General features: G+C 64.0%; 54 protein-coding genes and 1 tRNA gene (2 of these 55 running past the window's edge). 26 read left to right on the top strand and 29 right to left on the bottom strand.

Features of this window, described 5'->3' with window-relative positions; genetic code table 11:
* Positions 1–410, bottom strand: the 5' portion of a protein-coding gene (gene fliI / locus V1280_RS37310; protein WP_334535608.1) for a flagellar protein export ATPase FliI. 916 nt of this gene lie to the left of the window's left edge; 410 of the gene's 1,326 nt are visible here — the first part of the coding sequence; it begins with the start codon at positions 408–410; the stop codon falls past the left edge of the window.
* A 439-nt stretch (positions 411–849) separates the two neighbouring features.
* On the opposite strand from fliI, the gene ctrA reads away from it, so the two are divergent.
* On the top strand, positions 850–1,551 hold the full coding sequence (gene ctrA / locus V1280_RS37305; RefSeq protein WP_007600544.1) for a response regulator transcription factor CtrA: 702 nt from the start codon (positions 850–852) through the stop codon (positions 1,549–1,551).
* An 89-nt stretch (positions 1,552–1,640) separates the two neighbouring features.
* Here the strand turns inward: ctrA and V1280_RS37300 are convergent, their stop codons facing one another.
* Together V1280_RS37300 and V1280_RS37295 are read right to left on the bottom strand one after the other, a co-directional pair.
* A complete protein-coding gene (locus V1280_RS37300) occupies positions 1,641–3,224 on the bottom strand; it encodes a hypothetical protein (RefSeq protein WP_334535607.1) in 1,584 nt (527 codons plus the stop codon).
* A 69-nt stretch (positions 3,225–3,293) separates the two neighbouring features.
* A complete protein-coding gene (locus tag V1280_RS37295) occupies positions 3,294–5,120 on the bottom strand; it encodes a CHAT domain-containing tetratricopeptide repeat protein (RefSeq protein WP_334535606.1) in 1,827 nt (608 codons plus the stop codon).
* A gap of 344 nt (positions 5,121–5,464) precedes the next feature.
* Here V1280_RS37295 and V1280_RS37290 point away from each other — a divergent pair, with 344 nt between their 5' ends.
* The 4 genes from V1280_RS37290 (at position 5,465) to V1280_RS37275 (ending at position 7,784) form a co-directional block, all read left to right on the top strand.
* Positions 5,465–5,869 carry a DUF350 domain-containing protein gene (locus tag V1280_RS37290; RefSeq protein ID WP_334535605.1) on the top strand — a complete coding sequence of 135 codons (405 nt, stop codon included), beginning with the start codon at positions 5,465–5,467 and terminating at the stop codon, positions 5,867–5,869.
* A gap of 1 nt (position 5,870) precedes the next feature.
* Entirely contained in the window at positions 5,871–6,296 is a 426-nt protein-coding gene (locus V1280_RS37285) for a hypothetical protein (RefSeq protein WP_334535604.1), read from the top strand.
* Positions 6,297–6,362: 66 nt separating this feature from the next.
* Positions 6,363–6,620, top strand: coding sequence for a hypothetical protein (locus V1280_RS37280; protein WP_334535603.1), 258 nt, complete (start codon positions 6,363–6,365; stop codon positions 6,618–6,620).
* Between the two features lie 3 nt (positions 6,621–6,623).
* Positions 6,624–7,784: a glutathionylspermidine synthase family protein gene (locus V1280_RS37275; RefSeq protein ID WP_334535602.1), complete on the top strand. Its 1,161-nt coding sequence runs from the start codon at positions 6,624–6,626 to the stop codon at positions 7,782–7,784.
* Positions 7,785–7,954: 170 nt separating this feature from the next.
* On the opposite strand, the gene V1280_RS37270 is transcribed toward V1280_RS37275, so the two are convergent.
* The 6 genes from V1280_RS37270 to chpT form a co-directional block, all read right to left on the bottom strand.
* Positions 7,955–8,827 (bottom strand): CheR family methyltransferase, encoded by an 873-nt coding sequence (locus V1280_RS37270; RefSeq protein WP_334535601.1) that lies wholly within the window; start codon positions 8,825–8,827, stop codon positions 7,955–7,957.
* A complete protein-coding gene (locus tag V1280_RS37265) occupies positions 8,824–10,020 on the bottom strand; it encodes a protein-glutamate methylesterase/protein-glutamine glutaminase (RefSeq protein WP_334535600.1) in 1,197 nt (398 codons plus the stop codon). The genes V1280_RS37270 and V1280_RS37265 overlap by 4 nt, the downstream gene beginning before the upstream one ends.
* A 74-nt stretch (positions 10,021–10,094) precedes the next feature.
* Positions 10,095–10,460: a response regulator gene (locus tag V1280_RS37260; RefSeq protein WP_007600538.1), complete on the bottom strand. Its 366-nt coding sequence runs from the start codon at positions 10,458–10,460 to the stop codon at positions 10,095–10,097.
* 73 nt (positions 10,461–10,533) lie between these two features.
* Positions 10,534–11,004, bottom strand: coding sequence for a chemotaxis protein CheW (locus tag V1280_RS37255; protein WP_334535599.1), 471 nt, complete (start codon positions 11,002–11,004; stop codon positions 10,534–10,536).
* 23 nt (positions 11,005–11,027) lie between these two features.
* A complete protein-coding gene (locus V1280_RS37250) occupies positions 11,028–13,850 on the bottom strand; it encodes a hybrid sensor histidine kinase/response regulator (protein WP_334532219.1) in 2,823 nt (940 codons plus the stop codon).
* A 196-nt stretch (positions 13,851–14,046) separates the two neighbouring features.
* Positions 14,047–14,700, bottom strand: a complete 654-nt coding sequence (gene chpT / locus V1280_RS37245) for a histidine phosphotransferase ChpT (RefSeq protein ID WP_334535598.1) — start codon at positions 14,698–14,700, stop codon at positions 14,047–14,049.
* 190 nt (positions 14,701–14,890) lie between these two features.
* On the opposite strand from chpT, the gene V1280_RS37240 reads away from it, so the two are divergent.
* Entirely contained in the window at positions 14,891–15,721 is an 831-nt protein-coding gene (locus tag V1280_RS37240; protein WP_334535597.1) for a 3'(2'),5'-bisphosphate nucleotidase CysQ family protein, read from the top strand.
* On the opposite strand, the gene V1280_RS37235 is transcribed toward V1280_RS37240, so the two are convergent.
* Positions 15,711–16,196: a YHS domain-containing (seleno)protein gene (locus V1280_RS37235; RefSeq protein WP_334535596.1), complete on the bottom strand. Its 486-nt coding sequence runs from the start codon at positions 16,194–16,196 to the stop codon at positions 15,711–15,713. The genes V1280_RS37240 and V1280_RS37235 overlap by 11 nt on opposite strands.
* A 141-nt stretch (positions 16,197–16,337) precedes the next feature.
* Between V1280_RS37235 and V1280_RS37230 the strand changes: the two genes are divergently transcribed.
* The 4 genes from V1280_RS37230 to V1280_RS37215 all read left to right on the top strand — a co-directional run bounded on the left by V1280_RS37230 (position 16,338) and on the right by V1280_RS37215 (position 19,240).
* Positions 16,338–16,946, top strand: a complete 609-nt coding sequence (locus V1280_RS37230; RefSeq protein WP_148778845.1) for a DUF1134 domain-containing protein — start codon at positions 16,338–16,340, stop codon at positions 16,944–16,946.
* A 117-nt stretch (positions 16,947–17,063) separates the two neighbouring features.
* Complete coding sequence (locus tag V1280_RS37225) at positions 17,064–18,362, top strand: hypothetical protein (RefSeq protein ID WP_334535595.1); 1,299 nt, start codon at positions 17,064–17,066, stop codon at positions 18,360–18,362.
* 155 nt (positions 18,363–18,517) lie between these two features.
* A tRNA-Val gene (locus V1280_RS37220) sits at positions 18,518–18,592 on the top strand.
* A gap of 120 nt (positions 18,593–18,712) precedes the next feature.
* The gene (locus V1280_RS37215) at positions 18,713–19,240 is read left to right on the top strand and encodes an Abi-alpha family protein (RefSeq protein ID WP_334535594.1); all 528 of its coding nucleotides are present in this window, start codon (positions 18,713–18,715) and stop codon (positions 19,238–19,240) included.
* A 244-nt stretch (positions 19,241–19,484) separates the two neighbouring features.
* Here the strand turns inward: V1280_RS37215 and istB are convergent, their stop codons facing one another.
* A complete protein-coding gene (gene istB / locus V1280_RS37210; protein ID WP_334518610.1) occupies positions 19,485–20,228 on the bottom strand; it encodes an IS21-like element helper ATPase IstB in 744 nt (247 codons plus the stop codon).
* A gap of 11 nt (positions 20,229–20,239) precedes the next feature.
* Positions 20,240–21,778, bottom strand: coding sequence for an IS21 family transposase (istA, locus tag V1280_RS37205; protein ID WP_334538124.1), 1,539 nt, complete (start codon positions 21,776–21,778; stop codon positions 20,240–20,242).
* 128 nt (positions 21,779–21,906) lie between these two features.
* Here istA and V1280_RS37200 point away from each other — a divergent pair, with 128 nt between their 5' ends.
* Positions 21,907–22,215 (top strand): hypothetical protein, encoded by a 309-nt coding sequence (locus V1280_RS37200; protein WP_334535593.1) that lies wholly within the window; start codon positions 21,907–21,909, stop codon positions 22,213–22,215.
* A gap of 26 nt (positions 22,216–22,241) precedes the next feature.
* Here V1280_RS37200 and V1280_RS37195 read toward each other — a convergent pair whose 3' ends face one another.
* The 7 genes from V1280_RS37195 to V1280_RS37165 form a co-directional block, all read right to left on the bottom strand.
* Positions 22,242–22,994 carry a DUF5131 family protein gene (locus V1280_RS37195; RefSeq protein ID WP_334535592.1) on the bottom strand — a complete coding sequence of 251 codons (753 nt, stop codon included), beginning with the start codon at positions 22,992–22,994 and terminating at the stop codon, positions 22,242–22,244.
* A 6-nt stretch (positions 22,995–23,000) separates the two neighbouring features.
* Complete coding sequence (locus tag V1280_RS37190) at positions 23,001–23,834, bottom strand: three-Cys-motif partner protein TcmP (protein WP_334535591.1); 834 nt, start codon at positions 23,832–23,834, stop codon at positions 23,001–23,003.
* 266 nt (positions 23,835–24,100) lie between these two features.
* Positions 24,101–24,778, bottom strand: a complete 678-nt coding sequence (locus tag V1280_RS37185) for a hypothetical protein (protein ID WP_334535590.1) — start codon at positions 24,776–24,778, stop codon at positions 24,101–24,103.
* Positions 24,779–24,983: 205 nt separating this feature from the next.
* Entirely contained in the window at positions 24,984–25,766 is a 783-nt protein-coding gene (locus V1280_RS37180; protein ID WP_334535589.1) for a class I SAM-dependent methyltransferase, read from the bottom strand.
* 117 nt (positions 25,767–25,883) lie between these two features.
* Complete coding sequence (gene greA, locus V1280_RS37175; RefSeq protein ID WP_334535588.1) at positions 25,884–26,366, bottom strand: transcription elongation factor GreA; 483 nt, start codon at positions 26,364–26,366, stop codon at positions 25,884–25,886.
* A 98-nt stretch (positions 26,367–26,464) separates the two neighbouring features.
* Positions 26,465–26,944, bottom strand: a complete 480-nt coding sequence (locus tag V1280_RS37170) for a hypothetical protein (protein ID WP_334535587.1) — start codon at positions 26,942–26,944, stop codon at positions 26,465–26,467.
* Between the two features lie 152 nt (positions 26,945–27,096).
* On the bottom strand, positions 27,097–27,453 hold the full coding sequence (locus tag V1280_RS37165) for a hypothetical protein (RefSeq protein WP_334535586.1): 357 nt from the start codon (positions 27,451–27,453) through the stop codon (positions 27,097–27,099).
* A 650-nt stretch (positions 27,454–28,103) separates the two neighbouring features.
* Between V1280_RS37165 and V1280_RS37160 the strand changes: the two genes are divergently transcribed.
* Positions 28,104–29,648, top strand: coding sequence for a peroxidase family protein (locus V1280_RS37160; RefSeq protein ID WP_334535585.1), 1,545 nt, complete (start codon positions 28,104–28,106; stop codon positions 29,646–29,648).
* Positions 29,649–29,765: 117 nt separating this feature from the next.
* On the opposite strand, the gene V1280_RS37155 is transcribed toward V1280_RS37160, so the two are convergent.
* From V1280_RS37155 to V1280_RS37145, 3 genes are all read right to left on the bottom strand, one after another.
* Positions 29,766–30,263: a GDSL-type esterase/lipase family protein gene (locus tag V1280_RS37155; protein ID WP_246208362.1), complete on the bottom strand. Its 498-nt coding sequence runs from the start codon at positions 30,261–30,263 to the stop codon at positions 29,766–29,768.
* Positions 30,264–30,361: 98 nt separating this feature from the next.
* The gene (locus V1280_RS37150; RefSeq protein WP_334535584.1) at positions 30,362–30,880 is read right to left on the bottom strand and encodes a hypothetical protein; all 519 of its coding nucleotides are present in this window, start codon (positions 30,878–30,880) and stop codon (positions 30,362–30,364) included.
* Between the two features lie 191 nt (positions 30,881–31,071).
* On the bottom strand, positions 31,072–32,619 hold the full coding sequence (locus V1280_RS37145) for an acetolactate synthase large subunit (RefSeq protein WP_334535583.1): 1,548 nt from the start codon (positions 32,617–32,619) through the stop codon (positions 31,072–31,074).
* Between the two features lie 266 nt (positions 32,620–32,885).
* On the opposite strand from V1280_RS37145, the gene V1280_RS37140 reads away from it, so the two are divergent.
* Together V1280_RS37140 and V1280_RS37135 are read left to right on the top strand one after the other, a co-directional pair.
* Positions 32,886–33,461: a L,D-transpeptidase gene (locus V1280_RS37140; RefSeq protein WP_334535582.1), complete on the top strand. Its 576-nt coding sequence runs from the start codon at positions 32,886–32,888 to the stop codon at positions 33,459–33,461.
* A 198-nt stretch (positions 33,462–33,659) separates the two neighbouring features.
* Positions 33,660–34,475, top strand: coding sequence for a DUF2927 domain-containing protein (locus V1280_RS37135; protein ID WP_334535581.1), 816 nt, complete (start codon positions 33,660–33,662; stop codon positions 34,473–34,475).
* A gap of 142 nt (positions 34,476–34,617) precedes the next feature.
* Here the strand turns inward: V1280_RS37135 and V1280_RS37130 are convergent, their stop codons facing one another.
* On the bottom strand, positions 34,618–35,745 hold the full coding sequence (locus V1280_RS37130) for a threonine synthase (protein ID WP_334535580.1): 1,128 nt from the start codon (positions 35,743–35,745) through the stop codon (positions 34,618–34,620).
* Positions 35,746–36,051: 306 nt separating this feature from the next.
* Between V1280_RS37130 and V1280_RS37125 the strand changes: the two genes are divergently transcribed.
* From V1280_RS37125 to upp, 3 genes are all read left to right on the top strand, one after another.
* Positions 36,052–37,308, top strand: a complete 1,257-nt coding sequence (locus tag V1280_RS37125) for a GTP cyclohydrolase II (protein ID WP_148778830.1) — start codon at positions 36,052–36,054, stop codon at positions 37,306–37,308.
* A 7-nt stretch (positions 37,309–37,315) separates the two neighbouring features.
* Positions 37,316–38,554 carry a URC4/urg3 family protein gene (locus tag V1280_RS37120; RefSeq protein ID WP_334535579.1) on the top strand — a complete coding sequence of 413 codons (1,239 nt, stop codon included), beginning with the start codon at positions 37,316–37,318 and terminating at the stop codon, positions 38,552–38,554.
* A gap of 102 nt (positions 38,555–38,656) precedes the next feature.
* Positions 38,657–39,286 (top strand): uracil phosphoribosyltransferase, encoded by a 630-nt coding sequence (gene upp, locus V1280_RS37115; RefSeq protein WP_148778828.1) that lies wholly within the window; start codon positions 38,657–38,659, stop codon positions 39,284–39,286.
* A gap of 208 nt (positions 39,287–39,494) precedes the next feature.
* Here upp and V1280_RS37110 read toward each other — a convergent pair whose 3' ends face one another.
* The gene (locus V1280_RS37110; protein ID WP_334535578.1) at positions 39,495–40,625 is read right to left on the bottom strand and encodes a M48 family metallopeptidase; all 1,131 of its coding nucleotides are present in this window, start codon (positions 40,623–40,625) and stop codon (positions 39,495–39,497) included.
* A gap of 3 nt (positions 40,626–40,628) precedes the next feature.
* Positions 40,629–41,786, bottom strand: a complete 1,158-nt coding sequence (locus tag V1280_RS37105) for a YjgN family protein (RefSeq protein WP_334535577.1) — start codon at positions 41,784–41,786, stop codon at positions 40,629–40,631.
* 393 nt (positions 41,787–42,179) lie between these two features.
* Here V1280_RS37105 and V1280_RS37100 point away from each other — a divergent pair, with 393 nt between their 5' ends.
* Both V1280_RS37100 and V1280_RS37095 read left to right on the top strand, forming a co-directional pair.
* On the top strand, positions 42,180–43,445 hold the full coding sequence (locus V1280_RS37100) for a cytochrome P450 (protein WP_334535576.1): 1,266 nt from the start codon (positions 42,180–42,182) through the stop codon (positions 43,443–43,445).
* Positions 43,446–43,537: 92 nt separating this feature from the next.
* Positions 43,538–44,812 (top strand): cytochrome P450, encoded by a 1,275-nt coding sequence (locus V1280_RS37095; protein ID WP_334535575.1) that lies wholly within the window; start codon positions 43,538–43,540, stop codon positions 44,810–44,812.
* Positions 44,813–45,088: 276 nt separating this feature from the next.
* Here the strand turns inward: V1280_RS37095 and V1280_RS37090 are convergent, their stop codons facing one another.
* On the bottom strand, positions 45,089–46,009 hold the full coding sequence (locus tag V1280_RS37090) for a LysR substrate-binding domain-containing protein (protein ID WP_334535574.1): 921 nt from the start codon (positions 46,007–46,009) through the stop codon (positions 45,089–45,091).
* Positions 46,010–46,134: 125 nt separating this feature from the next.
* On the opposite strand from V1280_RS37090, the gene V1280_RS37085 reads away from it, so the two are divergent.
* The 4 genes from V1280_RS37085 (at position 46,135) to mdlC (ending at position 51,045) form a co-directional block, all read left to right on the top strand.
* Positions 46,135–47,304, top strand: a complete 1,170-nt coding sequence (locus V1280_RS37085) for an acyl-CoA dehydrogenase family protein (protein WP_334535573.1) — start codon at positions 46,135–46,137, stop codon at positions 47,302–47,304.
* A gap of 9 nt (positions 47,305–47,313) precedes the next feature.
* Complete coding sequence (locus tag V1280_RS37080) at positions 47,314–48,414, top strand: CaiB/BaiF CoA transferase family protein (RefSeq protein WP_334535572.1); 1,101 nt, start codon at positions 47,314–47,316, stop codon at positions 48,412–48,414.
* 14 nt (positions 48,415–48,428) lie between these two features.
* Positions 48,429–49,280, top strand: a complete 852-nt coding sequence (locus tag V1280_RS37075) for an FAS1-like dehydratase domain-containing protein (RefSeq protein WP_334535571.1) — start codon at positions 48,429–48,431, stop codon at positions 49,278–49,280.
* A 142-nt stretch (positions 49,281–49,422) separates the two neighbouring features.
* Positions 49,423–51,045 carry a benzoylformate decarboxylase gene (gene mdlC / locus V1280_RS37070; RefSeq protein ID WP_334535570.1) on the top strand — a complete coding sequence of 541 codons (1,623 nt, stop codon included), beginning with the start codon at positions 49,423–49,425 and terminating at the stop codon, positions 51,043–51,045.
* Between the two features lie 5 nt (positions 51,046–51,050).
* Here mdlC and V1280_RS37065 read toward each other — a convergent pair whose 3' ends face one another.
* Positions 51,051–51,827: an SDR family NAD(P)-dependent oxidoreductase gene (locus tag V1280_RS37065; RefSeq protein WP_334538503.1), complete on the bottom strand. Its 777-nt coding sequence runs from the start codon at positions 51,825–51,827 to the stop codon at positions 51,051–51,053.
* An 87-nt stretch (positions 51,828–51,914) separates the two neighbouring features.
* Here V1280_RS37065 and V1280_RS37060 point away from each other — a divergent pair, with 87 nt between their 5' ends.
* A complete protein-coding gene (locus tag V1280_RS37060; protein WP_334535569.1) occupies positions 51,915–52,370 on the top strand; it encodes a MarR family winged helix-turn-helix transcriptional regulator in 456 nt (151 codons plus the stop codon).
* A 185-nt stretch (positions 52,371–52,555) separates the two neighbouring features.
* Here the strand turns inward: V1280_RS37060 and V1280_RS37055 are convergent, their stop codons facing one another.
* Together V1280_RS37055 and trhA are read right to left on the bottom strand one after the other, a co-directional pair.
* A complete protein-coding gene (locus V1280_RS37055; protein ID WP_334535568.1) occupies positions 52,556–53,350 on the bottom strand; it encodes an SDR family oxidoreductase in 795 nt (264 codons plus the stop codon).
* A gap of 68 nt (positions 53,351–53,418) precedes the next feature.
* Complete coding sequence (gene trhA / locus V1280_RS37050; protein ID WP_334535567.1) at positions 53,419–54,114, bottom strand: PAQR family membrane homeostasis protein TrhA; 696 nt, start codon at positions 54,112–54,114, stop codon at positions 53,419–53,421.
* Between the two features lie 181 nt (positions 54,115–54,295).
* On the opposite strand from trhA, the gene V1280_RS37045 reads away from it, so the two are divergent.
* Positions 54,296–55,765, top strand: a complete 1,470-nt coding sequence (locus tag V1280_RS37045) for a YcjX family protein (protein WP_334535566.1) — start codon at positions 54,296–54,298, stop codon at positions 55,763–55,765.
* A protein-coding gene (locus V1280_RS37040) for a YcjF family protein (RefSeq protein WP_334535565.1) crosses the window boundary here: on the top strand, positions 55,762–56,277 show its 5' portion. The gene runs 513 nt beyond the window's last position; 516 of the gene's 1,029 nt are visible here — the first part of the coding sequence; it begins with the start codon at positions 55,762–55,764; its stop codon lies off the right edge, out of view. The genes V1280_RS37045 and V1280_RS37040 overlap by 4 nt, the downstream gene beginning before the upstream one ends.

Genomic DNA, 56,277 nt, shown 5'->3' with positions numbered 1-56,277 from the left:
ACGCGCTTGCGCGAATGCGCCGGCGGCGGCGAATTGCGATACGGCATCGGCGAGGCACCTTGCGGCAACGGCCCCTTGCCGTCGATCGGTTCGCCCAGCGCGTTGACGACGCGGCCGAGCCAGGCCGATGACGGACGCACCTGATTGGCGGCATTGGCGATCACAGCCCTGCAGCCGCGACGCACACCATCGAGGCCGGCGAACGGCATCACGACAGCGTTGTTGCCGGAGAAACCGATCACCTCGCAGGGGATGGAACGGTTGGCGCCGGTCTCGATCACAAGCCGCGCGCCGACCGACATCGCGTGGATCGGGCCGGCGACCTCGACCATGAGGCCGCGCACGCCGACCACACGGCCATAGATATTGACGCCGTCGATATCGCCGATCTGTTCGGCAAGAGCTTTCATAAAACAGCTTTCATGGAGCAGCCTTCATAAGAGGGCCTTCATAGGGGACGCGCCATCGGGGGCCTTCATGGCGAAACCCTTAAATTTCGCCATATTTCTGAACGGCGCTTAACTCCGTGTTTACCCGCATCGTTAATCATTGCGTCACTGTCTTTGTGACTGAGCGTGACTCCCCTTCAGAAGAAGGCTGAGTCGCGGGAGTCGGTTAGGCCCGTCTCTTAAAGTGGAACTTGAACGGAGCCGGATAACGAAAGCTGCTTCGCGCGCAAGACCTTAGGGCGATTCGACAAAAATTGCACCCGTGGGGACTTGCGTTCCAGAATCAGGATTTGTTAACCATCTGTTGTCAGGATCCGAATCAGTTGTTCAAAGGCGTTTTGTTGAGTGCCGCGAATGCGGCCGACCTGACGCCCAGGAGCGGCGACTATGGGGAACTGGCATGCGCGTTTTGCTGATTGAAGATGACAGCGCCGTCGCGCAGTCGATCGAGCTGATGCTGAAGTCTGAGAGCTTCAACGTCTACACGACCGATTTGGGGGAAGAAGGCGTCGATCTCGGTAAATTATACGATTACGACATTATCCTTCTCGACCTCAACCTGCCCGACATGTCCGGCTACGACGTGCTCAAGCAGCTTCGGGTCTCCAAGATCAAGACACCGATCCTGATCCTCTCCGGCCTCGCCGGCATCGAGGACAAGGTCAAGGGTCTCGGCGTCGGCGCCGACGACTACATGACCAAACCCTTCCATAAAGACGAGCTGGTTGCCCGCATCCACGCGATCGTGCGCCGCTCCAAGGGTCACGCCCAGTCGGTCATCCAGACCGGCGACCTCGTCGTCAACCTCGACACCAAGACGGTCGAGGTCGGTGGCCAGCGCGTGCACCTGACCGGCAAGGAATACCAGATGCTGGAGCTGCTCTCGCTCCGCAAGGGTACGACCCTCACCAAGGAAATGTTCCTCAACCACCTCTATGGCGGCATGGACGAGCCCGAGCTGAAGATCATCGACGTCTTCATCTGCAAGCTCCGCAAGAAGCTCGCCAACGCTTCCGAGGGACGCAACTTCATCGAGACCGTCTGGGGCCGCGGCTACGTGCTGCGCGAGCCGCACGAGGTCGAGGAGCGCATCCCCGCCTGATCCGTTTAAGTCGCGAAGCCCCTGTCGGGCTTGCTTCTCCCAGCCTGGACCCCGCCGCAAATGGCGGGGTTTTGTTTTTGGGGGCTTCGTCAGGCGCTCGCGAACGCAGGACTTACGAGAGGCGCGTTACTGACCGGGCAGCGCGCGGCCGCCTCGCGGAGCCGGCCGATCATCCCGTAGCCGATGATAAACCCGAACAAGAAGGTCGGCAGCACGAAGAACAGCAAGAACACCGATGGGGAAAGGTGGTCGGCGATTCCCATCACCGGTATCGGGGCGACCCGGTGAATAGCCAGCAGGACGAATAACATCAGCGTCATACCGCCACCAAAGACGAGGCCATCCCTCAACTGCCTCGTCTTTCGCGACCGTCTGTCCCAGGTTGAATCCTGCACCAGCAGGGCCGCCATCGCCCCAATGCCCCAGGGAAAGACCAAGACCGGCAGCTCGTGCAGCACGACATCTGGATAGGGTCCTTGCGAGAACTGAGCATGATCGAACCACATCTGGACCGGCAGCGTCAGCAGCGCCCCCAAGATCCCGACTGAGAGAATAAACCCGACTGGAAGTCGGCCGAAGATGCTTTCGTTCGCGAAAGCGAATTGCCGCTTGAAGTAATACACCAGCGAGAAGTTCACGATGAAGTAGAGCGGCGTCAGGATCAGCGTTCGCATTGCACCAGCGGACTGGTCTCCCGGCATCTCGATGATCTTGCCCGATGCGAGCAGCCACAGCAGGCACCAGACAAACGTGAATGCCGTTACTTTCGCCACAAATTTCATGATGCCAGGTGATGCCGGCTCCAGCGTGAATCCGATCTCGCCCAGCCTTCGCTTGCTGCGGTCGAGACTCCACTCGCCGGCCAGGGCAGCGCGCACCGCGAACAACATGAGATTGTTGAGAAGCGAGTCCATATCCTTGCGCAAATCCTCCAGCATGGCTCCTGCGGCCGTTTGAGCCGCCAGCTGAAGCTGGCTGACCGCACTGTGCCGCGTCGAAAGAGAATCGAGAGCCTGCCAGTCGTCCGGCTCGACCTGGCTTTCCTCCATGATCGCTCCATAGATATCCCGACTGTTCTTGAGCACGCGCACTGTGCGGAAGCACAGCACGTCGAACACGGCCAGAAGCTCCGCGTACCGCTCGGCGTTGCGCTCCATGAAGCTTTCCCGATCCGCAGCCCAGCGTTCGAGATGAACCATGATTGCCGATATCTTCATGAAACGGGATTGGATGGCGGTCGACTGCACCGCGCGAAAATCGTCGACCCGATAACCGATCCGCGCGAACCTGCGCTGCAAGACGGGTTCGTCGCTCTGGGACACCTGGAACGGGGATGCGGCCAACTCATCTCGCAAGGCGAGCGCGCCTGCGGGAATGCCGGCGAGGCCCTGGCAGAAATTGCGCCATGCCGCGGGAAGGATCGGGACGAGCCAGGCGAGAATCAGGAGCCAGATCGATGCAAGGGGCGGCAGCGCATACGAGAGCCCTTTATAGATGAGGACGAACGGAATCATGAAGGCGACCACGCCAAACGCAAACAGAGGCTTCGTCGTGTATGATCGCGTACCCTTGGAGGTGTGAAACCTGAACCAGTAGAACAAGGCAACGAGCGCCGGGCCGGCGAGCAGATCGAAGGTGAATTTCAACAATTCAACGAGCTTATCAAGCGACACGGCGAACTCCCATGGCTATGGTTCGCATGCCGGACACCTCGGCGCCCAGCCGTCTCTGTTCAGTAAAGGTCACGCGGCCAGATTTTCGATCCTGGTCTTCTGACCCGCGAAATCGGCGTTGTCCGGCGCCAGCGCGATTGCACTGTCCATGTCGTTCAGCGCCATCGCCACATTCTTTGACTGCGCGTACGCGTTGGCACGGGACGCCAGATATTTGGGCTCGTTCTCGTTCCTGGCGATGGCAACGCCGAATGCCTTGATCGCCTCCTCGAGATAGCCGCCCTTGTCGTCAGTCCCTGCCGCCATCATGCTGATGATGCCCTTGATCCAGTAGAATTCGGGATTCTCCGGATGAAGCTTGATGGCCTCGTTGATGTCGGTCAGCGCATTTTCGTGAAAGCCCATGGTCGCGTTGAAGTTGGCGCGACGCACGCGGTACTCCGCTTTGGTGGGATCCAGCTCCAGCATATAGGCGAAGCTCGCGGCGGCTTCCTTGATCAGCTTTTGCCTGTGTTGCAGCGTCCCAAGATCAAAGTACGCCTTGGCCAGGCGAACCGAGAGTTCGCCGTCGTCTTTCAGCAGCGTATGCAGTTCCGTACCGCTCCGGGTCAATTCCTCCAAAGCGGCGACCGTGCGCGGCGAAGCAGCGAGCGCGATCATGAACTCATCGCGCCGCCTCTGAAGCTCCTCCTTCGAGAACCGCGCCTTCTCGGGCGGGTCCGGCGGCGGCTGTGGATTTTCGACGTCGAATATCCTGCCGTCGGACGATCGCATGTAGAGAACCGGAATTCCCCACTCGACCCGCGACTTCTGCTGAATGAACTTGCGCGCCAGCATCACCGCATCGTCGATCGGCTGGTTCTTGGACAGCGCCTCATAAAATCCCTCCGACATCGAGATTGCGGCACCGTCGGTAATGGGAAATTGCATCGCGATCACCGCGGGCAGCCATCCCGTCTTCATCAACCCGATCGCCGGATTTCCAAACCGATCGCCGACATTGATCCTGGCGCTCTCGCAGCAATTGAGGACGATCAACCGAAGGCTCTTGCGCGCGCCGGTCAGCATTGTCGCCAGATCCGAGGCGAACCGTTTGACCGGCTTGCCGTCCTCGTCGACCATGACGATGAAACCGCGCTCGTTGAAGCTGTCAGCCTCGCCGCCCGGAATCTCGTCCTCGACCCCGCCGTGCCCGATGAAATGGAAGACGTGCCAGTCTCCTTCCAGGAGCTTCTTCATCAGGTCCTTTCCCGACCCGCCCGGGACCCACTGGAAATCCACCCTGCCCGCGTGCTGAAGGGCGTCGATGCCCTTGTTGATGCGTTCGCGTTCCTTGGCCACGTTGAGCTTGGGCCACTCACCGGTCGAAGGGTCGGAGATCATGCCGAGAATACGCAGCGGACCCTTGACGCCCATTCGTCCCACGGCGCCCACCGTGTCGAGATGCCGCACGATCGGTCGCGAGAGGCTCACGAAGCCGGGCTGGTCATTTTCGTCGAAGAGATATTCCCATGGCAGCCCGGCAAGCTCCGTCGCCTCGATGCGCAGCTTGATCCGGAAGTCGTCGGATTTGCCCTTGCTCTGCTGGTAGATATTCTGAATCGAGGGAACTTCGGTGAAGACGCTCCGGAAAACTCCACGCCCGAAATCCCGCAACACCTGTTCACCGCGCGTCGCGAGCCCCGAATGACTTTTGTCGTCGATTTCCAGAACTGCGTTTTCGAGCTCTCCGCGCAGTTTTGCCAGCACGCCGGGGGCGCTGAACCAGAACTTCAACCGGCTCTTCGGCGCCTCGCCGACCGGTGACTTGACGACCTTGCCATAATATTCCTGCGGGCCGCCACCTACCGGCAAATCGGAGCCAATCTCGAGTTCTAGATATTCGGCACTGGGCATAGCAGCCTCACTCGGCCAAGAACGACTTGAACAACACGTCTTTCAAATCCGGACGACCCGCCATCCGACGGGTATCTCCATGCGCATCAAAATCACCTGCGGCCTGGTCTCATCGAGGGTGCAACTCATGTGCTCCTTCACGACGGCGACAACGTCAATTCACAAGACTATCACATGCAACCTCGAGACGCATTTGTGAAGCATGTCTCACACGGCCCGAAAATTTGTGCAGCGCCCGGTGCCACCGGAGAGCCGGTTCGGTTTCTGGGGATCGAACCGTTCCGCCCGATACGGCGACCAAGCGATCGTGCCAGAATTCAGGCCGTCAACGTCGGACCTCCCCCATGATCCTGCAATCGCTCGCCGGTCTGCCCGCCTTCCTGGTCTATTTCTGCATCGGCCTGATCGCGATAGTGGCATATCTCTTCGTTTACACGCGGATCACGCCGCACAACGAGTTCCAGCTGATCCGCGACAATGATCCAGCGGCTGCGATTGCGCTCGGCCTCAGCCTGCTCGGCTTCGTGGCGCCGCTGTTCAGCGCGATCGCGCATTCGGCCAATGTGCTGGACTGCCTGATCTGGGCTGCAATCGCGCTGATCGTGCAGGTCGCGGTGTTCTACATCGTGAAAATCCCGGTGCCGAACCTGTCGGGGCGGATCGCAGCAGGCGAGCTCGCGCCCGCAATCTGGCTCGGTCTGTCGTCGCTCGCCGCGGGCCTCTTGAACGCCGCCTGCATGATCTACTGATATGGCCGCCAATCCTCCCAGCAAGGAGTTCAGCAAGCGCCGGCCGCGCCGGCCGGCGGACCTGCCGCTGCCGCCGCGGGAGCCGGTGAAGCGCTCGGGCCATGTCGCGCTGCTGGTGATGGGCACGATCGCGGTCGGCACCACCGCCTTCATGCTGATGCCGCGGCGAAACTGCGATCCCATGCCTCCAGCGGCGACAGTCCCCGGGGCGACAATCCCCGGCGCAACGGCGCCTGCGCCAACGACCACCAACTGTAGCAGCAGCTCATCGAGCGGCAGCGGCTCGCACTGGTCGTCGCGGTCGAGCTTCTACAGCAGCGACTCCTCAAGCCATTCCTCGTCAGGGACGTCGTCCGATTCCGGCTCCGGTGGCGTCACGCGCGGCGGCTTCGGCTCGTTTGCGCATGGCTTCTCGGGCGGCGGCTGAGGCGCGGATTTGTGAGTTCAACGCCGCGCACCGGTCTGCTTAGGTGATGTGGCGGGAGGAAGCGATATGAAGCGTTCGCGAAGAGTCGTGCTCACCTTGATGGGGAGTGCTGCGGTCGGTGCGGTCTCGATGGGATTTGTGAAGCGCGAACGCCCCTGCGGGTCCGGCCTCGAAGCCGTGCCCGGCATCGACGGCAAGCCCTATTGCCGGCCGAGCTATGGTGGCTTCGGCGGCACGCTGCATCACATGCACGGTGGCCATCCCGGTCAAGGCCATGGCGGTCATGGCGGCGGTCATGGTCATGGCGGTCACGGCGGCGGCTGACACATGCAACGCATCATTTGTCCCGAGCGCGACGACTGGCAACAGACCGCCGAACAATGCGGCTTTGCCTTCCACACCATCGACGGCGAGCGTTATTGGGACGAGCGCGCCTATTATGCGTTCTCACTCGACGAGATCGAGCGCTCAATCGAGACGCCGACCGGCGAGATCGATGCGATGTGCCTTGAGCTCGCCGGCCGCGTGATCGGCGACGAACGCCATTTGCGGCGACTCAAGATTCCGGAAGCGTTTTGGGACCTGATCGCGGACAGCTGGAAGCGCGACGACAGCAGCCTCTACGGCCGGCTCGACCTGAAATTCGACGGCGACGGTCCGGCGAAACTGCTCGAATACAATGCGGACACGCCGACCTCGATCTTCGAGGCCGCGGTGTTTCAATGGACCTGGCTCGAGCAGGCGATCGAGCGGCGCATCATCCCGGCGCGCGCCGACCAGTTCAACTCCATTCACGAGCGGCTGATCGAGGCGTGGAAAGCGATCGGCGCGGGCGGTCATCTGCATCTCACAGGCACGACCGGCAACGAGGAAGACGCCGGCACGCTTGCTTATCTCGAAGACACCGCGCGCCAGGCAGGCCTGTCGACCACGCTGCTCGACATCGAAGAGATCGGCTGGCGCGACGAGGCCGGCGGCTTCGTCGATCTCGACGACCGCGACATGGAGCTCGCCTTCAAGCTCTACCCCTGGGAATGGATGTTCCACGACGCCTTCGGTGCCAAGCTCGCCGGCGCTCCGACGCGCTGGATCGAGCCGCCATGGAAGGCGGTCCTCTCCAACAAAGGCATCCTGCCGCTGCTCTGGGAGATGTTTCCGAACCATCCCAATCTGCTGCCGGCCTTCTTCGAGGACGATCCGCGCGCAGCCGAGCTCGGCAGCTCCTATGTCCGCAAGCCGCTGCTGTCGCGCGAAGGCGCCAATGTCACGCTGGTGTCGGGCGGAATGTCACTCGACGAGCACGCCGGCCCCTACGGTGCCGAAGGCTTCGTGCGCCAGGCGCTGTCACCGCTGCCGAACTTTTCCGGTGTCTATCCGGTGGTGGGAAGCTGGCTGGTGAACCACGAGCCATGCGGGCTTTCGATCCGCGAGGACGAGAGCCCGATCACGGGCAACAGCTCGCGGTTTCTGCCGCACGCAATTTTGTAAGGTGTTGTTTCTTCCTTCTCCCCTTGCGGGAGAAGGTGGCGCGAAGCGCCGGATGAGGGGTCTCTCTCGGCATATGCAATGAGAGTTGGACTCGCGGAAAGAGACCCCTCACCCGGCTTCGCTATCGCGAAGCCACCCTCTCCCGCAAGGGGAGAGGGTAAAGAAGCATCTCACCTCGCCGCGGCGACCTTCAGCGGTTGCGGCATCAGGCCACCCATCGCCCGGCCGGAGCGCGCCGGATTGAGCTGGTAGAGACCACGGCGATCGGAGATCGGGCGGAACGCGTCGGTGATGCCGACGACGGATTCGGCGGCGCCGAGCAACAGCGTGCCGTCCGCTTCCAGGCCCTTTGCCATGCGCTCGAAGATCACCGCCTTGGTGTCCTGATCGAAATAGATCAGCACATTGCGGCAGAAGATCACGTCGAACGTGCCGAGATGGGAGAAGTCCTGCAACAGATTGAGCTGACGGAACTGCACCATCGCGCGAATGTCGGCGTTGAGCTGCCAGACCTCGCCCGACTGCGTGAAGTATTTCATCAGAAGCTGGATCGGCAGACCGCGCTGCACCTCGAACTGGCTGTAGACGCCGGCCTTGCATTTCTCCAGCACTTCCTGCGACAGATCGATGGCGACGATCTCGATGCGCCAGCCCGCGAGCGCGGCGTCCATCTCCTTCAGGCACATCGCAATCGAATAGGGCTCCTGCCCGGTCGACGAAGCCGCCGACCAGATGCGCAGCGATTTGCGCGCCGCGCGGGCCTGGATCAGGCCGGGCACGATGCTGTCGCGCAGGTGATCGAACGGGATCTTGTCGCGAAAGAAGAACGTCTCGTTGGTGGTCATGGCTTCGACCACATCGGTCGCAAGCCGGCCATCGCCGTTTCTGATCTTGAGCACGAGATCGGGGATGCCGGGCAGGCTCGCCTTGCGGGCCAGCGGCAACAAGCGGCTCTCGACCAGATATTGCTTGTCGGGCGAAAGATCGAGACCGGAGCGCTCTTTCAGGAACTTGCGCAGATACTCGTAGTCCGTGGGCGTCACGAGCGGTCTCCCGCGAACAGGCGGTTGACCTTCGCGCCGATCTGGTTGAGCGGCAGGATCGCCGCGCAGATGCCGGCATTGGCGGCCGCACCGGGCATGCCCCACACCACGCTGGAAGCTTCGTCCTGCGCGATCACGCTGCCGCCGGCGGCGACGATGTCCTTGCCGCCGCGCATGCCGTCCGAGCCCATGCCCGTCAGGATGACGGAGAGGATGCTGCCGTGCCAGATGTCGATGGCAGAGGTGAAGAGCGGGTCGACGGCGGGCTTGCAGAAATTGACGGCGGGACCGTCGTCGAGCGCGATCACGGCTTCAGCGCCGCTCCGCACCACGCGCATGTGCTTGCCGCCGGGCGCAAGATAGATGCGCCCCGGCTTCACCGGCTCGCCGTCGATGGCCTCGGCTGCCGGCTTGCGGCTCGAACGCGCCAGATGCTCGGCGAGAATGGTGGTGAAGGTCGGCGGCATGTGCTGGGTGATCAGCACCGGAACGCGGTCGATCACCGGGCCGAGCTCGGTGACCAGCGCCATCAGCGCCTGCGGGCCACCGGTCGATGAGCCGATCAGCAGCACCTTCGGCGCCTGGGTCGAGAACGGACGCGTGGTGAGCGGACCTGACGACAGCGCATGCAAGGCCGGTGCAGGCGCGGCGGGCCGCGCAACGGCCGGTGCACGTGCGGCCGGGGCAGCAGAGCTCGCGGGCGCCAGCGGCGGACTCGCGACCGCCGGCTTCCGGCGCAGCCGTGCACCGAGGTGACGGATCTTCTGGATCAGGTCGTGATGGAAGATGTCAGCGGCGGACGTCTCGCGTGTCGATTCCGGCTTCGGAATGTAGTCGGCCGCGCCGAGCGACAGCGCCTTGAAGCTGATCTCCGCGTTGCGGCGGGTCAGCGTCGAGGCCATGATGATGACGAGATCGCGCTTCTTCGCCAGCAGTTGCGGCAGCGCCGAGATGCCGTCGAGCTCGGGCATTTCGATGTCGAGCACGGCGACATCGGGATTGATGCGTTCGATCTGGTTGACTGCTTCGAGCCCGGTGCGTAGCGAGGCCGCGACCTCCATGTCGTGCTCGGCTCCGATCCAGCGCGAGATCAGACCGCGGATGACGACGGAGTCGTCGACGACCATCACCCGCAGCGGCCCGGCTTCGCGCGACAAGCCCGTGGTCGAATTACCTGCGAACGCAACACTCATTACTCACCAACTCAGACTGAAACGGTTTAGTTGAAAACAAACGCCGAAGGAGCCGTTCAGCCTCCGGTGTTCGCTCAGATCAAGCCGACTTCCTGGAACTTCGCCGTCACGATGTCCTTGTCGAAAGGCTTCATGATGTATTCGTTGGCGCCGGCGTGCAGCGCGCGCGCGATATGCGCCACGTCGTTCTCGGTGGTGCAGAACACCACCTTGGGCTGGTCGCCGCCGGGCATGCGGCGCAGATGGCCGAGGAACTCGTAGCCATCCATGACCGGCATATTCCAGTCGAGCAGCACGGCGTCGGGCAGCCCGCGCTTGCAGGCCTCCAGCGCCTTCTCACCGTCCTCAGCTTCGAGAATCTGGAAGTCGAGGCCTTCCAGGATCCGGCGCGCAACCTTGCGGATGACGCTGGAATCATCAACGACGAGACACGTGCGCATGTGAACCTCTGCTTCTGATCCCCTTTGCGGGGACACTTCCAATTGCGAGTCCGTCGGCGGCGATGCCGCCGTATCAGGCCGCCATCATCTCGGGCGCGAGCTCGAGAACGCGATCGACGTCGAGGACGACCATGAGCTGGCCGTCGAGACGGTGGACGCCGCCGGCGAGCTTGGCCATGCGGGGGTCGAGATTGACGGGGTTTTCTTCCTTGCCGTCCTCGGACAGCCGCAGCACCTCGCCGATCTGGTCGATCAGGAGGCCATAGGATTCACCGCGCAGGTCGACGCCGACCGCCATCGCCGTCTTGCCGTCCTCGGGCTTGGGCAGGCCGAGGCGGGCGCGCATGTCGACCACGGTGACGATGCGGCCGCGCAGGTTCAGCACGCCTGCGATCTCGCGCGAGGACAAGGGAACGCGGGTGACGCGCTCGGGCATGAACACGTCCTGGACGCGGGAGATCGGCAGGCCGAACAGCTGGCCGCCGATCATCGCGGTGACGTATTCGACCATGGCGCCTTCGCCCGTCTGCATCTTCTTGCTCATCTTTGCGTCTCCTCTCGTGCCGCTTACGCCGCTGCCCGGTTCAGCTCGGAGGCGCCGGCGGCACCCGCGGTCTGTTCCTTCAGCGCCGCGATCAGACCGGGACGGTCGAACTTGGCGACATAATCGTGGAAGCCGGCCTGACGGCCGCGCTCGATCGCGGCCGGCGACACCAGCGCCGAGAGGCCGATGATCGGCATCGCGCCCAGATTGCTGTCGGAGCGGATCACTTCCGCGAACTCGAACCCGTTCATGTCGGGCATCTCGATGTCGGTCAGGACCACGTCGAAGGTTTGTGCACGCAACGCCGCGAGGCCCTCCTGCGCAGTCGGCGCGGTGCGGACGCGGTAGCCGGCGGCCTTGAGCACCGGCGCCAGCATGTTGCGGAAGAACGCCGAGTCGTCGACCAGCAGCACCGACTGCGAATGCATCGACGGCTTCATCTCCTTGCGGGTGAACCAGTCGGCGAACGCCATCGGGAGGAAGTGGCCGACGTCGATCACCTCGGTGGCCTGGCCCTTGATCACGGCCGAGCCCAAAATGCCGGAGGCGGAGCCGCCGACCTCGATGTTGAGCCGTTCCTCGACGATGTCGATGATCTCGTCGACGACGAGGCCCATGGAGCGGCCGTCATCGGCAAACACCAGGATCGGTTGCGCGCCCTGGCTGGCGATGGTGACGCCGTCCATGGCCACCAGCGGCATCAGCTGCTCGCGGTACTGCACCATGTAGCGGCCGTTGGAGAACTCGATCTTGTCGGCCGGGAGCTCTTCCAGGCGGGTGACGAGCCCGAGCGGGACCGCCTTGGGCTGGGACGAGCCGGCGCGGAACACCAGCAGCGAGGTGGTCTGCTCGCCCGAACCGATGTGGTGCGCGCCGTTGTCGTCGGCCATGTCATGGGCCGAGGAGCCGGCGGCGCCGAGCGCCTTGGCAATGCCGTTGGGGTCGATGATCATGATGACCGCGCCATCGCCCAGGATCGTGTTGCCCGAGAACATGTCGATGTGACGCAGCTTCGTCGACATCGGCTTGACCACGATTTCTTCGGTGTGGAACACGCCGTCGACGACGATACCAAAGGTCTGGCTGCCGACCTGGGTCACCACGATAAAACCGTTCTCGGGATCGCTGGCCGCGCCGTCGTCGATCTTGAGGAGCTTCTTCAGATGGATCAGCGGCAGCAGCTTGTTGCGCAACCTGAGGACCGCCGTGTCCTTGATGCGCTCGATGCGGTGTTCACTGTTGGCGCGGGCACGGACCAGCTCGACCACCGCGAGCTGCGGGATCGCAAAGCGGTCGCCGGCGGCTTCGACGATCAGCGCGGAGACGATGGCGAGCGTCAGCGGGATCTTGATGGTGACGGAGGAGCCCTCACCGGCCACCGACTTGATGTCGATGGTGCCGCCGATCTGGTCGATATTGGTGCGGACCACGTCCATGCCGACGCCGCGGCCGGAGACCGAGGTGATGGCGGCCGCGGTGGAGAAGCCCGGCGCGAAGATGAACTTGTGGATCTGGGCTTCCGACATCTTCTCGAGCTCAGCCTCGGTGGCGAGACCTGAGGAGATGGCCTTGGCCTTGATCTTCTCGGTGTTGAGGCCGCGGCCGTTGTCGGCGATGCAGATGATGATGTGGCCGCCTTCGTGATAGGCGGAGAGCCGAATGGTGCCCTGCTCGCCCTTGCCGGAGGCGAGGCGCTCGGCGGGGGTCTCCAGGCCATGATCGGCGGAGTTGCGCACCATGTGGGTGAGCGGGTCCTTGATCAGGTCGAGCACCTGGCGGTCGAGCTCGGTGTCGGCGCCGTGCATCTCCAGATCGATCTGCTTGCCGAGTTCGCTCGACAGATCGCGGACGATGCGGGGCAGCTTCTGCCAGGCATTGCCGATCGGCTGCATGCGCGTCTTCATGACGCCTTCCTGCAGCTCGGCGGTGACGTTGGAGAGGCGCTGCAACGGCACCTTGAACTCGGTGTCCTCGTTGCGGCGGGAGATCTCCAGCAGCTGGTTGCGGGTCAGCACCAGCTCGGAGACCATGGTCATCAGATGCTCCAGCGTATCCACGTTGACGCGGATCGACTGGTTGGCAACGCGGTCGCCTTCGGAAGCGGTCTCGTCGGCCGCCGACTTCTTGGCAGCCTTTTCCTTGAGCGCCTTCTCCTTGGCAGCAGGCGCGGGCGCTTCAGCAACCGGCGCGGGCTCGGCCTTTGCCGCGACAGGCGCAGGCACCTCGATCGCGGTCTCGCGGAAGGCGCGCTCGAGATCGTCCAGCGACACTTCACCCGGACGCAGCGGGCGCTCCAGGGTCTGGTCGATCAGGGAGCCCGTGGTCAGCTCCTTTGCGGGCGCGGGCGCTACGGCAGCGGGCGCTTCCGGCACCAGCGGCGGCGCTTCAGCAACGGGAGCAGCAGCACCGGCCGGCATCGGCTGCGCCGAGCCTGCCGCGATCGGCTGCGCCGACGCTGACATAGCCGCCATGCCCTGCTCGACCATCGCTTCCAGCTTGTCGATGAGATCGCGGTCGGTGCCTTCGGGCTCGGCTTCGGTGGCCTCGAGGCCGGCCAGGATCTCCTTGATGCGGTCGATCGAGGACAGGATCAGCGTCACCGCCGGTCCCGTCACCGGCATGCCGTCGCGGAATTTACTCATCAGGGTCTCGCCGGCATGCGCCAGCGCTTCAAGCCGCGGCAGTCCGAGGAAGCCGCACGTACCCTTGATGGTGTGGACCAGGCGGAAGATGTTATCCAGGATCTTGGCGTTGTTCGGCTCCTGCTCGAACTTCACCAGCTGATTGTCGACGGTGTCCAGGCTCTCGCTGGTCTCCGTCAGAAACTCCCGCAACAGATCATCCATGAAAACAGGCCTTCATACAGTGAGGGCACGCACGAATTGTGATGCGCCATTTCAGAATGGGGCCAGCTTCACCGCAAAGCGTTTAATAATGGTTGAGTATGTGCAAAAGAACGAAACCAACAAAGAGATAAGGCGCTCCGGACAAGCCGAAGCGCCTCGTAAAGATTCGATTAACGTCCAAATGCGGTGCGCGCGTTTACGAAGCGGTAATGATGATGGCTTCGCCCTCTGGCTTGAGCGTCACGGTGAGTCCGCAGGCCTGCGCCAACAGCCGCGTATAATAAGGCTGGATCGCGTGCGCATCGGCCGCCGGCCCGCGTTCGCCGCTCAGAAGCTCGGAGATGTTCTGCGGCAGGCGGGCGTTGTGTCCGGTCGCCGTGATGCGGAAGCTCATCGTCTCGCCCTCGCCGATCGGATCGATCGTCAGCGTGCCGCCGCGCGGAATCGTGTGCTGGGACACGACCAGCATATTGAGCAGCAACTTGACGCGATTCTTCGGCATCAGCAGCCGCGGCAGATTCCACGTGATCGTGCACTTGCCGTCCTCGATGTGGCCGCGCGCCATGGTCTGGGCGTCGCCGAGATCGATTTGCGCGCCGGAGGAGCCGGCGGCGCCGAAGGCGAGCCGGCAGAACTGCAGGCGGGCGGAGGCCGTCTTCGCACTCTTGCGAATCAGGTCGAGCGCGAATTCGCGGTCCTCGGGCTTTGGATTGTCATCGAGCACCTCGAGCCCGTTGACGATGGCGCCAACAGGGCTGATGAGATCATGGCAGACCCGCGAACACAGGAGTGCTGCAAGTTCGAGCGCATCTGGAGCGGTGGCGGTACCGGGCGACGGAGCGTCAGACATAAAGGGTTCCTGGAATTGCACGGCACGGACGCGGCGAATCACGCATGGCTTGACGGATGCTGCGGGTTCTATCATTCGCCAGCCCGTGGCAGCTAGCTTGCGATACGTTCGAAGCGGCCATAAGGCATGCAGGCGAATCAGGTGAAGAGAGGCGAGACTTGCCAATGCGAGATTTGCCAATGAATGAGGCATGCAGGTGAGGATTATCGACGGCGAGGCCGCATCTCGGCTGATGGAGCCCCTGACCGCCCTGGTGGTTCAGGCCGGCGAGGCGATCCTCGCGGTCAACCGCGCGGCGATGCGGGTTGACGGCAAGCAGGATGGCTCACCTGTCACCGAGGCCGACCTCGCCGCCGACCGAATCATTGCGGAAGGCCTGACCCGGCTTGCCGGAGATGTGCCGTCACTCTCGGAGGAGCGGTGCCAGCTCGCTTCACCGCCGTTTCGCGGCAGCTTCTTCCTGATCGACCCGCTCGACGGCACCAAGGAGTTCGTCGCCGGGCGCGACGAGTTCACCGTCAACCTCGCCCTCGTGACCGAGGGCGTGCCGCTGCTCGGCATTGTCAGCGCGCCCGCGCTCGGGCTGCTCTGGCGCGGCATCGTCGGCCGCGGCGCCGAGCGCGTGAGGTTTGACGGCAGCAGGATCGGCGCTGCCGAGCCGATCCGGACCCGCAAACTGCCCGGGCACGGCGAGCCCTGGGTCGCGGCGGTGAGCCGCTCGCACGGCGACCCCACGAGCGAAGCCTTCATCGACAGCCGGCCCAACGCCGTCAGAAAGACCTGTGGCTCGGCGGTCAAATTCGGCCGGATCGCCGAGGGCAGCGCCGACATCTACCCCCGCTTCGGGCCGACCTCGGAATGGGACGTCGGGGCGGGCTGCGCCGTGGTCACGGCAGCCGGCGGCAAGGTGACCGACGGCAAGGGCGGCGCGATCCGGTTCGGCGAGCGTGGCGATACCGGATTCATCATCCCGGCGTTCGTCGCCTGGGGCGATTCCGGGGCGGTCATGCCTACTGGCTGAGCTTGTCCTGAAGCGCCGGCCAGCGCTTGCCGACTTCATACAGGAAGCGCTCGGGATTGGCGGCGAAGGCGTCGCGGTTGTCTTCGCGGCTGAACAGATAGAGCCGCTGCTCCGCGATCACGAAGAAGCGGGGATTGCCGGCGACGACGACGCCGCGCGCGATATCGGCCGGGTCATAGCCGCCGAACTGCGGGCCGTAGATCTCGGGATGGGCCAGGAAGGAGGCGCGGTTGCCCTCGTTCCGGAAGCGCCAGACCGCGCCCCAGAGGTTGGCCTCGAATTCCGCCGTCCCCTGCCCGGGGTTGCCATCGACGAAATAGGCCACGGGATCGAAGCCTTCGATGGCGACGCCCGAGAAGCGATTGACGACGATCCGCTCGGTGGTGGCAGCCTGCGCCGGCAATCCGGAGCAGGCGAGCCAAATGCCCGCCAGCAGGCAGACCAGACGGCCGATCAAGGCAATTCCGGGGCGCAAAGGGCTATCTTCCTGCCGTTGTGCCGTCATAGTTGCTGCGGATAACATCCGAGTCGAGGGGACATCCGGTGCAACCTAGAACCGTGCCTGTTGGCGTCAGGTTAAGGGAAGCGGACCGGAATCGATACCAGGGGTTCTTTTATGAATTTCGCATCACGCCTTGCCGCAGTGGCGCTCGTAGCGCTGGCTGGCTGGATCGTGCCGGCCTCCGCCCAGACGGCCGCGCCGCCGCCGGACCTGCCGCCGCCGCAGCGGACCCCGACGCCCAACACCTATGGGCCGGACGAGCTCGTCACCGCCGGCCACCGCTTCTTCGGCAACGTCTCGCGCGGCCTTGCCTCGATCATCGAGAAGGCAGTCAGCCAATGGGGCCTGCCGAACGGCTATATCCTGGGCGAGGAAGGCTCCGGCGCGTTCGTCGCCGGCCTGCGCTATGGCGAAGGCACGCTCTACACCAAGAACGCCGGCGACCTGCGCGTCTACTGGCAGGGTCCGTCGCTCGGCTTCGACTGGGGCGGCGACGGCGCGCGCACCATGACGCTGGTCTATAACCTGCCCGCCACCAACGCGATCTACCAGCGCTTCGCCGGCCTCGACGGCTCGGCCTACATCATCGGCGGCTTCGGCATGACGGCGCTCACCGCCAACAACATCGTACTGGTGCCGATCCGCTCCGGCCTCGGTCTGCGGCTGGGCGCCAATATCGGCTACCTCAAATACACGCCGCGGGCGACCTGGAACCCGTTCTAGGTCCCCTCCTCCCTCCGATTCCGGATTCACGTTAACAACAGGGCGGGGCTGGCTTTTTGCCGGCCCGCCATGCATTGTCCTTGGTAAATTTTTCCTTAGCTCTCGGAGTTCTGATCCATGGTCGAACCGATCATGTACCTGGCGATCGGTTTCCTGCTGTCGATGCTGTGCGGGCTTGCGATCGTGCCGCTGGTGCATAACCGCGCGGTGCGCCTGACCACGCGCCGGCTCGAGGCCGCCACGCCGCTGTCGATGGCGGAGATCCAGGCCGACAAGGACCAGCTCCGCGCCGAGTTCGCCATGTCGGCGCGCCGGCTGGAGATGAGCGTCGACCAGCTCAAGAGCAAGACCACGAGCCAGCTCGCCGAGCTCGGCAAGAAGAGCGACGCCATCAACCGCATGAAGATCGAGCTCGGCGAGAAGAACGCCACGATCTTCGCGCTCGAGGCCCGCGAGAAGGCGGTCAAGGAGCAGCTCCGCGCCACCGAAGAGGAATTCAACGCCAAGACCGCGTCCTTGCGCGAGGCCGAGATTGCGCTGAGCAACAAGCAGGGCGAGCTCGCCAAGATCAATTCCGAGCTGTCCGATCGTTCGATGATGGCGGAGAGCCGCCAGGTCGAGCTGGTCGCGGTGCGCGCGCAGATCGAGGAATTGAAGAACCGCGTCGGCGATGCCGAGAAAGAGTTCACCGCCACGCAGGTGCGGCTGACGCAGGAGCGCGTCGAGTCGGAGACCGCCTCGCGCGAGCTTGGCGATGCACGCGGCCGCGTCGAGAATCTGAGCCAGCGCGTCACCGAGCTCGATCGCCAGCTGATCGTGCAGGTCAAGGAAGCCGAGATGCTGTCGACCCGCGTCGCCGATCTCGAAGGCCGCCTCGCCACGCAGGGCAAGCTGCTCGCCGAGCGCGACTATGAGAACAACCAGCTCCGCCAGACCAATGAGAGCTCCGAGCGCACCATCAAGGAGCTGCGCGTCGAGATCGCCGGCTTGAGCGGCGGCAAGTCGTCGGCTGCGTTCGAAGCGATGCGCGCGGAAAAGGCCGCGCTGGAAGAGCAGCTCGGCACCGCGCGCGACGAGCGCGCGAAACTCCAGCGCGACATCAATGCGATCCAGCAGCAGGCGGAGAGCTCCTGGGCGACCGAGCGCATGGAGAACGCGCTGCTGCGCGAGCGCATCAACGACATCGCCGCCGAAGTGGCAAAACTCGCGATGCAGCTCGAGGGCCCGAACTCGCCGATCGAGGCGCTGCTGGCGGCCGAGGCCGGCCAGCCGCCGAAGCCGGCCACCCGCCCGGCCAACGGCGTCGCGACCAATGGCGCGGCAGCAAGCCCCCTCCCGGAGGGTGGCGGAACGCTCGCCGAGCGCATCCGCGCGTTGCAGGCCCACGCCTCCCGCGCCCGCCAGCAGGGCGCGTAAGCGGCCCAAAATCCGGCTCCGCCGCCGGATTGCGGCACCGGCGAAGGTTTTCCGGCCTCAAGCCGCCTGAAAACTTGACACTTCTAGCCTGCACTTCTAAATCGCGGGCTCCGATGCGCCGGCCGACAAGGTCCGGCGGTCGGCATGATGGTCACGGGTGCATAGCTCAGCGGGAGAGCGTTCCCTTCACACGGGAGAGGTCCAAGGTTCGATCCCTTGTGCGCCCACCATTCATCATCCTGAACCCTGCTGGTTGCGGACGATGCCCAATACGGGGGCGACTTTTGTCACCCGTCCCGTTGAAATCTCGAAAACAACCCCATGCACAGTAGCCGACGTCAGTCGGATCGATGGGTTACGATTTTTCCGAATTTCACTTGCTCCGTCGGGCAAAACAGGGGCATGATGGCATCATCCGCGATGGGGCCTACATGTTCACATCGTCCGAACGACCGGCTACCGCCGCCGGCAAAGATCAAATCGCGAAAGGCCAGCGTATGAGCGACGACGCGCCTGAAAGCGCAAAAGCGCTGAGCAACACGGTCGATCTGGTGCGAGAAGGAGGACGCGCGATTGGACCAGCTGTTGGCGACATCTACGGTCTTCTGATTGGCGATCGCATTAGCGCCGCTCGCAAGCGCCGCATGGAGGAGATTGCTCACAGAGCTCAAAAGAATCTGGACGATCGCGACGTTAAGGAAAAGACGGAGTTACCCGAGAGCTTGGCGATCCCATTGCTAGAGGCGGCGCAAGGTGAGTCGCGGGAGGAATTGCAGGCGCTTTGGGCACGCCTGCTTGCTAATGCAATGGACCCGAGCCGTGCCGAAGATGTGCGCCCGGAATTTGTTGAAACAGTGGGAAAGTGCGGATTCCGATGATCTCGCCCGGGTGTACCGATTTGATCTCGCCCAGGATTCCGAGATGATCTCGCCCACCATTCCGATTTGATGTCGCCCGGGGCGCGAGGCGTTCTGGCTGTCTGGTTTCTGGCATCGGCGAAGCCGCGTGGTCAATCTTGAATCGCGGCTCGAAGGACTTGTTTTTTGCTGCTCCTGCTGTGGGCATGTGGGCAACGCCCTTCGCGTTGTCCAAGCGCAGCGGCATGTCCACAGGGCCACGGGCTCAGGCCTTTCGGCCGGGCTTACGGGTTCGCCGCAGGCTCTCGCCATTGAGATCGATCCGGTGGGCGTTATGGACCAGGCGGTCGAGAACGGCGTCGGCGTAGGTGGGGTCGCCGATCAGCGCGTGCCATTGATCGACGGGAAGCTGGCTGGTGACGATGGTGGAGCGGTGGCCGTAGCGGTCCTCGAGGATCTCCAGGAGGTCGTGGCGGGCCGCGGCGTCGAGCGGCTCGAGGCCCCAGTCGTCGAGGATGAGGAGATCGACGCGGCCGAGCGCGCGCAGCAGGCGGGGGTGGCGGCCGTCACCGCGCGCCAAGGCCAGATCGCTGAACAGTCGCGGGACGCGCTGATAGAGCACGGAGCGATTGTCGCGGCAGGCCTTGTTGCCGAGCGCTGAGGCGAGCCAGCTTTTGCCGACGCCGGAGGGCCCGCAGATCAGCAGGTTGGCGTGGTCATCGATCCAGCGGCCTTCGACCAGCATCGTCAGCAGGCTGCGGTCGAGGCCGCGTGGAGTGCGGTAGTCGATGTCTTCGACGCAGGCCTCCTGGCGCAGCTTGGCGTATTGCAGCCGCTTCGACAGCCGCTTGTCGCGTCGCAATGACGCTTCGCGTTCGAGCAGGAGCGCGAGCCATTCGGCGTGGCCGAGGCTTGCGGCGTCGCCGCCGGCTTCGATGTCGGCGAAGGCCTTGGCCATGCCGTGAAGGCCGAGCGCGTGGAGCTGATCGAGGGTCGGATGGGTAAGCAAGATGAGATCTCCTAATTGTAGTAGCGCGGCCCGCGGATGTTGGGATGAAGGATCGGCGCGTCGTCCGCGGAGCGCTTGGGTGAAGGACGCCGATCGAGATTGTTGGCGAGGATCGATTTGACCGAGCCGTAGGTGCGCGCGCCGATATCGATCGCCCGCATGGCGGCGGCATCGAGCCGCTCGTGCCCGTAGGATCGGGCGAGCCGGATGATGCCGAGACAGGCGCGGAAGCCCTGTTCCGGATGCGCGCGCTCGTCGAGGATCAGGTCGCACAGCGCCGCGGTCGCCGGCCCGATCGAGGCTGCGTCCTTGCGGATGCGCTCGATGGTCCAGCCGGCGTAGCGCCGATGACTGGATGCCATGTGCTCCGGCACGGTCGTGTGCTTGTGGTTGCCGCTCATGCGCTGATGCGCGGCGATCCGCTCACCCTTGTGGAATATCTCGACGGTGCGGGCCGTGAAGCGCACCTCGACCTCGGCGCGGACGAAGCGATGCGGAACGCTGTAATAATGCGCCTCGATCTCGACGTGATAATCGATGCTGACCCGGCAGATCCGCCACTCAGCGAACACGTAAGGGCTCTCCGGCAAGGCCTGGAGTGCCGGCCGGTCGATCTCCTCCAGCAGCTTGCGGCGAGTGACGCCGAGCCGCCGGATCGGCCGCTCCTCGTTGAGCCGGGTCATTAACTCGGCGATCGCCGCGTTGACCTCGGCGAGGCTGTGGAAGATCCGGTGGCGCAGCCGTCCGAGCAGCCAGCGCTCGACCATGAGGACCGCCTGCTCGACCTTGGCCTTGTCCCGTGGCCGTCGCGGCCTCGCCGGCAGAATGGCGGTGCCGTAATGCGCCGCCATATCGGCGTAGCTGCGGTTGATCTGCGGATCGTAGAGGCAGGCCTTGATCACCGCGACCTTGGTGTTGTCCGGCACCAGCAGTGCCGGCACGCCGCCGATCGCCTCGAAGGCGCCGACGTGCCCGCTGATCCAGTCGGCGAGGCCCTGCGTCCAGGTCGCCTGCGCGTAGGTGAAGCTCGATGCGCCGAGCACTGCGACGAAGATCTGCGCGGTGCGCCGTTCGCCGGTGAACCGGTCGATCACCACCGGCACGCCGTCGCCGGCATAGTCGACGAACAGCTTGTCGCCGGCCGCATGCGACTGGCGCATCGTCACCGACAGCCGGCCTTCCCAGGCCCGGTAGAGCTCGCAGAACCGCGAATAGCGATACCCGCCGGGTTCGCCCGCGATGTACTCCTCCCACACAATCGACAGCGTCACGTGCTTGCGCTTGAGCTCGCGATGCACCGCCGCCCAGTCCGGCTCGGCCTGCCGCCGATGGCCCCGCCGGGTGCCCGGACCGGCTCCGGCGCTGGCGAACAGCCGGGCCTCCAGCACCGTGTCGGTGACGTCGTCTGGCAACGGCCAGGTCAGCCCCGCCGCCTCGAACCGGCGGATCGTCAACCGCACCGTCGAAGGCGCCGTCCCCAACCGCCGCGCAATCTCGCGGGTCGGCATCCCAGCCGACTTCAATCTGATCACTTCGCGCACGTGGCGCATCGCAAGCCTCTCCGTCGGCATCCAGGTCCCCCTTCGCAAAGCCGAAAGGCGGGACCGTATCGGAGCCAGAAGAGGCCTCGTCACCCCGGGCGACATCATCCCGGAATGGTGGGCGAGATCATCTCGGAATGGTGGGCGACATCAAATCGGAACGGTGGGCGAGATCATTCCGGAAAGGTGGGCGACATCGAGCGGAATCAGCAGGAAAGCTTGAACCGCTCGACGCCCGCCTCCTCGCGTTAATTTACGAGATGGGACAGGCGACCAAGAAAAATGTACCTTTCACAGACTTGGCTGAGCGGACCGGTCGGCGCATCGCCACGATCCGCATCAGCGCCGGTCATCTGGCCAAGCAAGAATGCATTGTAGTTCGTGAAAATGCGATGGTGCTATGCTCTGACTATGGCAAAGAGCTGCTGATCGCGACGAGACCCTAACGACGAACATACAAGCGCAAAGGCAGCTAGCTTACTGGCGCGACGATAGGCATCTCATCGAAGGTCGTTTTCCGATAGATCCGGCCAGCCTCCTTCTTCCGCACGCCGCCCCATTGCTTGAAGAAGAACGCCGTATCGGCCTTCCGACATGCCTTTTCTATCTCGTCGACCCAATGCTCAAGCATGGGGCGTGCTCGCGGCCCGCTTTCGCCGCCTACGATGGCCCATTGAATACCGCGAAGATTCGCTTTGCCCACGGGTCCCAGCAGAGGCTCAAACGAAATAAACCGAACAACAGCCCGAGCCTTACGCAGATCATCAATCCTGCCCAAAAAGGCCGCGCTCTCGACACTGGTGCCCAACCAAACATTGGGCAGAACTGGCAACGATGAAACGATGCCAGCCATGCGGTCTGGGCGCTTCGTGAGGATCTGATAGGTATGACGTGGAGTAGCCGCCATGACTGACCAAACCTCCGCGACGAAGGCAGCCGGGACGGCATCATGGAACAGGTCGGACATCGAATTCACGAAGATGCGCCGTGGCTTCCTCCAGCTCAACGGTACGTCCAAAGCTGCTTGATCGAGGCGGACCTTGCCCGTCCAGACCGCGCGGCGGCCGCTCTTTCGCGTAAGGCCGCGGTACTTATCGACACCCATCGCATCGAGCCTCGCAGCCATCCGCATCGCATAGCAATTGGTGCAACCGGGCGAGAGAACCGTGCACCCAGCGACGGGATTCCAAGTCGCATCGGTCCATTCGATCGAGGTGTCAGCCATGGTGTCTCACAGCAATCTGCCCTGGTTGTTCACGTTGCTGATGTCGCTCCACAGCTTCCGACCAAGCGGATGTGCGCTCACAAATACCAGCCAATATAGCCGTTGGCCGCCCGTGGCCGACACAAGCTCGATACCATCGGCTGGAGTGGTGCCGAGTCCCCTTATGAGACCCAGCCAGTGACGAAGAAGATCCGTACGCACAGCCTGATCGTTTCGATTGATATCCACGGCATCGTGCCAACCGGGCATGAATGAGTCCAAAATTGATCGATCCGTCGTCAAGTAACGCCTTAAGTTCCGCTGGAGGTCGAAAATGCTGACGTGGATCAGCATATCCATCCGGGTCATCGAGGCTAGCTTCCTGATGATCGAGAACGGCAGGCTTTCGAGATTGTAAGGGTCGAGAAACGCGAAGTGAAGGCCACTCGGATTGAGCGCGTAGACGATGCGGTCGACCGCGGCTTCTGCTTCTTTGTTGTAGAAGTTAGCGGCCAACCCCAGTGCTGTGATGCGATGTTTCAACGCCACGATATTGGTTGGCTCAAGGTCGTTAAAGTGCAGCTCGGAGAACTTGGTGCCACTTCGCTGAGCCGCTTTGATCGCGACCAAAGGGCTTCCGTCTATGTACCCTCCAGCACCGCCATCAACCAACGATCGGCCCGGCCCCGAAAACAACTCAATATAAGCAGCGCCGCCAGTGCCTCTTGGCGGGAGGAACATGGCGCGCGCACTGCGATATGAATCGACGTACTTACGAAGCCTCTCGTGCTTTTCAGACGCCCAGGGTCCAACGATGTCGGTAGTCTGGCCGTCCGCAGGATCTATACTTCGTTGCGCCACGTCGTCCCCCGCCCCCCGCCCCTGTGTGCAGGACAATATGGCCGCTACCGATGGTTGTGACAATTCCCCAAAAGCAGGTAATCCAGTGGGGAGCGCTGGGGTTTTCCGAAGAATCACTGTCGTCGTCCGGCAATGTCGCACGTTCCGTCGTAGCGAGCCCAGCGAAGCAATCCAAAATCCATCCGCGGAGACATCTCTGGATTGCTTCGCTTCGCTCGCAATGACGGAGCAAGTGGTGAGACCGCGCCTGATTGACGCGCTCCGCCTCAAGCAACCCGGGCCGGCCGCCAGGCCGCATAGAGACCGACGAGGGTCCCGATGGCGACCAGCGCTGCTGCCAGCAGCACCTGCAATTCCCCATCATCGGTGGCGCCGACCGACGACACGAGTCTGGTTACGACGAGGAACAGAATGCCCACAGAGGCCGCTGCACCTGCGCTGAGATAGCCGAGCTCCCGCGCCAGGTTCCGACCGAGAAGTCCGAGTGCCGTGAAATACATCGCGCAAGCGTTGGGATGAACGAACAGGGCAACGCGCGCGTAAGGACCGTAGGCGTCGAGGAGTGACTCACACCGGCTCAGTGCCGCTTTCGAAGCGACCCGCTGCAAGAGCGGCCTGAAAAAACGGGCCTGTCCATAACTCAGAACGGCGCCCGCGATGATGGCCAGCCACGCCACGATGAAAACGGAGAGATCCGCGGGCTTCGGATTGAGCGCCACAGACATCAGGATGAGGGCGGTTCCGGGAAAATAGCCGAAATACGGGAAGACCGACTCCAGCAGCACGCAGACGAAGATGAAGACCGGAAACCATGATGAACCGGTCGCGTCCTGGACGATGGCATTCAAGTCGAACAGGTTCGTCTTGTACAGGACGAGGTACATGCACGCAGCCAATCCGGCCAACGCGTAAAACGGCAACGCTCCCGACAGAAATCGTCTCATTCGACCATCATACGTTGTTTCGCGACACAGCGGAGACCATCGATATCAGTTCGACCCGATCGACGCGATCTCGATCTCATGCGCGGCCGCCCCCACGATATCGCCAACCGCTTTCCGCATCAGCGGCTTCGCGATTGGAGATACGAACGAGAACGGCCCCGTCTTTCGGGGCCGCTTCGTCCTCTCCAATGACAACGTACATCCGTCACGCCGACGGAAACGGATTTGCCGCCTTGGTGTATTTCAGCGCGCCGATGCCGAAGCCTTCCTGGCTGCGGCTTTGAACGAATTCCTTGTGCTCGTAGAACGGCGACAATTCGCGCCATAGCTGCGGAACGCCGCCGGCCCAGGCGCTGGTGTTGCCGCTGGACTCGCAGATGTCGTGGAACAGGATGATGCCGCCCTCCCTGACGTAGTGCCGGTAGCAGAGAAAGTCCTGCTTGACGCCCTCGTAGCGATGATCGCCGTCGATGAACAACGCGTCGATCAACCGGCCATCGAGAAATTTCTCGACCCGCTTGACTGTGTCATCCGCGTAGGACGGCATGTCGTAGAACGTCCATTGCTGCTTCGGCGTCGCAAGCAGCTTCAGCATTTCCTTGTTCTTCACGTGCAGATCGATGCAGATCATCGTCTCCATGGTCGGAAGAAATCGTCCGAACAGGAGCGAGGTTCCGCCGTTCAGCGTGCCGATTTCAACCACGAGCTTCGGCGCGGACGCTGCGATGTAGTCGAGGGCCGACGAGATCTCCGTCTCGATCTGGCAGGAGCCCGTGCCCATGTGCTGCTTGGTGAAGTCGATGACGTCCTGCACGCTCGATCCGCGCTTGTACTCGCCGATGATCTCGTCGCGCTTCTGGGTATTGAACTTGAGGCGTAGTGCAGGCCCGCTATCGGCCAGCCGCTTCTTGATTTGCCTGACCGCGAGAACAGCGGGATGAAATTTGAGTTCCGTTAGACGCTCATTGAAGGCCTTGCTCAACGACATTATCGAACCTCACTTCATGCAGAGTTGCCCGACAGCTCCAAATGCTAGGATCGTTTCAAATCTTGATCAACTTAAGGTTTTTGCTTGACAGCAGGATGAACCAGGAAGCCCGGATCGCTACGCGATCTCGATAAGCTCGATCTCTTGTGTTCCCGAGCCGACGACGTCACCGACGGCCTTCCCCATCAGCGACTTCGCAACCGGCGAGACGAACGAGATCGACCCCGCCTTCGGATCGGCTTCATCTTCCCCGACGATACGATATGTCTGCACGCGGCCGTCGGCGCGGCTGAACGTCACGGTGCTGCCAAAGGCGACCATCTCGTTCGACGCCGGATTGGGAACCAGTTGCGCCGTGCGCAGCCGTTCGACGAAGTAGCGGACATCGCGCAAGGGCACGGCCGATTGCCGGCGCTTTTCGTTGACGTCATCGATGCCTTGCGCGGCTTCATAAGCCTCGCGCGCTTGCTGGAGCTGCGTCTGCAGCGCCTGCAAGCCTGTTTCCGTGGCGAGGTTCGGATGCGGCGAGATCGGGCGATCCGGCAACAATGTCTCGGAGGCGGTCTCGGCGCTTTCTTCCTTGGTAAAGGCGACGCTCAATTCGAATATCCTGTCGAATAGTTCTGGAACGACCAACGCGCCATCACACCGCGATCCACCGAAATGAACCGCGCCGGGCCGCCGGCGATCGTCCCTCATTATATCTCAAGTGCGACGAAACGGCGGAGCTTGAAGACGAGATCGGGCAAAGCCTGGCGGAACCGGGTCGCGTTCTGGAACGTGGTCGAGAACGGCGCGAAGGTGATCATCGCGTTCCAGTGCCGATAGCCGTAGACCGTCACCGAGACGCCGGACGCCGGAAAATCCTCGATCTTGCGCAACTCGCCGAGCACGAGATCGGCAATGACGTCCGCCGATAGAAGCCGCTTGCCGTCCGGCGTCAGGGGCGGACCGGGCGCAACCGGCTTCGGAACCACCACCGCCTGATCGGATGCGTCCTGGAGCTTCGGAGATTCCGCTTCCGGGATTTGCGCCAGTTCCGGCGCCGGTCCGACCGGGGGCGGGGCCGGCATGAAGTCGGCAAGCGGCGGCGGGTGGGCTGCCTCTGCGCGCTTGTTGCCTCCCAGGATGCTGCTGATCATGGCCACAAGGCCAGCATCCCTCGCATCGTCACTCATCACGGCTTCCCCCCGGCTTCGCCCAATCTAACACCGGAACCGCAGACCGCCACAGGGTCAGCCGATCAGATCGAGCCATCGCTCCCGCATGGCTTCTGTCCAGTTCCACCGCGGCGCAAGGCGCAAAACACCTCGCGCCGCGGCGCGATCGGTCACTGCTTCTCGAACGGAATATATTGCTGGTACTGCTTCGGCACGGAGCTGCGATAGCGCGCGGGAACGGTGCCGCTGTCAACCGAATGGTCGATCTCCTGCTGCCGCGTCATCTTCTTCTTCGCCGGCTTCTTCTCGGCACTCTTCTTCGAACCGGCCGGCGCCGTCGAATTGTCGGTGGTCGCAGCCGGCGTGGATGTGGCGGCCGGCGCAGTGGTCGCAGCAGGCGCCGTCGTGGTGGCCGCGGCGGCCGGCGGCGTGCCGCCTGCGGCGGGCGCGTTCTGCGCCAGCGCGAGCGATGTCTGCATGATGAGCGCCAGTGCCGCAGTCGCAGCCAGCAAATATGATTTTTGCATCAGAACCTCCAAAATGCCTGATCCCCAATGACGGAAGCCTAGTCCCGCGGGATCGACGCGTGCAAGTGCCCCGAAGATAGGCGGGACCCTGGCCGCAAACTGTGGCCGAGGTCACATTGTCCACCAAGGCCTGACCTACTAAGGCCTGACCTACCAAGGCTTGGCCCACGACGGCTTGTGCATCATAAGGCGATGCCGAACGCCGCGCACGCGCCGAGACCAGGACGCGCGCGACAATGCGTCGGACGAGTCCCGGCACGCGTGAGGCTGCGGCATCAACCCGCGCTACGCCTTCGCGCAAGCCCGCGACGACTGACGAGGCGGCGCGCACACGCGGCTTGCAATTTTGACGCGAACACGATGTTCGCTGCGACAAATCGCTTCAACAATTAGGTCGGCGAAGCTGACATGGCTTCGCGCCGCGATTTTCGATGACGAGAATGTTATTCGGCATCGATGCGTGAAAAATTTGCAAAGCACATCCGCAGCTTGATTGCAGCACTCGCTCATGGAACCGCATCGACGTCGCGCGATGTGTGAAGCAGCGCATTGCGACGCCGAATTCCGCGATCTAGCCTCACATGCATATCTCATCATCTACAATTTTAACTTTAGTTGCTTGCCGTCGTAACTTTTCATGGAGGTACATTATGAGCAGTCGTCACGCCATTACGCCGCGCGGTCTGAACGCCACCCGTTCGCCGCTGTCACAGGGCCGCTTCGGCCGCATGTTCCGCAATCTGACGCCGGCGAAATTCGGCCCGAACGAGGCCGACAACGTCGCAAATCTCGCGGCGCTCGCCGACAACATGGTCGGCGGTTTCGATCCGCCGAAGGACGGTCCCGACCCCGAGGAGAGCGGGATTCCCGCGCTCTACACTTACTTCGGCCAGTTCGTCGATCACGACATCACCTTCGATCCCGTGAGCTCGCTGACCAAGCAGCAGGATCCGGACGGGCTCGTCGATTTCCGAACCCCCTCGTTCGACATGGACAATGTCTACGGGCGCGGACCGAACGACCAGCCCTACATGTACGACAACAACGGCAAGTTCCTCCTCGGCGATCCCTTGACCGGCACCGGCGTATCCAACGCCAGCGACCTGCCGCGCTTCAAGGGCCGCGCATTGATCGGCGATCCCCGCAACGACGAGAACAGCATCGTCTCGCAGTTTCAGGCGCTGATGCTGCGCTTCCACAACCGCATGGTCGACGACAATGACGGCATCCCCTTCGAAACGATCCAGCAGCGCGTCCGCTTCCACTATCAATACGTCGTGCTGAACGACTTCCTGCCGCGCATCGTCAATGCCGGCGTTCTGAACGATCTCAGGACCGGCGGCCATTACGACCGCAGCAAGCTCGCCTACTATCACTGGAAGACTTATCCCTACATGCCGGTCGAGTTTTCGGTCGCGGCCTACCGGCTCGGCCACTCCATGATCCGGCCCGGCTATCGGCTGAACGACGCCGACAACATGCTGCTGCAGATCTTCCCAGATCCCAACAACCCCGACACCAACGCGCTGACCGGCTTCCGCGCCATGGGTCCGGGACGCGCCATCGATTGGGGGCGGTTCATCGACATCGACACGCGCGCCTATGGCGTCGAGGACGACAGCACCAATCCGGACAACAAGAGGCGGCTGCAGCTCGCCTATCGCATCGACACCTCGCTGGTCGATCCGCTGCGCAGGCTGCCGCCGGAGGTCGCCTCCAATCCGTCGTCGCTCGCGCTTCGCAATCTCGAGCGCAGCTGGCGGCTCGGACTGCCCTCGGGCCAGGCGGTCGCCAAGGCGATGCACCTGACGCCGCTGACCGACGAGCAGATCGTCATCGGCCGCGCCGTCGACAACCCCGACCCGACAGGCGATCCGCAAGTGCCGATCGCGTCGATTGCGAACGGCGTGTTCAAGGGTAACTGCCCGCTCTGGACCTACATCCTCGCCGAAGCGCGGCAATTCCAGACCGCGGTCACGATCCCGGCCACCGGTGCGCCGGCGGGCGGCATCAACACGCCGCAGCTCGGGCCGGTCGGCGGCCGCATCGTTGCCGAAGTCTTCCTCGGCATGATGTTCGGCGACGCCTCCTCCATGCTGTCGCTCGACCCGAACTGGGCGCCGGTGACCGGTCCCGATTTCCGGCTGAAGGATCTCGTGACCTACGCACTGGGTGGCGGCGTGCCGCTGCATTGAGCTGGTGACGGTTGACGACAAGGCCGCTCGCGTCACGCGGGCGGCCTTTCCACAAAGGGCGTGCGCTCACAAACTCGCCGCCTCCGGTTTGCCCTCGGAGCGCGACGTTGTTTGGCGCTATTTCCCCAGTGCCGCGGCAACTTGGCCAGCCAGCTCCTCTGCCAGCGAGTGATAGCCCTCTGGCGTGAGATGTTGTCCATCAGGCTGATGCGGAAGTCCGTGCAGCATCCCATTCGGGAGCATAATAACCTTGATTCCCATCGCGCTTAGCCGACTTTGGATGGCAGGCGTGTTGTCAGCGGCCAGCTTTCTCCGGTCGTTTCCGCCGGGTTGAAGGATGACAACGCTCGTTCCCTTCGGAACCACTCGATCCAGTCGGGCCAACATGCCTCCCGTGGTGTCACCGTTGACGCCAGCATTGATGACACGGACGTTAAGACCCTTCGCACGCAGAAGCGTTTCCAGTTGTGCGGGGTAGGATTGGCTGCGCGATACACCCTTGCCGAAGGTGTTGCTGGCTCCAAGGGCCACAACGGTTGCAGCGTGAGCAGTGCCAAGCGCGGAGAACACTCCGAATGCACCGAGAAGAACGATCTGGCTAAGCTTTGCGACCACTATTGCCCCCCGATAGGCCGGAATCCCAACCGCATGCTTATCACCATTGCTACTTTTTGAGAACGCGGAGGTTGCCTGCGGGTCAATAAGGAGACGCGCTAATGCACCACCCCGAGACCGCTCTCTTTTAGCCGCTCCGCGAACCAGAGCGACTGTGGCTGATCGAGAACACCGCTGACATAGACTTCCGAAATCGTCACATTGTGCTTGTCCAGCACCAGCAGCACGCCGATCCAATAGGCGAACCAGACGTGCGGATCGGTCAGCGCCATCAGCTTGTGCTGGTCGTGCTCCAGCGGCGTGTGATTGCTCGCCTTGCGGATCTCGACGGCGAGCAGATTGTTCGGAATCTCGCGCTGGTGCACGACGACGTCAGGGTAGATCGACTTGCCGAGATGATCGTCGGTCGAGATGATGGTGCCGTGCGGCAGATGCAGCGTGCGCTCGCCGAGCCGGTCATAGTTGCAGTCGACCGACCAGCCCGAAAACTGCCGCTCGAGATAGACGGCGAAGCGGTGCGTGATGGCACGCTCGCCGATGTCCTTCTCGAACAAAAATCCTTCCTGGGCGTAGAAGTCCCGGAGCGCAGCGATCACCTTGTTCAGCTCGGTCTGCATCGTGCCTCCGGGCCCAGCGTGGTGAGGAGCGCGCCACGCCATCAGTGTCGTCCCGGCGAACGCCGGGACTCATACTGCGAGGTCCGTCGACTGCGCGCGATGCGCGTACCGGCCCCCGAATCTTCGCCAAACCTCTCCCTGGGGTTATGGGTCCCGGCTTTCGCCGGGACGACGTAAGGAGAGAGCCTACATCACATAATGACTTCGATCAGCCGCGGTCCGGGCTCGGCGACGGCCTCGGCCAGCGCCTTGTTGAACTCGTCGGCATTGGTGACGGCACGGCCGGGCACGCCCATGCCCTTGGCCAGCGCGACGAAATCGAGCGTCGGGCGGTCGAGGCGGAGCATGTCGTTGGCGCGCTGGCCGGGCTCGCCGGCGCCGACATTGTCGAACTCGCCGCGCAGGATCTGGTAGATGCGGTTGGCGAACACGATGGTGACGATGTTGAGGTTCTCTCTCGCCTGCGTCCACAGCGACTGGATCGTGTACATCGCGCTGCCGTCGCCGACCATGGTGATGACCTTGCGGTCCGGGCAGGCGATCGCGGCGCCGATCGACATCGGCGTCGAGAAGCCGATCGAACCGCCCATGTTCTGCAGCCAGTCGTGTGGCGCGGCCGCCGCAGTCGGCGGGAAGAAGCCGCGGCCGGTGGTCAGCGACTCGTCGACCATGATCGCGTTCTCGGGGATGGCGCATGCGATCGCCTGCGCGATCGAGGCGAAGGTGAGCGCACCGGTCGGTTTCACCAGCTCCTGCAAAGCCTGCGGCTTGACGTCCTTGGCGCTGGCCTTCACAGCGCCGGCCAGCGCGTCGAGCGCTGCGACCGAATTCTCGCCCCAGGAGGTCATGCGATGGACCTCGCAGCCCTCGGGCTTGAGCATGCTCGGCTTGTTCGGATAGGCGAAGAACGCCACCGGATCGTCGGACTCGACCAGCACGATGTGACGGAACTTCGCCAGCATCGGCAGCGCGTTCTCGATGACATAGTGAATGCGGTCGATCGAGAAGCGGCCGCGGCCACGCGCCATCTTCGGGCGGAAGGTCGGGCCCATCACGGTGCAGCCGGTCTTGTTGGCGATGCGCTCGGCCAGTGCCAGGCCCTTTTCGCTCAGCGCGCTCCCGGTCATCAAGAGCAGCGTGCCCTCGCCGTCGCCGTGCAAAATCCTGGCGGCCTGCTCGACCGCCTGCGGCGAGTAGCTGGCGCGCTGCTGCTCTGCCGGCACCTCGGCGATGCCGTCGGCCTCGTTCCAGGCGGTGTCGGCGGGCAGGATCAGGGTCGCGATCTGCGGCGGGGCGCTTTTGGCGGCAGCGATCGCCGCGGCGCCGTCGGCGGCGACCGATTTGGAATTCGGCGAGGTGCGGACCCAGGACGACATCGGCCGGGCAAGGCCCTCGATGTCGGAGGTCAGCGGTGCGTTGTAGTCGATGTGGTAGACGGCGTGCTGGCCGACGATGTTGACGATGCCGGAATTGGCCTTCTTGGCGTTGTGCAGATTGGCAAGGCCATTGGCGAGGCCGGGGCCGAGATGCAGCAGGGTCGAGGCCGGCGTGCCCTTCATGCGGAAATAGCCGTCGGCCGCGCCCGTCACCACGCCTTCGAACAGGCCGAGCACGCAGCGCATCCCCGGCACGCGGTCGAGCGCCGCGACAAAATGCATCTCGGAGGTGCCCGGGTTGGTGAAGCAGACGTCCACCCCGCCCTTGACCATCGTCCGCACCAGGCTTTCCGCACCGTTCATTCTGTCTGCTCCCGCAACCGGCTTATTTCCAGTGATCCATTCCAGCGATCCATGGGATCAATCATTGTTCGCGGGCCCCGTCAAAGCAATAGCCGGCATCGCGGCCCTGCCCCGCAGGGCAACCTGCCGGTTTGGCTAATGCTTTTGGTTGCCGATTTGGTAACGCCAATCGCGGTGGACGACGCCCCTCACGGGGCCGTGGCTTGCGAAACGCCCGCAAATATGGCCTCTGGCTTTCGTTGAATCGATTTTTTCTGGGGGAAGCAATGATCCGGTTTTTTGCCGCGCCGATAACCGCAATGGCACTCTTGCTGGCTGGTGCAGCCGACGCATCCGCGGCGGGAATGATAGACTTCACGGGCACCAGCTCCACCGGCTATCTCGGCGGCGGCTCAAGCCCGATCCCCCGCACCACCGTCATGTACAACGGCAATTATGCCCCCGGCACGATCGTGGTGAACACCGCCGAGCGCCGGCTCTATCTGGTGCTCCAGGACGGCCAGGCCTTGCGCTACGGCATCGGCGTCGGCCGCGACGGCTTCCGCTGGGGTGGGGTGCACAAGATCACCGCCAAGAAGGAATGGCCGGAATGGACGCCGCCGTCGCAGATGATCGCCCGCCGGCCCGACTTGCCGCGCCACATGAAGGGCGGCATCGAGAATCCGCTCGGCGCGCGCGCGATGTATCTGGGATCGACGCTCTACCGCATCCACGGCTCCAACGAGCCGGAGACGATCGGCCAGGCGGTGTCCTCGGGTTGCTTCCGCATGACCAATGACGACGTCACCGACCTCTACGGCCGCGTCGGTGTCGGCACCACGGTGGTGGTGCTCAACAACTAGAGCCGGCGCTGGCTTCCGTAGGGTGGGCAAAGGCGCACTTGCGCCGTGCCCACCACCTATCAATGATTCGAGAGAAATCGTGGGCACGCTTCGCTTTGCCCACCCTACGGCACTGTGCTTGAAAGCAGCAGGAATCTGCCGGGCGCGTGAATATGCGGACTTGTGTGCGCCGCGCGAATACGGCAGCGTTGCGCGACGATGAGCGCAATGAACTCGCCCTCGGTTGCCGTTCGCTTTGCCCTGCTGGCGTTTGCAGTGCTCACATGTGTGCCTGACACCGCACCCATAGCGATCGCCGGCGAGCTGCCTGCGATTGCCTCGCGCCAGCGCGCCGAGAAGAAGAGCTTTACCGACGCCGAGATCGTCGACGGCTTTCTGAAGACCGCCTTCGGCGCCGAATATCACCTCGCCGGCCGCGTCGACCGCATCCGCAAGTTCGACGGACCGGTGCGCGTGTTCGCCGAGAGCGACCGCGCCGACCGCAAGGCGCAGCTCGCAAAGGTCGTGGCCGACATCGGCACGCGCGTGCAGCATCTCGACATCGCCATGACCGCGACCGCCGAAGCGGCGAATGTGCGGGTCAAGCTCGTGCGCGACCGCGACCTCTATCGCACCATCGCGAGCTTCTACGGCGCGGAGAAGGCGCGCGAGATCCGCACCTCGCTCGATCCGCAATGCCTGTCAGGTTTTCGCAAGAACGACAATTTCGAGATCGAGCATTCCGACGTCATCCTCACCGTCGACATCAGCGACTTCACCTTCCTCGATTGCGCCTATGAGGAGCTGCTGCAGTCGCTCGGCCCGATCAACGACACCGCGAGCGTGCCGTGGACGATGTTCAACGACAATGTGTCGATGGGCTATTTCGACGTCTACGACCAGTACATCCTCAATTTGCTCTACGACCCCCGCATCAAGCCCGGCATGACCGTGCTGGAGGTGAGATCAGTGCTGCCCGAGGTGATCGCCGACGTGCGGATTTGGGTGAAGCGGGTGAATGATTTGAAGGAGTGATCCCGCCGTCATTGCGAGCGCAGCTCGTAGGGTGGGTTAGCGCCAGCGTAACCCACCACTTCGGCTTCCGCGTCGACAGAAGTGGTGGGTTACGCCACGCGGACTGCGCTTCGCGCATCCGCATGGCTAACCCACCCTACGATTACCCCACCAGATCGGCGACCGTGGTCGCGGCCTTCAGGCCGGTGCCGGTGAGGACTGCGACCGTGGTCTCGTTCGCCTTGATGGCGCCGGTGGCGGAGAGTTTCTCCAGCGCAGCCGCCGCGCTGGCGCTGGTGGGCTCGGCGAACAGGCCCTGCCGCGCGAGGCGCCGCAGGGCGGCGACGATCTCGTCCTCGGTGAGCGCGACCGTGCCGCCACCGCTTTCGCGCAACGCGCCGATGATCTCGCGCAGCCGCAGCGGATTTTTGATCGCGGTGCCTTCGGCGATGGTCTTGTTGACCTCGCGCGCGACGGGCGTATTGACGCCGGCCTTGAAGCTGGCATCGATCGGCGAGCAGTTGAGCGGCTGGGCCGCGAACAGGCGCGGCAGTTTTGCAATCTGCCCCGCCTTCAGCAACTCGCGGAAGCCGAAGGCGCAACCCAACAGGCTGCTGCCGGCACCGACGGGAACGATGACGTTGTCGGGCGCGCGAAACCCGAGATCTTCCCAGATTTCATAGGCCAGCGATTTTGTGCCTTCGAGGAAGAAGGGCTGCCAGTTGTGGCTGGCATAGAAGGTCTGGCTCGACTGCCGGATAGCCTCGGCCTCCGACTCCTCGCGCGGGCCCTCGACGAGCTGCACCTCGGCGCCGTAGGCGCGCACCTGCGCAATCTTGGCCGGCGAGGTCGAGGCCGGCGCCAAAATCTTCACGCGCATGCCGCCGGCCGCGCCAAGTCCGGCCATCGACGAGCCGCCATTGCCGGAACTATCCTCCAGAATGGCGTCGACGCCGATCTGGCGCAGGAACGACAGCATGACCGCCGAACCCCGGTCCTTGAAGCTGCCGGTCGGGTTGAACCATTCGAGCTTGAAGAACGGCCGCAGATCGCCCCACCCCTGCTGCACCAGCGGCGTGCAGCCCGCGCCGAGCGAAATCGGATCCCTGATCTCCACCGGCAGCGCCGCCCGGTAGCGCCAGAGCGACCGCGTCCGGCCATCGATGTCCGCGCGCGAGATCCCAGCCCCCGGCGTCACCAGCAACGGCGTGCGCTCGTCCGAGCACCAGCGCGGCTCGTGAAGCGGATAGAGCTTTCCATTGCGGGGATCGACGTAGCTGGCGGCGGACATGGCATTTCTCCAGGGCGATCCCCTCGATATGTCCGAATATCCAGGTTTTATCCAGTCGCCTGTTTCGAGGGCGTTAGAGGCACCCCTTCAAAAAATTCGAACAATTACATAGATATAGGGTGCGTTCTGGCGCCGGCCGCCGATCCGGCCGTTCCGGTGCCCGGCCGCTGCCCGCCCCGCACGATTAACTTGTCTGTCGTGGCCGGCCGCTACAATATGTTGGATTGCGTCGCCGGCCTGTGCCGGTAACGCCGCAGAGCCAGGCCCGTCCGAGCGGCGGGCCGTTGGCTTTTTGGGAGTTTGGCCATGAGCCGCGCGAACCGTACCGACCACATCCGCCTCACCTCGCACCCGGAGCCGGGCCGCAAGGCGGCCTTTCCGATTCACTGGGGTGCTGCCGATGCGCGCGCCCGCGGGCCGATCATCGGCACGGTGTCGCGCGCTGGGGATCGCAACGTGATCGGCAGCCATGGCGGCTCCTACGCGATGTATCGCGCACTCGCCGTCTCCGCCGGTGCGCTCGATCCGATCAGGCGCCCTGATCTCACCAACACGTTTCCGGCGGCGACCATCGGGCCGTTTGAGCAGTGGCGCGATCCCGCAAAGATCGTCGCGCTCGACCCCTGGGGTCATCTGGTCGCCGAGAATTTCGGCAAGGACATCGCCGAGGGCGTCGATATCCGCCCGAGCATCGCGGTGACGCGCGCGCGGCTCGACCTGCCCGAAATCCGCGAGGCGCTTGCGGCCAAGCGACTGCGCGCCGACGGCGAGGTCGTGCATGCCAATGGCAGCGTCTCGGTGGTGAAGATCGCGATCGATCCGGTCTGGTATCTGCCCGGCCTTGCCGAGCGCTTTGCGACCAACGAGACCGAACTGCGCCGCACGCTGTTCGAGCAGACCGCCGGCATGTTCCCCGAGCTCGTGACCCGGCCGGACCTGAAGGTGTTTTTGCCGCCGATCGGCGGCACCACCGTCTACATGTTCGGCGATGTGACAAAACTACCTGACCATCGCACCAAGATCACCTGCCGCGTCCATGACGAGTGCAACGGCTCCGACGTGTTCGGCTCCGACATCTGCACCTGCCGGCCCTATCTCATCCACGGCATCGAGGAATCCGCGCGCGGCGCGCAGGAGGGCGGGCTCGGGCTCGTCATCTACAATCGCAAGGAAGGCCGCGCGCTCGGCGAGGTCACCAAATTCCTGGTCTACAATGCGCGCAAGCGTCAGGAAGACGGCGACGCCGCCGCAGCCTATTTCGAGCGCACCGAATGCGTCGCCGGTGTCCAGGACGCGCGCTTCCAGCAATTGATGCCCGATACGATTCACTGGCTCGGCCTGAAGCGCATCGACCGCTTCCTGTCGATGAGTGACATGAAGTACGACGCTTTGACCTCGCAAGGCATCGACATCGTCGAGCGCGTGCCGATCCCGCTGGAGCTGATCCCGGCTGACGCGCATGTCGAGATCGCCGCGAAGAAGGCCGCCGGCTATTACACGACCGACATTGCGCCCGAGAAGGACGTCGATGGCGTGGTCGGACGTTCGCTGGAAAAATACTGATCAGGCGATGGCGGACGTATCAGAACTGCAAGCACGTGCGCTCCTCACCGCAAAGGCGGTTCGCGCGCGGGCTGGCGAGATGCTCGCAATCGGACTGAACGGCGAGCTCACGCATTTCACCATCGACATGGATCGGATGGACCGCGTTGCGGAGGCCGTGCTGGCTGTCACGCGCAAAGCCTATCCGACGCTGGACATTCCCTTCCATGCGCGGTGGCGGCATTTTGTGTTCGGCGGCGTCGACCGCTGGGCGCTGCTGGCCGACGCGACATCGTGGCCCGATCGCGCGGCGCGGGCGCGCGCGGAGTTCGACCTCGCCATCGTCAGCGTGCTGCTCGATGCCGGCGCGGGTGCTGCGTGGCGCTATCGCGACGCTGTGACGGGGCAAGGCATCGGCCGATCCGAGGGGCTTGCGATTGCAAGCCTTGACATGTTTGCCGGCGGACTTTTCTCCGCCGATGCACGCGCGCCGTTCAGGGTCGATGCGGATGTGCTCGCAAAACTGCCGCTCGCCGCGCTCAATTCAGCCTTTCAGGCGAGCGATGCCAATCCGCTGCTCGGCCTCGAGGGACGCACCGATCTGCTGCGGCGCCTCGGCCAGCAGGTTGCGGCGCGCCCCGATGTCTTCGGCATGTACGACACCCCACGACCGGGCGGCTTGTTCGATCATATCGCCGCGCAGGCAACGAACGGCGCCATCCCCGCGCCCGCGATCCTGTCCGCGGTGCTGAACCAGCTCGGACCGATCTGGCCGTCGCGACTCGAGCTCGCCGGCGTCCCGCTCGGCGATTGCTGGCGCCATCCCGCGATCAAGGCCGATGATGCGACCGCCGGCCTCGTGCCGCTGCACAAGCTGTCGCAATGGCTGAGCTATTCGCTGATCGAACCGCTCCAGCGCGCGGGATTAGAGGTCACCGACATCGACGGCCTGACCGGGCTTGCCGAATACCGCAATGGCGGCCTGTTCGTCGATCACGAGGTGCTGCGCCTGCGCGATGCCGCGGACGCCGATCGTGCGCATGCGGTGGATTCGCTGCTCGTGGTGGAGTGGCGCGCGCTGACGGTTGCACTGCTGGACCGAGTGGCGGAGCTGGTTCGCGTAAAACTCGGCCGCACGCCGGAGTCACTGCCGCTCGCCAGCATTTTGGAAGGCGGCACCTGGGCCGCGGGCCGGGCCATTGCGTTTGCGCGCCGTCCCGACGGCTCGCCGCCGCTCAAGGCGATCAGCGACGGCACTGTTTTCTAACTTCCTACCTCTCGTTTGAGTTCGCGGAAACAGACCCCTCATCCGGCGCTTCGCGCCACCTTCTCCCACAGGGGGAGAAGGGAAAAGCAAGAGCATCCGATCATGGAAGGCGTCACGATCGTCGATCATCCGCTGGTCCAGCACAAGCTGACGCTTGTGCGGGACAAATCGATCTCGACCAAGTCGTTCCGCGAGCTGATCAAGGAGATCGGCATGCTGCTCTGCTACGAGGTGACGCGCGACCTGCCACTCGCTGACACCGTGATCGAGACGCCGCTGGCGACGATGCACTCGGCCAAGATCGCCGGCAAGAAGCTGGTGTTCGTGCCGATGCTGCGCGCCGGCACCACCTTCGTCGACGGCATGATGGATCTGGTGCCGACCGCGCGCGTCGCGCATATCGGCCTCTACCGCGAGCCGCATAGTTTTGCCGCGGTCGAGTACTTCTTCAAATCGCCATCGGATCTCAGCGAGCGCCTCGCGATCGTGGTGACGCCTGTCGTCGCGACCGCCAACACGGCCGTCGCCGCAGTCGACCGGCTGAAGGAGCGCGGCGCCAAGGACATTCGCCTCGCCTGCCTGATCGCGGCTCCGGAGGGACTCGAGCGCCTGCGCGGCTTGCATCCGGACGTGCATATCTGGACCGCGGCGGTGGATGAAGGCCTCGACGAGAACGGCTTTATCCTGCCGGGCCTCGGCGACGCCGGCGACCGCGCCTATGGGACGCGATGAAGCGGAATGGGCTCAGGTTGAATCAGGCGGCCGCGGGCTCGGTGCACCTCTCCCGCTTGCGGGAGAGGTCGGCGCAACGCGCCGGGTGAGGGCTCTTTCCTCTTGGGGGTTCTCGATTGCGGAGATACCCTCTCCCCAACCCTCCCCCGCAAGCGGGGGAGGGAGCGCACCTCCGTCGTTGCAACGATCGAGCCTGATCTCATCCCGCTCAGATCTTACCGCCTCCGCAAATGCCCTTCAGCGCCTGCCATTCCGTGTCCGTCAGCAGCGGCGGGCCGCTGGCGGGGCGGTCTTCTTTCGTCATGCGGGCGAGGCGGTCCTCGGTCAGCGGGTGGCTCGCCAGGATGGTGAAGCCTGATCCGCCTTCCTTGCCGGTGATGCGGAACATCAACTCGGCCGCGGGTTTTGGCGAGCGGCCGAGCTTGTGCATGATGTCGATCGCGAAGGTGTCGGCATTGGTCTCGGCCTCGCGCGAATAGGAGGCTTCGACCAGGCTGCGCGAGGCGAAGATCACGGCGGACGAGCCGGTGACGTCGCCGAACAACAGGCCGATCAGGAACGAGGTGCCGCCGTTGTAGATCAGGCCGCGCATGTTGTCGTGATGCTTGAGATGGCCGAGCTCGTGAGCGAGGATGCCGGCGATCTCGTCGGGACTGTCGGCCTTTTCGAGCAGGGCGTTGAGCACGAAGACCTTGCCACCCGGCAGCGCGAACGCATTCGGCACCGAGCTCGGCAGCACGCCGGCCGTCATGGAGTCGTCGTCGAGCCCAGCGGCGTCGCGCAGGCGGTTGACGAGCTTGGAGAAGGCGGCCTGACCGGCCGGGTCACTGCAAGTGGAGCGGCCGAAGATGGTTTTCACCTGGACCTCGGACGCATCGCCGATCCGCCGCTCGATCGGTTTCGGCACCAGCGGCGCCAGACGATCCGCGGCGAGCGGCACGCCGAACAGCACGACGCAGACGATGGAGATTGCGGCCGCAAGCGACCAGCCGACGATTTTAGCAACACCGCGGCCCGTGGTCTGGTGCTCGTCGAGCCGCGGACAGCGTGCAACGAGATCGGCTCCGAAAGCAGCATCGCGGATCTCGAGCCGCGCCAGCGGCGGTGCGGATGTCGCGGTCAGGCGCAGGATGCCGGCCGGACTGTCGGCACGACGGATCTCGTCAAAGGCCCAGCGCGTGACGGTCACGCCCGCCTGTCCATCGCTCGGCTCGGCGATCTCAAGCACGTCACCCAGTGTCAGCATGACCTGACGCCGGCGGCTCGACAATCCGTCGAAGAAGATCGCCGGTTGTCCGGGCTTCGTCTCGGCGCCGGGCTCGGCGGTCACATCGCTCACGATCTAGAATCCTGCGACATCGAGACCATCGGCAAAGCCCTCACCGAGCGCGCTGGCCAGCTCGCCGTTGGCGCGGACGTCGGCTGCGGCTCCGATATCGTGCACCGCGACGGTCTCCAGCACCTTGGCCCAGAGATCGCGCTGGAGGTAGACGCGCATGATGATGTTGATGGCAAGGGCAAGCGCGAAATAGCCGATCACCATCATCACCAGCATCGGGATGCTCTTGGCGGCGTGGTCCGGCCCGAACACCTGCTCAGCCGGCACGCCACTCACCTTGACGACGAGCATGGTGGCACCGCCGATATAGAGGCCGAACAGGGTCGAGAGCAGCATCCACCAGCCAACCATCTTCCAGTAAAGGCCGTAGAAAGCATTGTGCGGCAGATCCGAGGACAGGCTGACGCCGCCGATGCGGATGCCGTTGAGCCACCAGCGCCATTCGCGCGCCTTGAACTCGGCATAGAGGAACGGCGCAAGCGGAAAGATGATGACCGCGATCGGAGTGAGCAGCCACAGCCACCAGCCGCGCTTGAAGAAAGTCCAGCCGTCACCTTCGAAGTCGCCCTGCAGATCGCCGAAATACGTGTGCCGCATCTTGTAGCGCTCCAGCGACGCCTCGCGCCACGGCAGCGCCAGGCCGAGCGTCAGGAACACCAGCAGGCCCCACAGCATCGCGCGGAACGAATAGATCCAGCCGGAGCCGTCCATCCAGAAGCGCACGCCACGCCAGACCGTGCGGGTCAAGCGATAACGGCGCGCACGAAAAATCGCGAACTGGCCGAAGGCATAGAAGGCGATGAACAGCGGCGTCGAGGCGAAGCCCTGCCAGCGCTCGAACTCGATACCGACCAGGAAATAGGCGAGATAGATCGGCACCAGAATCGCAAGGGCGAACAGGAAGCCGACCAGGAGCTCCTTGGCGCGGCCGGTATATTCAGCGGCGTCGCCGTCGATCGCGGTGTTCGACCACAAATGACGGCGGATGTCGGTGACGAGCCAGAACCGGTAGAAGCCAAAGGTGACGAGCTCCAGCATGGCACCCTTGGTGACCATTTTGCGGAACTCGGTGCGATTGCCGGTGAAGTCGACCCGCGAGGGCGGCAGCGGCGGCGGGACCGGTTCGGAGGGGCCGATGGGGGCCCATTGCATGTCGTTCACGGCAGCAACCTCGGGATGCGGATCTGATCCGCTCAAACTATAGATCAAAGATTGGTCGATCCCCAAGATGGGCGGGTTCGATTTTACCTCGGTTTCGAGCGATTTCTCGCACGATTCCGCTGGCTGAGGCGTGCGGCAGATCACGTTGGTGAACCCGTGGTCCGTAGCCCGGATGGAGCGCAGCGCAATCCGGGACAGCGTCAATGGCGGCTCGATTCCCGGATTACGCTTGCGCTCCATCCGGGCTACGCACTGCCAGCCGAGCAACGCCCGAAGGTTGGATGTGGCAAAACTCTCCCTTGCTCCGACGCAGACAACGGGCTGTAATTACACCCCAAATACCGCAGCGCAGAATTCAAGAAAATCGCGCGGTTCATGTCAGGGAGAGCGGTCATGCACGGGACCATTGAGAGCGCGGCGAAACTCGACGCATTGCGCGAGCGCGCGTCGTCACTTCCGCTGGAGCAATACGATCCCGGCGATCCCGAATTGTTCAGGACCGATACGTTCTGGCCCTATTTCGACCGGCTGCGCCGCGAAGATCCCGTGCACTACACCAAGGACTCGATGTTCGGGCCGTACTGGTCGGTGACGCGCTACAACGACATCATGGAGATCGAGACCAACCATGCGGTGTTCTCCTCGGCCTCCGCACTCGGCGGCATCACCATCCGCGACATCGACCCCGACCTTCGACGCGAGAGCTTCATCTCGATGGACCCGCCGCGTCATGCGGCGCAGCGCAAGACCGTGGCGCCGATGTTCACGCCGACGCATCTGGACAATCTCGCGCTCAACATCCGCAAGCGCTCGGCCGAGTGCCTGGACAATCTGCCGCGCGGTGAGGTGTTCGACTGGGTCGACCAGGTCTCGATCGAGCTCACCACCCAGATGCTCGCGGTGCTGTTCGACTTCCCCTGGGACGATCGCCGCAAGCTGACGCGCTGGTCGGATATCGCCACCACCATTCCCGGCCCCGACGGCCTGGTCGCCACCGAAGACGAACGTCAGGCTGAGCTCACGGAATGCGCCGGCTATTTCGCGCGGCTCTGGAAGGAGCGCATCGAGCAGCCGCCGAAGAGCGATCTGCTGTCGATGATGGCGCATGGCGCCGCGACGCGCGACATGGATGCGCGGAACTTCCTCGGCAATCTCATCCTTTTGATCGTCGGTGGCAACGACACCACCCGCAACACCATGTCGGGCTCGCTTCTCGCGCTGAGCCAGCATCCGGACCAATACCGCAAGCTGCGCGAAAACCCCGCGCTGCTCGACAGCTTCGTGCCCGAGGTGATCCGCTGGCAGACGCCGCTCGCACATATGCGCCGCACGGCGCTTGCCGATTTCGAGTTCCGCGGCAAGCAGATCAAGAAAGGTGACAAGGTCGTGATGTGGTACGTCTCGGGCAACCGCGACGAGGAGGCGATCGAGAAGCCCTACGACTTCATCATCGACCGCGCCCGGCCGCGCACGCATCTCTCATTCGGCTTCGGTATTCACCGCTGTGTCGGATTGCGGCTTGCCGAACTCCAGCTCAAGATTATCTGGGAGGAGATCCTCAAGCGATTCGACCATATCGACGTAGTCGGCGAGCCGAAGCGGGTGTATTCGAGCTTTGTGAAGGGTTTGGAAACGTTGCCGGTCAAGATTGCGGTGTGACCGCGGAATTATAGTGTATAACATTGGCACTTGCGACGAAGCCCTCACCCCGCTGGCGCTGCGGGGTGAACGAACACAGGGAGCGACTGCCCATGAACATTCAGACCCCGGTCAAGGCCGACAAGGCCGAACGCATGCGGCGCGCGCGCGAGGAAGCCTATGCGACGCCGCTGAAGAATTTTCATCCGGGCGCGCCCAGGCTGTTCCAGGACGACACCCTGTGGCCGTGGTTCGAGCGGCTGCGCAAGGAAGAGCCGGTGCATTACTGCACCAACGCGCCGATCGAGCCGTACTGGTCGGTGGTGAAATACAACGACATCATGCATGTCGACACCAATCACGGCCTGTTCTCCTCGGACTCGACGCTCGGCGGCATCGGGATCCGTGACGTGCCCGAGGGCTATGACTGGCCGAGCTTCATCGCGATGGACCAGCCCAAGCACTCGTCGCAGCGCAAGACGGTGTCGCCGATGTTCACGCCGACGCATCTGGACGAGCTCGCAAAGCTGATCCGCCAGCGCTCGCAGACCGTGCTCGACAATTTGCCACGCAACGAGACCTTCAATTTCGTCGAGCGCGTCTCGATCGAGCTGACGACGCAGATGCTGGCGACCCTGTTCGACTTCCCCTGGGAGGAGCGGCGCAAGCTGACGCGCTGGTCGGACGTCGCGACCGCGCTGCCCAAGAGCGGTATCGTCGAATCCGCCGAAGAGCGCCGCCGCGAGATGGACGAGTGCTACGCCTACATGTCGAAGCTGTGGAACGAGCGCGTCAACTCGGCGCCGCGCAACGACTTGCTGTCGCTGATGGCGCACAGCGACGCCACGCGCTTCATGGACCCCGACAACCTCATGGGCAACATCATCCTGCTCATCGTCGGCGGCAACGACACCACGCGCAACACCATGACTGGCTCGGTGCTGGCGCTGAACGAGAATCCCGAGCAGTACGACAAGCTCCGCGCCAATCCGGCGCTGATCGATACCATGGTGCCGGAAGTGATCCGCTGGCAGACCCCGCTGGCGCATATGCGCCGCACCGCGCTTGCCGACACCGAGATCAACGGCAAGCACATCAAGAAGGGCGACCGCGTCGTAATGTGGTACGTCTCGGGCAACCGCGACGAAGAAATGATCGAGCGCCCCGAGGAATTCATCATCGACCGCGCCCGGCCGCGCACGCATCTCTCCTTCGGCTTCGGCATCCACCGCTGCGTCGGGATGCGGCTTGCCGAGCTCCAGCTCAAGATCGTCTGGGAGGAGATGCTGAAACGATTCGACCGCATCGAGGTGGTCGGTGAGCCGAAGCGGATCTATTCGAGTTTTATCAAGGGATATGAGTCGCTGCCGGTGAGGATACCGGGGTAACGGCTCCATCCTCCGTCATTGCGAGGAGCTCTTAAGGTAAGCCGGATCCCCAATCTCCGCTGTCATGCCCCGCGAAAGCGGGGCATCCAGTACGCCGCGGCTTCTCGGTTCTATCACTGCCGTCTCTGGAATACTGGATCGCCCGCTCCAGTGCGCAATTGCGCACAAGGCGGGCGATGACAGCGGAGTATGGGGCGGTCAGCTATAGAATTTCGGCATGACAGGTCGCGCCAGATGCGAAGACCGCACGGCGCCTGACTGGTCTACGACACCCACCTAACTCAATTTGATGTCCCACACGCCTTCCTTGCGGCAGGCGGCAACCTCGTCGCGCAACAGCGCGGTGACGGCCAGCGAGGCCGTCGAGGCCGGGCGGTCGATCGGAGAGGCGAAAATGAGCTCGCGTGACATCGGCTTGGAGACGGCAGCGGTTTCCAGCCGTCCGTCCGCGACCTCGGCGTGGACCGAGGATGGCGGCAGCAGCGCGAAGCCGAGGCCTTCCTCGACCAGGCTGGTCAGCACGCGGAACGAATCCGCTTCCAGCTGGACGTTGAGCTTGATCTTGCGCTGCGCGGCCGCGTGCTCGATCAGCGCACGGAGGCCGTGCGAATGACTGGGCAGCACCAGCCGCTGCCGCAGCAGCCAGCCGATATCGACGTTCTTCTTGCGCGCGAGACCGCAACCGCGCGGGCCGACTGCGACGATGTTGTCGCGGCCGAGACTCTGCACATTGAGATGCAGGTCGGCCGAGCGGCCGTACAGGATAGCGAGATCCATCTCGCCGCGATGCAGCCATTCGACGATATGGCCGCTGTAGCTTTCGACGATGCGCAGCGAGATGCCGGGATATTTTTCGACGCAGCGCCGCGCGAAGCGCGCCGACAGCACGCAGCTCACGGTCGGAACCAGGCCGAGCACGACCTGGCCCGACGGCGGCCCCTTGGCGGACTGGATGTCGTCGCGAATCTGGTCGATCTGCCGCACGATGCCGGAGGTGCGCGCCAGCAACAGGCGCCCCGCTTCAGTCAGCACCATGCCGCGGCCGTTGCGCGTGAACAATTCGACGCGCAACTCGTGCTCCAAGAGCTTGATCTGCCGGCTCAGCGCCGGCTGCGCCACGCGCAACGTGTCGGACGCTTTGCTCAGGCTCCCGAGCTCCGCCACGCAACTGAAGGTCCTGAGCTGCCGGAAATCCATGCTTGCCAATCCTGGAAGGCTACTCCATACGCTATAGCAAATGAGCATAGGGGGATGGCGTTGTTTTCACAACGCCAGAGGGTTGGCCGGCGTTATCTTAACTGCCGCTACGAACGGGAAACGCCATGAGTGAAGACCACCACAGCGAAGATTACGCCGACATCCGCGAAGCCGTCGCAAAGCTCTGCGCGCAGTTTCCCGGCGAATACTGGCGCAAGCTCGATCGCGAGATGGCTTACCCCAAGGCTTTCGTCGACGCGCTGACGCAGGCCGGTTACCTCTCGGTGCTGATCCCCGAGGAATATGGCGGCGCGGGCCTGAAGCTTTCGGCAGCGGCTGCGATCCTCGAAGAGATCCAGCGTGCGGGCTGCAACGGCGGCGGCTGTCACGCCCAGATGTACACGATGGGCACCGTGCTCCGGCATGGCAATGACGAGCAGAAGGCAAAATATCTGCCGAAGATCGCCAGCGGCGAATTGCGGCTGCAGGCGTTCGGCGTCACCGAGCCAACCAGCGGCACCGACACCTCCTCGCTGAAAACCTTTGCGCGCAAGGAAGGCAACGACAGCTACATCGTCAACGGCCAGAAAATCTGGACCAGCCGCGCCGAGCATTCCGACCTGATGGTGCTGCTGGCGCGCACCACGCCGAAGGAGCAGGCCAAGAAGCGCACCGATGGTCTCTCCGTGTTCATCGTCGACATGCGCGAGGCCAAGAACAACGGCCTCGAGATCCGCCCGATCCGCACCATGATGAACCACGCCACCACCGAAGTGTTTTTTACCGACATGAAGGTGCCGGCGGAGAATTTGATCGGCGAGGAAGGCAAGGGCTTTCGCTACATCCTCTCCGGCATGAATGCCGAGCGCATTCTGATCGCGGCCGAATGCGTCGGCGACGCAAAGTGGTTCATTGCCAAGGCCACCAACTACGCCAAGGAGCGCACGGTGTTCGGCCGGCCGATCGGCCAGAACCAGGGCATTCAGTTCCCGATCGCGAAGGCCTATGCCTCGATGCGCGCGGCTGAGTTGATGGTGAAGGAAGCGACGCGCAAATATGAGGCCGGGCTCGACTGCGGCGCGGAGGCCAACATGGCCAAGATGCTGGCGGCGGATGCGTCCTGGGAAGCGGCGAATGCCTGCATCCAGACCCATGGCGGCTTCGGCTTCGCCGAGGAATACGACGTCGAGCGCAAATTCCGCGAGACGCGGCTGTATCAGGTCGCGCCGATCTCGACCAACCTCGTGCTGTCCTTTATCGCCGAGCATGTGCTCGGCATGCCCCGCTCGTACTGAGGTCGCAATATGGGAGCTCTTGACGGGATCAGGGTGATTGCGGTCGAGCAGGCGGTGGCGGCGCCCTTCTGCTCGTCGCGCCTGGCGGACGCCGGCGCCGAGGTGATCAAGATCGAGCGGCCCGAAGGCGATTTCGCCCGCGGCTATGACGCGGCGGCCAAGGGCCAGAGCAGCTATTTTGTGTGGCTCAACCGCGGCAAGCAATCGGCGGTGGTCGATCTCGCCACCAAGGAGGGACGCACTGAACTTGAAAAGCTGATCGCGAGCGCCGACGTGCTGGTGCAGAACCTCAAGCCGGGCTCGATGGACAAGCTCGGCTTCTCCCGCGAGCGATTGCTCAAGGACTATCCAAAACTGATCTCGTGCACCATCACCGGCTATGGCGACGAGGGGCCCTATGCGCATCGCAAGGCCTATGATCTCTTGATCCAGGCCGAGAGTGGCCTTGCCTCGATCACCGGCAATCCCGACGGCGCTTCGCGCGTTGGCATGTCGATCGTCGACGTTGCGACCGGCGCTACCGCGCACGCGGCGATCCTGGAAGCGCTGATCGCACGCGGGCGCACCGGCAGGGGTGCCGACATCCGCATCTCCATGTTCGACGTGATGGCGGACTGGTGCACCGTGCCGCTGCTCAACGCGGAGGCCGGCAATCCGCCCAAGCGCATGGGGCTGCGCCATCCCTCGATCGCGCCCTACGGCGTGTTCACCTCGAAGGACGGCAAGGACATTCTGATCTCGATCCAGAGCGAGCGCGAATGGAAGACGCTCTGCGCCGAAGTGCTGGACCAGCCCAACCTGCCCGCCGACCCCCGCGTCGCCAACATGGTGGAGCGCGTGCGCAATCGCGATTTCACCGACACGACGGTCGCGGATATCTTTGGCAGGATGACGCGCGACGAGCTGTTGAAGCGGCTGTCAGATGCCGACATCGCCTTTGCCGAGGTCAACACCATGGCCGACCTCGCCAACCATCCGCATCTGCGCCGCATCGAGGTGGATACGCCGAACGGCCGCGTCAGCTATCCCGCGCCGGCGCCGATCATCGTCGGCGAGACCCGCGCGTACGGCGCGGTGCCGGCGATCGGCGAAAATCCATCCAGGAAGTAACAGAGCGAGGCGTCATGACCGAAAAGCTCGACATCGATCATTTGCGGCAATGGATCGGCCGCAGCGAAGAGGCGACCGACGTCGTCACCGCACAGCTCGTCAGAGGCCTGCGCGCGACGCTGTTCCAGGAGGTCGGCGACCCCAAAACGGGTGATGCTGCGCCGTTCACGGTGCATTGGTGCCTGGCGCAGCCGGTGTTTCCGATGTCGATGCTCGGGCCCGACGGCCACCCGACCCGCGGCGGCTTCCTGCCGCCGGTGCCGCTGCCGCGCCGGATGTGGGCCGGCGGCGAGATCGAATTCCTGCAGCCCTTGCGCGTCGGCGATGAATCGACGCGGACCTCGCGCATTGCCGATGTGCAGGTGAAGACCGGCTCGACCGGCACGCTGTGCTTCGTCTCGGTCGAGCATACCGTCACATCACCGCGCGGCGTCGCCATCCGCGAGCGGCAGGACATCGTCTATCGCGAGGTGACCAGCAGCGCGTCGGCGTCCACGAAGGCTCCGCCTCCGCCGCCGAAGGCGCAACACCGCGAAACCCATGTCTCCGATCCCGTGCTGCTGTTTCGCTATTCCGCGCTGACCTTCAACGGCCACCGCATCCACTACGACCGCGACTACGTCACCAAGGTCGAGGGCTATCCGGGCCTGATCTTCCACGGGCCCTTGCAGGCCGCGCTCATCGTCGAGATGGCGGCGAAGCTGCGCAGCGGCAAGCCGCCGAAGACGTTTTCGTACCGCGGGCTGCAGCCGCTGTTCGAGGGCAGCGAGTTTTCGATCAATGCCAATGAGACCGCTGATGGCATGGCGCTGTGGACCGCGAATGCGGAGGGACAGCCGACGATGAAGGGGACGGCGGTGTGGTGAGCCTCTCTCCTCGTCATTGCGAGGGGCGAAGCGACGAAGCAATCCAGACTGCCTCCGCGGAAAGTTTCTGGATTGCTTCGCTTCGCTCGCAATGACGGGTGGGGTTGCTAGCGCGCCAATCAACAACAGGGGACGGAAACCAATGTCCAAGAACGGCAAGACCGGCAGCAAGTCCGTCACCGTCAAGCAGGCGACGCTCGACCTGCTGCGCTCTTTCGGCATCAAGCGTGTGTTCGGCAATCCCGGCTCGACCGAGCTGCCGTTCCTGAGCGACTGGCCGGACGACATCGACTATGTGCTGGCGCTGCAGGAGGCCTCCGCCGTCGGCATGGCCGACGGTTATGCGCAGGCGACGCGCAATGCCGGCTTCGTCAATCTGCATTCGGCGGCCGGCGTCGGCAACGCGCTCGGCAATATCTACACCGCGCATCGCAACCAGACGCCGCTTGTGATCACGGCCGGCCAGCAGGCGCGCTCTATCCTGCCGTTGCAGGCGTTTCTCTACGCCGAGCGGGCCTCCGAGTTTCCGCGGCCCTATGTGAAATACAGCGTCGAGCCGGCGCGGCCCGAGGACGTTCCGGCCGCGATCGCGCGCGCCTATTACACAGCCATGCAGGCGCCCTGCGGGCCGACCTTCGTGTCGATCCCGATCGACGACTGGACGCATGCGACAGCACCGATCGAAGCGCGCAAGATCAGCCGCGAGATCGGGCCCGAGCCTGAAGCGATGAAGGCGCTGGTCGCGGCGCTCGGCTCTGCAAAGCACCCTGCCCTCGTCGTCGGTCCCGGCGTCGACCGCGCGGGTGCGGTCGATCTGATGGTGCGCGTCGCCGAGAAGACGAAGGCGAGCGTCTGGGTCAGCCCGTTCTCGGCGCGCTGCTCGTTTCCCGAGCAGCATCCGCAATTCGCGGGCTTTCTGCATGCCTCACCGGCGCAACTCTCCGACGCACTGCGCGAGCACGATGTTGTCGTCGTCATTGGCGCGCCCGTGTTCACCTTCCACGTCGAGGGCCATGCCGCGATTTTCGATGGCGGCGCGACGATCTTCCAGATCACCGATGATCCGGATGCGGCCGCGGTGACGCCGGTCGGCACCAGCATCATCGCGACGATGAAGCCCGCGCTGAGCGCACTGCTGGACCTCCTGCCCGAGAGCAAGCGCGCCACGCCAAAGGGCCGCACGCTGCCGCCGGCGCCGCAGGCTGCCGATCCGCTGCCGGTCGAATTCCTGCTGCATTCGCTGTCGCAGGCGATGCCGGATGGTAGCTCGCTGGTCGAGGAAGTGCCCTCGCACCGGCCGGCGATGCAAAAATTCCTGCCGATGCGCGGCCAGGACAGTTTTTACACGATGGCAAGCGGCGGCCTCGGCTATTCGCTGCCCGCCGCCGTCGGCATGGCGCTCGGCAAGCCGAAGACCCGCACGGTGTGCCTGATCGGCGACGGCTCGGCGATGTATTCGATCCAGGCACTGTGGACCGCTGCGCAACGCAAGCTGCCGCTCACCATCGTCGTCATCAACAATTCCGGTTACGGCGCGATGCGCTCGTTCAGCCAGGTGATGCAGGTGCGCAACGTGCCGGGGCTGGAGCTGCCGGGAATCGATTTCGTCCGGCTCGCCGAAGGCATGGGATGTCACGCGGTGCGGGTCACCAAGGCGGCGGAGCTCGGTGAGGCGCTCAAGCGCGGAATGGCGCACGAGGGCACCAGCCTTGTGGAGGTCGTCGTGGATTCGGCCGTGCCGGTGCTGTACGGGCAGAAGCATTGACGCGGCTACGCCGCCAAAAATCCCCCGTCTGCTGCCAGCACGTGGCCGACCACATACGACGACGCATCCGACGATAGCCACACCACGGCCTCCGCCACCTCCTCAGGCGTGCCCATGCGCCGCAACGGCAGGCCGGCGCCGACGGTTGCGACATCGCCGACGCCGGCGCTGAGCATCATGTCGGTGATAACACGGCCCGGCGCGACCGCGTTGATGCGGATACCGCGCGGGGCGTTCTCCATCGCCGCCGAACGTGTCAGCGAGATCGCGGCCGCCTTCGAGGCCGAGTAGAGCGAGAAGCCGGGATTGGGATTGCGCACGCCGCTGACGGAGGCATTGACCACGATACTGCCGCCACCATTAGCCAGCATCGCGGGCAGTTGATGGCGCAGGCAGAGAAACAGCGCGCGGACATTGGTATCGAACACGCTGTCGTAGATCTCCATGCCCTGCTGCTCCAGCGGCGCACGGCGCTCCTGAAAGCCGGCATTGTTGAAGGCGACGTCGAGACGGCCGCAGCGTTCAATGGCGGTGCGGACCAGACGCTCGACGTCGTCCTCTCGCGTGATATCGGTTTGAACAGCGATCGCCTCCGCGCCGAGCTCGCGGCACGCTGCGGCGGTAGCCTCGATCTCGGCCTCGCGCCGGCCTGCGACAACAACCGCCGCGGCGCCCTCGGCCGCCATCCGCAGCGCTGTGGCGCGGCCGATGCCGCTGCCACCGCCCGTGACGAGGCAAACCTTGCCCCGCATCCGCTCACCGGTTGGCAAAGTTCCGCTCATGATACGGCTCATGGCCCACTCCAAAACGCTTGCGCGCGCCGTTGCGCGCATATAGTTGTATGGTACAACTATATGCGGGGAGTCAAGATGGCCGAACTCGCGCTGATCGACGACATCCGCGCCGCCTCGCGCCTGATGGTGCGCGAGCTCGGCTTCATGGATGCGACGGTGGCGGCCTCGGACTACCCGCCCTCGGCCGTGCACACGATTTTGGAGATCGGCATCCGCGGCCCGCTGACTTCAGGCGAGCTCGGCGATTTCCTGCGGCTGGAGAAATCCAGCGTCAGCCGCATGGTGCGCAAGCTGATCGATTGCGGCGAGCTGCGGGAAACGCCGGATGAGCTTGATGCACGCATCAAGCTGCTGTCGCTGACCGCGAAGGGCCGGCGCACGCTGGAGGCGCTGCATGCATTCGGCCGCCAGCAGGTGCGCGGCGCGCTGGCGGCGTTGACGGAGGCCGAGCAGCGCAAAGTGCGCGACGGCATGATGCTCTATGCGCGGGCGTTGCGGGAGAGCCGGGTGGAGGATGAGGCGGCGGCTTAACCACAGGTGTCGTCTACGCGAACGCGGGGACCCATACCGCGTGATCCATCGATGAAGCGCAGGTATCAGTACCGTGGGGAAGAGTAACTGGCGGTCTTCGCCAAACTTCTCCCTGGGGTTATGGGTCCCGGCGTTCGCCGGGACGACACCGCTTGTTTGGTGCGAGCATGCCGTCAAGCACACCCCTACTTCCCAAACTCCTCCCGCATCTTGGCCTGGATCTTGGCCATGCCGCCGATCCAGCGGTCGTAATTCTCGGTCTTCTTGCGCATGTAGCCGAGCACCTGGGGATGCGGCAGGATCAGGAAGGTTTCCTGCTCGAGGCCGGCGAGCACGTCTTTGGCGACTTGCTCGGGCGTGAGGTCGCCGTCGCCGGATTGCGGGCCTTTGGGGATCGAGCGCAGCATGTTGGTGTCGACGCCCTGCGGGCAGAGGATCGAGACCTTGATATTGTCAGCCTTGTGCGAGATCGCGAGATTCTCGGCAAAGCCGACCGCGGCGTGCTTGGTGGTGGAATAGGCCGGGCTGCCGACCTGCGACAGCAGGCCCGCCGCCGAGATGGTGTTGAGGAAATAGCCGCCGCCGCGCGTCTTCATGCGGGGAATGAGATGCCGCGCCGCGTAGACATGCGCCATCACGTGGATCGCCCAGCTGCGCTGCCACGGTTCATCGGAGGCGCCGCCGGCATTGACCGACATCGGATCGAAGCCGCCGCCGATGCCGGCATTGGAGCAGAACAACGCGATCGGACCGAACTGCCGCTCGGTCTCATCGATGACGTGGGCAATCTCTTTTTCTTGCGCGACGTCGCATCTGAACGCTGCGCCGTCCACCGTGGCAGCGACGGCTCTTGCGTTGGCGGCATCCATGTCCGCGACCACGACCTTGGCGGCGCCCGCCTTGTGAAAGGCCTCGCACAGCGCCTTGCCGATGCCGTTGGCGCCGCCCGTGACGACCACGACCTTGCCGGTCACCTGCATGCGACGTCTCCTCTTTTCTTGGACAGCTCTTTGGACAGCTTCTTGTTATGCCGTTTCGCGGAACTTGCTCAGCTCAACACGAGGTCGAGCACCGCGGTATAATGGCATGCCGCGCCGGCCAAGACAAAGCCGTGCCAGATCGCGTTCTGGAAGCGCAGCCGCCGCCAGGCGTGGAAGATCACGCCGAGGCTGTAGAGAATGCCGCCCGCCAGCACGAAGCCCAGCGCCAGCGCGGGCAGCGCCTTGACCACGGGGCCATAGAGCATCACGCCGCTCCAGCCCATCGCAAGATAGATGCCGACGGCGGCACGGTCGAACCGACCGGGATAGCGAAGCTTCAGCACGATGCCGACGATCGCGACACACCAGACGCAGACCAGCAGCGCCAGCGCGAACACGCTGTCCTTCACCTCCAGGATGAACGGCGTGTAGGTCGCGGCGATCAGGAGATAGATCGCCGAATGGTCGAACCGCCGCAGCAGCCATTTCACCGGCGAGACCGGCCAGAGATTATAGGATGCCGACAGCACCAGCATCGAGAGCAGGCCGGCGACGTAGACCGAGACGCCGACGATGTCGGTAGCATCGGCGTAGAGCACTGCCAGCACCACCAGCACCGTCGCGGCAACGATGCCGGCGAGGACACCGATCGCATGGATGATCCCGTCGGCGATCAGTTCGGCGCGGTCGTAGTGCCAGCCGACCGCGTCGGCCGCGGCATGGACGGAATGGGAGGCGAGCTGTTTCAGTTGGAAGACGGTCATGGCAATCCGCAAAGGCTTAGGACAATGTCTTCTTCTATGTGTGTTTCGGAACCGGCGCGTCGTTCAATCGGTTGATTTGCCGACAAAGGCGGTGGAAGTATGAAGCTTGATTTTCCCTGCGCAACTGCCACTTTTGTGATCGGCTTCACTGTTCCGCCCGCCCGAGATCAATCACGTTCATATGGCATTCAGTTTTCAGGATACGGTCGAAGAGGCGCGCCTGTCGGCCCGGGCGCTGATTGACTATGGTGAGCACTTCTTCAACCCCACGGTGCGGCTTGGTGTCACCGGCCTGTCGCGAGCTGGTAAGACCGTATTCATCACCGCGCTGATCCATGGGCTGACGCGCGGCGGCCGGTTTCCGGTGTTCGAGGCCTATGCCTCGGGGCGCATCGCGCGGGCGCATCTGGCGCCGCAGCCGGACGACGCCGTGCCGCGCTTTTCCTATGAAAGCCATCTGCGCGCACTGATCGAGGAGCGGCGCTGGCCGAGCTCGACCGTCGATATCAGCGAGCTGCGTCTCGTCATCGACTATCAGCGCCCGAACGGTGCCGACCGCACATTGACGCTCGACATCGTCGACTATCCCGGCGAATGGCTGCTCGACCTGCCGCTGCTGCAGAAGAGTTTTGAGCAATGGTCGGCGGAAAGCCTGGCACTGTCGCGCGAGGCGCCGCGCGCGCATCTGGCCGCGGACTGGCACGCCCATCTCGCCACGCTCAAGCCCGAAGCCCGCGAGGACGAACAGGCCACGCTCACCGCCGCAAAGCTCTTCACCCAATATTTGCGCGCCTGCCGCGACGAGCGGTTTGCGATGAGCCTGCTGCCGCCCGGCCGCTTCCTGATGCCCGGCAGTCTCGCCGACACGCCGGCGCTGACTTTTGCGCCGCTCGACGTACCCGTCGGTGGCCAGGCTCCGGAGGGATCGCTGTGGGCGATGATGGTGCGCCGCTACGAGGCCTACAAGGACGTCGTGGTGCGGCCGTTCTTCAGGGATCATTTTGCCCGGCTCGATCGCCAGATCGTGCTGGCGGATGCGCTGTCCGCATTCAACTCCGGCCCCGAGGCGCTGCACGATCTCGAAGCGGCGCTGGCCGGCATTCTCGACTGCTTCAACATCGGCCGCAGCACGATCCTCTCCAGCCTGTTCCGGCCGCGCATCGACCGCATCCTGTTCGCGGCGACGAAGGCAGATCATCTGCATCATTCCAGCCACGACCGGCTCGAGGCCGTGCTGCGCCGTGCGGTGACCCGGGCGCTCGCGCGTGCGGAAAATACCGGCGCACAGATCGACGTGGTGGCCCTCGCCGCCGTCCGCGCCACCCGCGAGGCTCAGGTCACCCGTGGCCGCGACAAATTGCCTTCGATCCTGGGCACGCCGGCCGCAGGCGAAAGCGCCGGCGGCGGGTTCTTTGACGGCAACACGGAGGTCGCGACCTTTCCGGGCGACCTGCCGCTGGACCCCGAACCGCTGTTCAACGACACCGATGCATTCCGCGGATTGTCGACACAAGCCGCCGAGACAAGCGATTTCCGCTTCCTGCGCTTCCGTCCGCCAAAGCTCGAACGCGACGGAACGGAAGAGCCCGCGCTGCCCCACATCCGCCTCGACCGTGCCTTGCAGTTCCTGATCGGAGACAAGCTCGCATGAACGACCGATCCCAGCCGCGGCGGCCGGCGACGTTCCGGCTGGACGATCCCGGCGTCGTCGTCACCGACGCCGACGAAACGAGCCGGCTCGGCCGCGCCACCATCCAGATCACGCCGGAGCCCGATCCGGCGACATTACCGGTGCCGATCGAAACGGCGCGCACCGCCCGGCGCGGTTTTCCCTGGGGCGCGCTGTTCTGGTCCGGCGTCGCCGGGTTGACGCTGCTCGGCACCGGACTCGGCGTCGTGCGTCTGATCGAGGATCTGTTTGCGCGCAGCGAAAGCCTCGGCTTCGTCGGGCTTGCGCTCGCCTCCGTCACCACGCTTGCGCTCGCGGTGGTGATCGGGCGCGAGGCGTTTGGCCTCGCCCGGCTTGCGACGATCGAAAAGCTGCATCGCCGTGCCGCCGAGGTGCTCGCCAGCGACGATCGCAAGGAGAGTCGCGCCATCGTGCAGGATCTGATCGCGATCGCGCACCAGAACCCGCAGCTGGCCCGCGCCCGTGCCGCACTC

This window comes from Bradyrhizobium sp. AZCC 2230 (assembly GCF_036924495.1).
In the GTDB taxonomy this organism is placed as follows: domain Bacteria; phylum Pseudomonadota; class Alphaproteobacteria; order Rhizobiales; family Xanthobacteraceae; genus Bradyrhizobium; species Bradyrhizobium rifense.
Note: the sequence above shows the minus strand (reverse complement) of the source record. Positions and strands in the feature narration are given on the sequence as shown.

Excerpts from the sequence above, each read along its gene's own strand:
- V1280_RS37150 (WP_334535584.1), bottom strand. The coding sequence starts at position 30,880 with ATGCAGACCGAGCTGAACAAGGTGATCGCTGCGCTCCGGGACTTCTAC.
- V1280_RS37060 (WP_334535569.1), top strand. The coding sequence starts at position 51,915 with ATGGCCGAACTCGCGCTGATCGACGACATCCGCGCCGCCTCGCGCCTG.
- V1280_RS37125 (WP_148778830.1), top strand. The coding sequence starts at position 36,052 with ATGAGCCGCGCGAACCGTACCGACCACATCCGCCTCACCTCGCACCCG.
- V1280_RS37180 (WP_334535589.1), bottom strand. The coding sequence starts at position 25,766 with ATGTCGTTGAGCAAGGCCTTCAATGAGCGTCTAACGGAACTCAAATTT.
- istA (WP_334538124.1), bottom strand. The coding sequence starts at position 21,778 with ATGCGCCACGTGCGCGAAGTGATCAGATTGAAGTCGGCTGGGATGCCG.
- V1280_RS37075 (WP_334535571.1), top strand. The coding sequence starts at position 48,429 with ATGACCGAAAAGCTCGACATCGATCATTTGCGGCAATGGATCGGCCGC.
- V1280_RS37120 (WP_334535579.1), top strand. The coding sequence starts at position 37,316 with ATGGCGGACGTATCAGAACTGCAAGCACGTGCGCTCCTCACCGCAAAG.
- V1280_RS37165 (WP_334535586.1), bottom strand. The coding sequence starts at position 27,453 with ATGCAAAAATCATATTTGCTGGCTGCGACTGCGGCACTGGCGCTCATC.
- V1280_RS37085 (WP_334535573.1), top strand. The coding sequence starts at position 46,135 with ATGAGTGAAGACCACCACAGCGAAGATTACGCCGACATCCGCGAAGCC.
- V1280_RS37145 (WP_334535583.1), bottom strand. The coding sequence starts at position 32,619 with ATGAACGGTGCGGAAAGCCTGGTGCGGACGATGGTCAAGGGCGGGGTG.
- V1280_RS37195 (WP_334535592.1), bottom strand. The coding sequence starts at position 22,994 with ATGGCTGACACCTCGATCGAATGGACCGATGCGACTTGGAATCCCGTC.
- V1280_RS37160 (WP_334535585.1), top strand. The coding sequence starts at position 28,104 with ATGAGCAGTCGTCACGCCATTACGCCGCGCGGTCTGAACGCCACCCGT.
- chpT (WP_334535598.1), bottom strand. The coding sequence starts at position 14,700 with ATGTCTGACGCTCCGTCGCCCGGTACCGCCACCGCTCCAGATGCGCTC.
- V1280_RS37255 (WP_334535599.1), bottom strand. The coding sequence starts at position 11,004 with ATGAGCAAGAAGATGCAGACGGGCGAAGGCGCCATGGTCGAATACGTC.
- V1280_RS37170 (WP_334535587.1), bottom strand. The coding sequence starts at position 26,944 with ATGAGTGACGATGCGAGGGATGCTGGCCTTGTGGCCATGATCAGCAGC.
- trhA (WP_334535567.1), bottom strand. The coding sequence starts at position 54,114 with ATGACCGTCTTCCAACTGAAACAGCTCGCCTCCCATTCCGTCCATGCC.
- V1280_RS37200 (WP_334535593.1), top strand. The coding sequence starts at position 21,907 with ATGGTGGGCGACATCAAATCGGAACGGTGGGCGAGATCATTCCGGAAA.
- V1280_RS37230 (WP_148778845.1), top strand. The coding sequence starts at position 16,338 with ATGAATTTCGCATCACGCCTTGCCGCAGTGGCGCTCGTAGCGCTGGCT.
- V1280_RS37135 (WP_334535581.1), top strand. The coding sequence starts at position 33,660 with ATGAGCGCAATGAACTCGCCCTCGGTTGCCGTTCGCTTTGCCCTGCTG.
- V1280_RS37140 (WP_334535582.1), top strand. The coding sequence starts at position 32,886 with ATGATCCGGTTTTTTGCCGCGCCGATAACCGCAATGGCACTCTTGCTG.
- ctrA (WP_007600544.1), top strand. The coding sequence starts at position 850 with ATGCGCGTTTTGCTGATTGAAGATGACAGCGCCGTCGCGCAGTCGATC.
- V1280_RS37295 (WP_334535606.1), bottom strand. The coding sequence starts at position 5,120 with ATGCCCAGTGCCGAATATCTAGAACTCGAGATTGGCTCCGATTTGCCG.
- V1280_RS37055 (WP_334535568.1), bottom strand. The coding sequence starts at position 53,350 with ATGCAGGTGACCGGCAAGGTCGTGGTCGTCACGGGCGGCGCCAACGGC.
- V1280_RS37290 (WP_334535605.1), top strand. The coding sequence starts at position 5,465 with ATGATCCTGCAATCGCTCGCCGGTCTGCCCGCCTTCCTGGTCTATTTC.
- V1280_RS37090 (WP_334535574.1), bottom strand. The coding sequence starts at position 46,009 with ATGGATTTCCGGCAGCTCAGGACCTTCAGTTGCGTGGCGGAGCTCGGG.
- V1280_RS37280 (WP_334535603.1), top strand. The coding sequence starts at position 6,363 with ATGAAGCGTTCGCGAAGAGTCGTGCTCACCTTGATGGGGAGTGCTGCG.
- V1280_RS37260 (WP_007600538.1), bottom strand. The coding sequence starts at position 10,460 with ATGCGCACGTGTCTCGTCGTTGATGATTCCAGCGTCATCCGCAAGGTT.
- mdlC (WP_334535570.1), top strand. The coding sequence starts at position 49,423 with ATGTCCAAGAACGGCAAGACCGGCAGCAAGTCCGTCACCGTCAAGCAG.
- V1280_RS37275 (WP_334535602.1), top strand. The coding sequence starts at position 6,624 with ATGCAACGCATCATTTGTCCCGAGCGCGACGACTGGCAACAGACCGCC.
- upp (WP_148778828.1), top strand. The coding sequence starts at position 38,657 with ATGGAAGGCGTCACGATCGTCGATCATCCGCTGGTCCAGCACAAGCTG.
- V1280_RS37250 (WP_334532219.1), bottom strand. The coding sequence starts at position 13,850 with ATGGATGATCTGTTGCGGGAGTTTCTGACGGAGACCAGCGAGAGCCTG.
- V1280_RS37130 (WP_334535580.1), bottom strand. The coding sequence starts at position 35,745 with ATGTCCGCCGCCAGCTACGTCGATCCCCGCAATGGAAAGCTCTATCCG.
- V1280_RS37100 (WP_334535576.1), top strand. The coding sequence starts at position 42,180 with ATGCACGGGACCATTGAGAGCGCGGCGAAACTCGACGCATTGCGCGAG.
- V1280_RS37215 (WP_334535594.1), top strand. The coding sequence starts at position 18,713 with ATGGGTTACGATTTTTCCGAATTTCACTTGCTCCGTCGGGCAAAACAG.
- V1280_RS37065 (WP_334538503.1), bottom strand. The coding sequence starts at position 51,827 with ATGAGCGGAACTTTGCCAACCGGTGAGCGGATGCGGGGCAAGGTTTGC.
- V1280_RS37265 (WP_334535600.1), bottom strand. The coding sequence starts at position 10,020 with ATGAGTGTTGCGTTCGCAGGTAATTCGACCACGGGCTTGTCGCGCGAA.
- V1280_RS37225 (WP_334535595.1), top strand. The coding sequence starts at position 17,064 with ATGGTCGAACCGATCATGTACCTGGCGATCGGTTTCCTGCTGTCGATG.
- V1280_RS37285 (WP_334535604.1), top strand. The coding sequence starts at position 5,871 with ATGGCCGCCAATCCTCCCAGCAAGGAGTTCAGCAAGCGCCGGCCGCGC.
- V1280_RS37045 (WP_334535566.1), top strand. The coding sequence starts at position 54,296 with ATGGCATTCAGTTTTCAGGATACGGTCGAAGAGGCGCGCCTGTCGGCC.
- V1280_RS37240 (WP_334535597.1), top strand. The coding sequence starts at position 14,891 with ATGCAGGTGAGGATTATCGACGGCGAGGCCGCATCTCGGCTGATGGAG.
- V1280_RS37095 (WP_334535575.1), top strand. The coding sequence starts at position 43,538 with ATGAACATTCAGACCCCGGTCAAGGCCGACAAGGCCGAACGCATGCGG.
- V1280_RS37185 (WP_334535590.1), bottom strand. The coding sequence starts at position 24,778 with ATGAGACGATTTCTGTCGGGAGCGTTGCCGTTTTACGCGTTGGCCGGA.
- V1280_RS37080 (WP_334535572.1), top strand. The coding sequence starts at position 47,314 with ATGGGAGCTCTTGACGGGATCAGGGTGATTGCGGTCGAGCAGGCGGTG.